Origin of the sequence: Allomuricauda sp. M10, from assembly GCF_020782875.1 — a bacterium.
In the GTDB taxonomy this organism is placed as follows: Bacteria; Bacteroidota; Bacteroidia; order Flavobacteriales; family Flavobacteriaceae; genus Flagellimonas.
The window spans coordinates 1-57671 of the sequence record NZ_JAJGBN010000007.1 but is presented as its reverse complement, the minus strand read 5'-3'; the positions used below and the strand labels follow the sequence as shown (position 1 = coordinate 57671).

Here is a 57671-nt window from a genome sequence, read left to right as displayed (position 1 = left end):
AACGCTTACCCTTTCCACATTCAGGGTTTCAGCGGCCAATTGGGTGATCAGGTTTAAAGAGTCCTTAAAATCCTTTCCGACCAGACCTGCAAGTTTTAGGATAACATCTTTCTTTTTGGTCGATTTCTGGGCACTCTCCACCAATAAAGTCCTGGCCTTAACCTCATCGGAAATATCCTTCATGGTCCCGAACAGGGCTATAACTTCCCCTTTGTCGTTTGTAATGTTCCCTGTCAAAAATGTTGCGAGGAACATTTCGCCATTTTTTCTTATAAATTCAAATTGAAAGGAAGGAGCTTCGCCTGCGGCCACTTTCCGGTTGGTTTTGGTAATGGTCTGAAAATCCTCAGGTTTGGCAAAGGGATAGGGCAAGGTAAGCCCTATGAGCTCGTCCCTTGCGTAACCTAGGATGTTGCACGTGGAATCGTTCACCAAAATAATTTTACCCTCCAGGTTCACAATGATCAGCCCTTCTTGCATGGACATGACAAGATTATCGGTAAACTCTTTGGCCAATTTTAGTTCCTGCTCTGCTTTTTTCCGAGCCGTTGTGTCAATAACAGTAGCAAAGTAGGATATGATCCTGTCCTCATCATTCCGCAAGAGGGAAATCATGACATCAACGTTAAAACGGCTTCCGTCCTTGCGCATGTAGATCGTTTCAAAATTATCCAGCGTTTCGCCCTTCTCAATTTTTTCGTGTCGCAAATTGGATTCATCCTCGATCTCCGGGGGGGAAAAAGGGTAGGGACATTGTTGCCCAATCAATTCTTCTTCCGAAAAACCGGACATCTTACAAAATGAGGGGTTGACTCCTGTGATCTCGGTATGCATATTAAAGACCACTAGCCCTTCGTGCATGGAATCTATTAGGTTTTCGGAATATTCTTTTGCGGACTTTAATTCCAATTCCGTTTTTTTTCGTTCGGTGATATCGCGGATGATTCCGATTAAAAATTTCTTCCCCTTTTCATCCACAAACCTGGTTTTTTTGGTGGAAATGATCTTGGTTTCACCACCGCGGACCGTTAGGCTTTCCTCGTTCAGTATCTCCTTTCCTGATTCCAAGACTTGTCGATCTATTTTTAAAAACTCTTCTCCTTCTTCCTGTGATACATCTTCAACCAGCGTCTTGCCCAATATATCTGGCCTTGAAAGATCAAAAATGCTACAAAAAGCATCGTTCACCAGTAATAATCTACTTTCATCATCCTTTACAAAAATGGGGTCGCCAATATTGTTGAGGATGTTGTCCAAGTAGTTCTTGCTTTCCAGTAAATGCTCTTCAATCCTTTTTATTTCTGTAATATCGTTGACCAGTCCAACCAAATTGGTACATTGTTGTTGGTCATTGAACAAGGGACTAATGGAAATAAGGGCAGTTTTAAAAGACTGGTCAGGTTTTGGAGTGGTCTCTACATATTGTACGGTACCTTTACTTTTGATCGCGTCATTACAATTTTTTACGAGCAATAACAGTGTAGGTCCGGATACCAGTTCATCCGCAAATTTATTCATCACATCATTTTCTGTGATTTTCATAGCCTCCAAAAAACTTTGGCTAACAGAAATAAACTTGAACCTATCTCTACCACTTACCTCCAAAATGAACAAAGGTTGGGTAACAGATTTATTGATAATCCCCAAAAGCTTCTCCTTATGTACCAAACTGGCTTCCGCACTCTTCTTATCCGTGACATCGGAAAAATAAACGGTCATTCCTTCAGGTGAAGGGTAAAATCTATTTTCAAACCATTTACCAAGGGGGCCATAATACTCCGTGAGCTCTTTTTTTTGTTGGGTTTCAAATGCCTCCAAACATACTTTATAAAAAGACAACTGGTCCACCCCGGGATATTCCTCCCAAATATTCTTCCCTATAAGACTACTGGGTGTTCTTCCTAAAATAGCGGCCGCATTTTGGTTGATGTAGGTATAGTTCCAATCTTTATCAAGGGAAATAATGCCGTCACTGATATTGTTCAAGGTATAGTCCAATTGGGACAAAAGCTTTTTTTCCACCAAAAGGTCCATATATTTTTTACGGTAACTTAAAGTGGTAAACAGTTCTTGGTTGGGTGAACCAACATTTGAAACATCTTTTCTTTCTTCACTAAGATCCTGCATAAGAGCCAAATGGGCCACTACCCTACCTTCTTGATTCTTTATGCTGGCCACAAAGATCCAAACCGGGAAGCGCTCCCCTCCTTTGCGGAGATGCACTGTTTCATATTCTCCCTTAAAATCTTCGTTCAGTGTCTGCTTGACCCCGTCCCGAAAAGTATCATAAAGTTCCGGGGGCCAAAACGGGTATGGGGCCGAGGTACCCAACAATTCCTCCTTGCTAAAACCGGTCATCTTGCATAGGATTGAATTGACCATTACTACGGTGCCATCGGTATCCGAAATGAGCAACCCATCCCTAATAGTTTCTAGAAAAACATCCGAAAAACCATGGTTATGTTTAAGCTCGTGCAGCAATGTCACATCCTTGTAAACCACTATATTGGAATTTGAACTTTCTTACCTACCCCGTAATAATTAGTGGTAATAATTTAAGATTTTTTTGGCAATTTCCAATAATACTTAGCCTTAGGAACGTATTCATCGTTTTTTTGTCATGGCTAAGGCCGTAAGTAGTTCCTATCTCCATGGGTCATATCACCCCTGAAGCCCTTAAAATTCCCACAAGGCCCACCCCTATCCAGAATACATTGAGAATCGTATAGGGCCTATCCCCTTTTAAGACTGCAGTCCATGAAAGGATGATGGCATCCAATGTATTGAAGGCCCATACAAAGAGAAAAGGACTCTCTTCTCCCATCCAGCTTACCAACGAAAAACTGGAAATGCGCATAAGGACCCCAATCATTTCAATGGAGCGGACATGGGTCAAAATAAATGTATTGATTGCCTTCATATGTTTATTACCATCCAATTTCAATGTTGTAATTTCAACATTAACCTTTCCATGAACCGATACCTAGGCCGCAGGGCTCAGTTTGCTTTTTCTAAACCCATAGAGCAGGTAAACAACAACTCCCAAAACCATCCATAACACAAAACGGTACCACGTCACCGTTGGAAGGGAAAGCATAAGGGCCAAACAGGTTACCACACAAAGCGTACACACCACCTTGAACCAAGGTGTCTTGAATCTTCTGGGCGCATCGGGTTGTTTTACCCTAAGCACCCAAATACCGATGGCCACCAGTACAAAGGCGAACAAAGTACCAATGTTGGTCAGTTCGGCAGCTATGCCTATATCAATAGTGGCTGCCAAGACTCCTACAAAGAGACCTACCATGAGGGTTGCGAATGAGGGTGTTGAAAATTTCGGGTGTATTTGGCTAAATCGTCTACCCATTAAACCATCACGACTCATGGAATACAAGATCCGTATCTGGCCCAATTGCATGACCAAAAGTACGGTGGGCATGGTCAGTGTTATCCCGATGGCTATCAACAAGGCCACATTGCCTTCCCCAACCGATAAGAGGGCCTCGGCCACAGGCTTTTCATTGGCCAGTACATCCAATGGAACCATTCCTGTCAATGCCCCTGCCACAACAATATATAACAAGGTGCACACCACCAAGGCAAAGATCATGGCCCTGGGCAGGTCCCTTTGCGGATTTTTGGATTCTTCAGCCGTTGTACTTACCGCATCAAACCCCACGTAGGCAAAGAAGACGAGGGCCGCACCGGTCATAATACCTTGCCAACCATTGGGTGCAAAGTCCTTCCAATGCTCCGATGGATTAAAATGCGGGATTCCGAACCATAGAAAAATACCGATCAGCACTAGTTTAACAATGACCAAAGAGGCATTTACCCTTGCCGACTCCTTGATGCCTATATAAAGCAATAGCGTAACCACTAGTGTGATGACAAGGGCAGGAAAATTCAATAAAGAGGTGACTTGTGGCATGGAATGTACCAAACTGCCGTACTGGGATGAGATACCTGGCGTCAACTCGGTCCATACACCTGATGGCAACTGTACCATTTGTGTACCTGTCGCCGCCGACATCCATCCAGGCAAATACAAACCAAATCCATCTAGAAGGTTCTTAAAATATCCTGACCAGCCTATGGCCACTGCTACGTTGCCCACGGCATATTCCAAAACAAGATCCCAACCAATGATCCATGCCAATAGTTCCCCAAAAGAATTATAGGCGTAGGTATAAGCACTGCCCGAAACCGGTATCATGGAGGCAAACTCTGCATAACATAGGGCCGCAAAAAGACAGGCCAATCCCGTAATCACAAAAGATACCGTAAGTGCCGGACCTGCCCCCATAGCATGCTCCGTACCGGCAGCGGCCTCTCCCGTAAGTACAAAAATCCCTGTTCCTATAATGGCCCCTATACCTAGCATGGTCAAATCAAAAACACCCAACGACTTTTTAAGGGAAGAGCCTTCTGATTCTTTTTGGAGCTGTTCCAACGTTTTTTTCCTGAATAATTGCTGTAACATCTTTTTACTTTTTATTCGATTGTTTAAAAGGAATCATGTTGATTTGACAGATAAAAATCTTGTTCAGGGAAAAGAATCAAAGCTCTTAATGCCTAACAGGCATTTAAATGAATCTTGGCATTGTGCCGCTATGTACATTCCTTTCCCTATAACAATCAGGCCATCCGTTTTGGCAAATGATCGATTCCGACCATTGTTAGTGCCAAATTAGGCCGCGGCCCTAAATGGTCTTGAAGGAACGGTATACCCCAAAATCAGCTCTTTCCATTTTTCGGCCCGTTTTATATCGTAATCCTCCTTGCAATATCCATTACAATCAAAGAAGTTGAGCTGGATTTCCTTTTGTCCATGCAGCATGAGTTCAAGGTCTACACTTTTTCGATATGTGATTAGCTCCCCGTTTATCCTCTGGTTCACTTCTTGAGTGGAAACTGTACAACCCTTGATGGTTTTCATTGAAATTTCTTTCCTGATCAATTCATTTTTGTTGAGTCGTAAATAAATAAGCTTTGACTTCGTCTTATCCAAACCAATCAAGGTGTTTCCCCAGAAATCCTTATAATCGAGACGATATCCACCTCGTACAATCTCATTTTCAAATTGTTCCCTTATTTTTTTTGTCTGCTTTTTTCCTAAAAGGGCAGCATAAAAAAAGGGCAGAAAAATTACAAGCGTCAATAGGGCCGATATTAGGCCCATACCATAATCCATAGTATTAAATTTTAGTGTTACTTATCATTGATCAAAATCTCAAAAGCCTCCACTTTGCAGCGGAGATAGATAGTAGATCAAGGAAAACTATGGAAGGGGAACAGTAATAGCCTTTTAAAATGAAAATGTATGAGTCCCATGGCATGTGAACCATACTCTTCCTGGACTTCAACTCCTGGGACAATTGGGGCATAATGCCACAAATACTGGGAGAAGCCCTTATTTTTAAAGTTGGGTTGGTTCTGGATAATGGCCAATGGGGATTTTTCCTCCAAAAAGGAATATTGTTTTTTTTGATGCTCGGTCAATCCGCTCCTTACATCAGTTTGTGGTAGGCCTTGGTCAAAATAAATGGTAGGGCATTGATGGTTAAATGTCCACAGAAAGTGTACACATAAGAGAAGCTTTAAGAAACCCACCCCAGTAAAGATTTATAGTCAAAGTTAAATTTTCTTTGGTTAAGCAATTGTTAATATTTATAGGGAACAACAACCTTAAACATACTGGCATTGCTGCAATTGTTTACCTTCGTCCAAATTTTGAACACCATATCCGATGGTTGGTTATTTGGGTTTTCTTATTGCCGCCTATGCCGTCATTGCCAATGACATTATACAAACTTTGGGCACCTTTCTATCCTCTAACCACAAGAGACCTTGGTATGTTCTGTGGGGTTTTGCTGGATTGATCTTGGTATTGACCTTGGTCATTGGATGGATTCGGTTTCAGGGAGACGTTTCGTATGGAAGATTGGATCAAATACCATTGCCCGAAAAGCTGCATTGGTGGTATTTGACTGCCCCATTGGCTTTATTGATTGTGACCAGGTTTGGCATTCCTGTCAGTACCACCTTCATGATTTTAAGTGTTTTTTCCACTACACAGGTAATAGAAAAAATGTTGTTGAAATCCCTCATGGGGTATGTTTTGGCCTTTGTTTCGGCATTTTTGATCTACCTACTAATTGCAAGATCTCTTGAATCGAAAGCATCTCTAAGGCTAATGGACATCAAAAAGCAGAAGAAGTTTTGGTTGGCTGCCCAGTGGGGTTCCACAGCTTTTTTATGGACCCAATGGCTTATTCAGGATTTTGCCAACATCTTTGTTTTCTTGCCTAGGGTACTGAGTTTAAACGAACTATTATTGTCAATAGCCATAATTCTGGCTTTAATGGCCTATACTTTTCAAAAGCGGGGAGGCAAAATACAGGAAGTGGTAAACAAGAAAGTGAACACCCAAAATATCCGTTCCGCTACCTTGATCGACTTAAGCTATGGCCTGTTACTAATGGGGTTCGGTAATTTGACCAATGTTCCCATGAGTACCACATGGGCATTCATCGGTATTTTGGCCGGCAGGGAAGTTTCGTTGAGCTACTCATTGAACAAGAAGGAAATGAAATCGACCTACAAGGTCATTGGCAAGGATCTGACCAAAGTAAATCTTGGCCTGGCCATCAGTATACTTGTGGCCTATTTTATCAAATTGCTGGAATGATCCTCTTGTAATTATCGGTACCATTTTCTCTCTATATTCTTGGCCATCAAATGTTGCAATGAATTGGAAGATCTAGCAAAACAGCACTTGTAAACTGATGCTTTGGAGTAGATTAAAACCAATTGGAAGTGTACTCAATGCCGTGCCACAAGTGAAGGTGTCCGTTTGAGTGTAGTAAGTTTTCATCCAATTGGCCCCAATTTCCCATAATGATATTGCATCTATATCCATTTTTTACCTTAGGTCCATATTGTTTGATGTTTTGAATTTGGTTTTCGCCCTGTACCATATCCCCCCATGAACCAATAGTGCCCCCATGCATTCCTTCTTATCTGGCATTACCATCTTGACCTATTTCCCAAAAAGGATTCAGAAAGGGAAAAACGCTTCAAATTCTTGTTTGCTTTCAATCAAGTCCAAAATGGTTGTGTGTTCAAGTACACTTATAAACCTAGCCTTATTGGATCCAACAAGTTTATGAAGTACACAAGGGTTGCTCCTATCACAAGTATTGACTCCCATCACACATGAGTTTACTTTCTTTTCACCATCGATTACTTTTACAATATCCATTAAAGTGCGCTTTTGGTCTTCCTGGCTCAAATAAAAACCACCCTTTGGCCCCCTAACAGAAGAAATGACATGATGACGGGATAATTCTTGAAGCAATTTGGCCAAGTAGGCCTCCGGTACATGTATCACCTCATAGATTTCCCGAACCATGACCTTATGGTCCTCATTGGAGTTCAACGCTAAATAAATCACTCCTTTTATGGCATATTTGGAGGAATTGGAGAGCATGTTCTTTTGTGTTCATCAAAGATTAAAAGATATTTTTATCCTTTTTATGATTTATATCATGTTATAAACCTATTCACCTCTATACTTTTGATTCCAATTTTTAACCAATTATCACATGAAAACGATAGCCAAAAGTATGGCCCTTCTGTTTGCCCTGATCATGATCGGGTGCGGCGGAAAAAATGAAGCGAAAAAAGAGGAAGGTTTTAGTGTACAACGGAAAAAAGCAGAAGCGGAACAGCCTATGGAGGCCCAAGGGGCAGATGAGACCAAGGCATCAGAGCGTATTGATTTGACCAACAAGGGAATAGGCCCGGTAAAATCCATACAACTATCCCCTGATATTGATCCGGCCATGGCAGCTAGCGGAAAAGAAGTCTATGAAAAAATGTGTTTGGCCTGCCATAGGGTCGGAAAAAAATTTATCGGACCTCCACCCAATGGCGTGTTGGAACGAAGAACACCTGAATGGGTCATGAACATGATCTTGAACCCCCAAGAAATGGTACAACAAGATCCCTTGGCCAAAGACCTTTTGCAAGAATTCAATGGTTCACCAATGTCCAATCAAGGTCTTACCCAAGACCAGGCAAGAGCCATATTGGAGTATTTCAGAACTTTAAAATAGACAATATGATATCCACCAAAAAACTAAAAACAATCAGTATGTCTTTTTTGGTATTCCTGACCATCATGGGGTGCAAAAATGATAACAAAGCAAACATTGAGGATTCCAACAGTACGGCGTCCGAGAATGTAGAAAGCAAAATGCAGGGACAAGCCTTTATAAAGGATGATGAATCTAAGCCCAACGTGCTTCAAGTTGCCTTGGGTTCACCTGACCACAGTACACTGGTAACAGCAGTTCAGGCGGCCGATTTGGAGAATGCCCTTGTAAATGCTGGGCCTCTAATGGTATTCGCACCGACCAATGAAGCCTTCGCAGCATTGCCCCAAGGTACCGTGGAGAACCTTTTAAAACCGGAAAACAAAGATGCCCTTGCCAATATTCTGAAGTACCATGTCACACCTGGAAACTATTCCAAAGACTTTTTGAAAAAATTTAAAAAGCTAGGGCAGGCCAACAATCAAGACGTTATGATCGAAGTACAAGGAGACGACGTTTTTGTCGGTGGGGCCAAGATAGTTGCCAGTGTACCGGCCGGTAACGGCATTGTACATGTTATTGACAAGGTACTCCTACCTGCAAACCAATGATCTCAAAATAAAAACAATAAAAAAATGAAAATCGACAAGTATTTTATATTCTACATGGGCCTAGCCTTAATGCTGGCCTCTTGCGGGGAACAGAAGAACAGTTCCAACGGAGCTTTGTCCTCCAGTGCCGCCGAAAAAGTATATGTTGCCCCAGGGGAGCAGGATGAATATTATGCCTTCTTATCTGGAGGTTACAGTGGCAACCTTACCGTTTATGGATTGCCATCGGGCAGGATGTTCAAGGAAATCCCTGTTTTCTCGCAATTCCCTACATCAGGTTATGGGTATTCTGAAGAAACCGTTCCGATGTTGAACACTTCCCATGGGTTCGTTCCTTGGGACGACCTCCATCACCCAGACATTTCACAGACCAATGGTGAACTGGATGGAAGATGGATCTTTGTGAACGGGAACAATACCCCGCGGATTGCACGGGTGGACCTCAGCACATTCGAAACCGCAGAGATCATTGAGGTTCCCAATAGCGCAGGAAATCACAGTTCCTCCTTTATTACGGAAAATACGGAATATGTGGTGGCCGGTACCCGGTTTGCCGTTCCTGTTCCGCAGCGGGACATGCCCATAAATGAATACAAGGGAAACTTTAAAGGTGCCCTGACATTTATCAGTGTTGATCCAGAACATGGCCATATGGCCATCAAGTTCCAATTGTTGATGCCTGGTTTCAATTATGACCTTTCCCATCCAGGTAGGGGAAAATCACACGGTTGGTTTTTCTTTACCACCTACAATACCGAAGAGGCCAATTCGCTATTGGAAGTGAACGCCTCCCAGAACGACAAGGATTTCATTGCGGCCATCAACTGGAAAAAAATTGAAGAATATGTAAACAATGGTGGGGGTACCAAAATACCGGCCAAGTATGCACATAATGTATATGACGAACATTCACATACTGGCACTTCCACTCTTAAGGAAGAAGTCCTTACCGTTGATCCCACCAAAGTCCCAGGGGCCGTTTACTTTTTACCTACTCCAAAATCGCCACATGGGTGTGACGTAGATCCAACCGGACAATATATCATTGGTAACGGAAAACTGTCCGCTGATCTTACCGTACACTCCTTTGATAAAATGATAGCAGCCATTGAAGGTGAAAAATTTGATGGTGAGGCTTATGGCATACCTATCTTGAAATTCGAGGATGTTTTGGCCGGACAGGTCAAAAGTGGCGGCCTTGGCCCACTGCACACCGAGTTTGACGGCAAGGGAAATGCCTATACCACATTCTTTATCTCTTCAGAAGTCGTGAAATGGCAATTGGGGACATGGGAAGTCATCGACAGAAAACCTACCTATTACTCCGTAGGACACTTAATGATACCGGGAGGCAACTCACGAAAACCTTTTGGCAAATACGTTGTGGCCATGAACAAAATCACAAAGGACCGTTACTTGCCAACAGGACCTGAGATGGAGCACTCGGCACAGTTATATGATATTTCAGGAGATAAAATGGAATTGATCTATGACTTTCCAACACATGGGGAGCCCCACTATGCCGCAGGATGTCCTGCTGAACTGTTGACATCCAACTCAAGGAAAATTTACCGATTGGATGAAAACAGACATCCCTATGCAGTTACAACAGCGGATGGGTCTAAGGTGGTACGGGATGGCAACGAGGTCCATATCTATATGTCAACCATTCGAAGTCACTTCACCCCGGATAATATTGAAGGGATCAAGGTGGGTGACAAGGTATATTTCCATATCACCAACCACGAACAAGATTTTGATGTGCCCCATGGTTTTGCCATCTTAGGCCAAAACTCATCAGAATTGCTGGTTATGCCCGGCCAGACCAAGACATCTGTTTGGGAACCCAAGGAAGTAGGTGTATGGCCTTTCTATTGTACCGATTTCTGTTCCGCCCTGCATCAAGAAATGCAAGGATACGTAAGGGTTTCCCCTGCCAATTCCAATGTGGAACTGAAATGGTCACTGGGTGAATAGTACGGGATGATCTTTTCATCAAAAAACAAAGCGGGCCGTGTCCATGACCTGCCCGCTTTTTTTACAAATTGAAGTTTATCAACCTAACAAAAACCGCTCTCAGTTTGTAATCTTTAAATCTAAAAAAATGAAAAAGGCTAGTATAGCAATGATCATTGGCCCGCTATTCCTATTGGGACTCTACATCTTCCCTCTTTGGAACATCATGTTGGGTGCCCCACAATATCCCGATCCATTGGGACTGAACATCCACATCAATGGCCTACAGGGTGTGAACGAATTCGATATACAGAACATCGATGGCCTGAACCACTACATCGGAATGCATACCCTGCCCAAAGTTGAGGATATGTGGGAATTTGGCACATTTCCCATAGTCATTGGGATCATGGCCGCCCTTGGGGTATCAATCGGTATATTGGGCTATCTGGACAAGTTAAGCTTCAAATGGTTCCTTGGATGGTTCCTATTGATGTCCATTCTGGGTCTATTGGGCATGTACGATTTCAACGAATGGTTAATAGATTACGGCACCAATTTGGATTCCAATGCCATCATGAAATTGACCAACCCAGATGGAAGCCCAATGACCTATAAACCTCCTTTGTTGGGACATGTTAAAATGCTCAATTTTGATGTTACCTCTTTGCCTTCCACGGGTGCCTGGCTTATGTTCGTGGGCATGATGCTCACCTTGGCCGCTGCATTCATGGGGTGGAAAAGCACAAAAACCCAATAATAACGATCCATGAAAAAACAGTTGTTCCTTTTACTATTCGTCCTGGTCCTGTCCTTGGGCTGCAGCGTACGATCAAAACCCATTGATTACGGACACGTTGGCTGCCACTATTGCAGCATGACCATTGTGGACAAACAACATGCCACACAGTTGGTGACCACCAAAGGCAAAGTGTTCAATTTTGACGCTGCAGAATGCATGATGAACCATTTGAAGGATGTAGATGAATCTGACATTTCGCTCTTTTTGGTCAATGATTTTGACCAACCCGGAGTGTTGGTTGATGCCAAAAGGGCAACTTACCTTATCAGTGAGAACATTCCTAGCCCAATGGGTGCATTTCTCAGTGCATTTTCCGAAGAACAAACCGCCAAAAAAATCATGGACATTAATGGCGGGGAACTTCTCTCTTGGACAGAATTAAAAGAAAACTATAAATAATATTAAAACAACGAACCAATGTATATGATCGCCATTGATAACACCATTGCACAGCAAACCTTCAAGGAACTACAGATCCAACAACTGGTCAAAACCCCAACCCTTGAAATCTTGAGCATCAGTCTAGCCGAAAAATCCATATTTCCCAAACACATATCACCAAAAGATGCCCATTTGATCGTATTGGAAGGCTCCATCGATTTTCATATTGAAAATCAAATCATTAAATTAACGGCTCAACAGCATTTTGGTTTTTCCAAGGAAGTGGAACATTGGGTAAGTGCCATTGAGGATACTAAATTTTTGATCATCAGATAAAAAGGCACTGTCCGATAAAGCCACAAAAGTTCCAAAAAACAAAAATGTCATGATATTCCACAATCTACATATCAGGTGCTCCTTATTGTTACTAATATTCCTTTCGGCACATAGCCTTTGGGCAAGAACATGGACCGTTTGCCCGAGTTGTGAAAATAGTTCCCTGAAAGAGACCATTAAAAGTGCAGATGCCCATGACACCTTGTTGATCTTAAAGGGAACCTACCGAGAGTTTGACATTTTAATAGACAAACCTTTGTTGATCAAAGGAGTGAACTACCCTATTATTGATGGCGAAAAAAAGGGGGAAATTCTAAGGGTTCAGGCGGATAATGTTACTTTGGATGGCCTGTTCATCATCAATGTTGGGGTAAGTTACACCAAGGACAATGCAGCAATTAGAGTGGTAAGAAGTAAACATTTTCTGATCCAGAACATGGTCCTGGAACAATTGTTCTTTGGCATATACTTGGAAAAATCTTCACTTGGCAAAGTATACCATAACCGCATTATAGGTGAAGCTGTGGACGAGTACAATTCAGGAAATGGTATTCAGCTATGGTATTCCACTGATATTGAGGTTCGAAAGAACCATGTACAGGGTACTAGGGACGGTATCTATTTGGAATTTTCCGACAATATCAACATCACCGAAAATGTCAGTATGGACAATCTTCGCTATGGACTTCATTTCATGTTTTCCAATCATGACACCTATACACACAACATTTTTGAGAACAATGGAGCCGGGGTGGCCGTAATGTTTTCAAAATTTATTACCATGAAGAACAATACCTTTCACAAGAATTGGGGTACCGCTGCCTATGGCATGTTGCTGAAAGAAATAAATGATGCCGAGATAATTGGTAACGTTTTTAAAGAGAACACCATAGGCATCAATATTGAAGGGTCCAATCGGATACATTATATCGGTAATGACTTCATTGGCAACGGCTGGGCCATACGGGTCATCGGTGCATGCTATACCAACCGTTTCAAGGGCAACAACTTTTTGTACAACTCTTTTGACATTTCCTATAACAGTAAATTGAACGATAATGTTTTCGAGGGAAATTTTTGGAGCAGTTATACGGGCTATGACCTGGACAAGGACGGTATTGGCGATGTGCCCTATCGTCCGGTTAAACTATTCTCATATGTAGTGAACCGTACCCCTGAGACCATTGTTCTACTTAGAAGCCTTTTCATGGATATCATCGATTTTTCCGAAAGGGTTTCACCTGTATTTACCCCGGACAATTTGATGGATGCCCAACCCTTAATGAAAATACGATCATGACCATAGAAATAAAGGAACTTCATAAACAGTTTGGTAAGAATCGGGTACTTAAAGGTATCGATTTGACCATAGAACAGGGCCGTATCTATGCCATTCTGGGCCCCAACGGTTCCGGAAAGACAACGCTGATAAAGAGCATTCTAGGCATGGTAATTCCAGATAAGGGGCATATTTCGGTACTGGGCAGAACCATAAAAAAAGATTGGAAATACCGAAAGGAAATAGATTACCTTCCCCAAATAGCCAACTTCCCCCCGAATATTAAGGTAAAGGAGTTGATATACATGATCAAGGACCTACGGAACTACCCAAGTACGGAGGGTGAATTGATCGACATTTTTGGGCTTGAGCCCTATTTAGACAAAAAGTTGTCGGCTTTGTCCGGAGGCACCAAACAAAAAGTGAACATTGTCGTAGCTTTTATGTTTGATAGCCCCTTGATCATTCTGGATGAACCGACCACAGGATTGGACCCCATGGCCTTGATTCGGTTAAAGGAGTTGATCAGAAAGGAAAAGGCTTTAGGGAAGACCATTTTGATTACCTCCCATATTATGCAATTTGTGGAGGAAATGGCCGATGATATTCTATATCTATTGGAAGGGGAAATCTATTTCAAAGGGAATATAAGGGAACTTTTGGAACAAACGGGACAACCTGATTTTGAACATGCCATTGCGGCCCTAACAACTACTGGAAACCATGCTTAAGATCCTTAAATACAGTTTTTACGACCTTATCCGAAGCCGATGGAGCTATGTTTATTTTTTGTTTTATCTGGTTTTGGGGTTTGTGTTGTTGTTCCTGAACAATGATGTATCCAAAGCAGTAATAACGTTGATGAATGTGATCATAGTACTGGTTCCTTTGATTGGGACCATTTTTGGGGTCATGTACTATTACAACTCTAGGGAGTTCACCGAACTTTTACTGGCCCAACCCATTGATCGCAACTCCATTTTTATGGGTCAATATTTTGGTGTGGCAGGTTCGTTGACCCTCAGCCTAGTTTTGGGGCTCGGTACTCCTTTTGTGCTCTATGGCCTATTTAGGAGCAATGCCATTTTTGATTTCTCCCTTTTGTTGGTTACTGGTGCTTTTTTGACCTTTATCTTTGTGGGGCTTTCCTTTGTGATTGCAATATCCAACGAAAACAAGATAAAGGGATTTGGGTACGCCGTGTTGATTTGGTTGTTTTTGGCCGTGGTCTATGATGGCCTGTTCTTGATGTCGCTCATCCTTTTTGAAGAATACCCATTGGATACCTTTTCTTTGGTGGCTACCATGCTCAATCCCATTGACCTTTCAAGGATTTTGATATTGCTTAAATTGGATATCTCAGCCCTACTGGGATATACCGGTGCCATTTTCAAAAAGTTTTTTGGTACCGATCTAGGTTTTTTTATTTCCATTGCCACGCTTTTCATGTGGACCCTTTTACCCATATTGGGATTGCGATATAAGGCACAAAAAAAAGATTTTTAATATAGGTTGAACATGGTCCATAAAAATAATCCGTGAATAGGCACATGTTGCATCAAAGCCATTTTTTAAGATGCCACATACTTTATTTTAACACCGTCCCCCTTTTGGAAACTCTAATATGATTTTATCCTACTATCTCTTTGGTTTCGAATGCTTGTATTTGAGGCAAAATAAGAGCCACCGGCCAAAAAAATAAAGGACAACTTTATCCTAATAAATTTAAATACTATATTTGATTCTAAATGAAATTCCCCTGATGTTTTCAAAAGCTTGTGAATATGGTATTCGCGCAACCGTCTATATTGCGCTTCAATCTTTGGAAGGAAGACGTGTGATTGTCAATGAGATTGCCAAGGAAATTGACTCTCCCATTGCCTTTACGGCCAAGATCCTGCAGCAACTTTCAAAAAGTAAGGTCATTCATTCCGTCAAAGGCCCCACAGGTGGGTTTGAAATTGAACGAAACAACATGAATACCGTAAAATTGAGCATGATCGTCCACGCCATAGACGGGGATGACATTTATGTTGGTTGCGGCCTGGGTCTCAAAGAATGCAATGCCAGCAGGCCTTGCCCCCTGCATGACAAGTTCATAGACATCAGAAATGACCTAAGAAGTATGCTGGAAAACACGAGCCTGTACGAACTTGCTACCGGATTGGAAGTGGGCTTGACCTATTTGAAACGTTAAAATAGGACCGTATAATTGGTAGTACCCTGCCCAAATCAATCCTCTTCAACAGAAAATTGTCTAATTAGAATTTTTCATTTTGGGAATAGATAAAAAAGAAATTAAAAGCATTGAAGAAGTGAAGGAGATGGTAGATCTCTTTTATGCAAAAGTCAGAGAGGATGATCTTTTGTCCCCTATCTTCAACCATGTCATCAAAGATAATTGGCCAACCCATTTGGTAAAGATGTATAGGTTCTGGCAAACTGTACTATTGGAGGAACATACCTATTATGGCAGTCCGTTCGCACCCCATGCCCAATTGCCCATTAAGGGTTTACATTTTGATAGATGGAAACGATTGTTCCTTGAGACCGTGGATGATAATTTTATGGGCAAAAAAGCCTCGGAAGCAAAATTTCGTGCAGAAAAGATGGCAGAGATGTTTCAAATCAAAATTGAGCATTTACAAAAAGTAAACACCTAAATTCCAATGGAAGCGAAGCTTTCCGAAATCTTCATTTTCGAAACCGGTACGGTGCAATACCATAAGGAAGCATTGATGGTATTGGAAATCAAAAAGGAATTTGTTTCGCGCTTGGCCAAGCATTTGTGCCTTGCCTATTTAGAAATCCGACCTAAAGATGACAATCTTTGCTATGCCCAAAACCCAAACATCCGTTTGGGATATAGGACAGTTCTTTCAAAATCAGATATTCTGAACTATTTGGACCAACGATTGCAATCTGGGATTTACCACAAGGAATCGGACATTTTATTCTTTAACCACCACTTGGACTTGTGAAAATTTCCAAAAAAATAAGCGGCTATCCCAGAGAACCAATACATATTCATATAAGAGAACCTAATGGAGCCAAAAAATAGCGAAAATCCACCTCCCTGTGGCGAAAATGAAAGAACTGTTTATAAGGCTACCATGCAAAGCAAAAACGACTACTCCACATGTATCAGGACAATTGTTCCTCTGTCGGAACGGGGCTAACAGGTTTTGGGGCAATGACCTGATTTTCATTTTGGCACGATATACCGACCCAAAATATGATTAAGATCAGTGACATTTTGAGATTTCTCAAGGTTTACGAGTTACGCTTAAAGATGATAATCGATTTAAAAGGGACCAAAACCAGGTAGTAATACAAATATGCTTTATGGTCAACTGATACATTAACCATATCTTTTGAATGACATGTCCATATTACTGCCACTCATATTCATAATACTTTCTTTGGTAGCTTCCATCCGGATATAAATCAAACACACAAAAACCACAATGAGTCCGGTGAAAGGTTTCAGAGGACCACCAATTGCCACTGATAGCACCAGAACCCAAGTAATCTATACCATCATAACTTATTTTATCCAATAAATGCAAATGGCCACTGATACAGAGTTTCACTTGTGGATAGCTTCTTAATATCGCCTGAACCTCATGTGAATCGGAATGCATCAAAGACCCGGACACTTTCCATATTCCATTCTCCGATTTTGCCCAATCAAAAATACAGGTCGATAAGATGGGGATATGGGAAACGATCATTACATGGGTCTCTTTGGGCGTATTGTCCAGTTCCCCTATCAACCATTCCCTTTGTATATCATCTATAAAAGCGGTGTACCAATTACCGTCCATGGTTTGGGTACTGTCCAAGACAATAAACTTCCATTGACCTTTAGTAAAGCTATAGAACCTATTCTGCAGTTCCATTTCGTCCATTGCCCAGTTTTTACCATACATTGGATCCGATTTTGGCCCTCCTCCCCATATATCGTGGTTACCTATGGCATAACGGATATTATTGGGCAGACCTTTCTTAAGGGAATGCCATAACTTCCATTGATCTGCGACCTCGACCCGATTCTTTTTCAATGCATCCATAATCACATCTCCCGTGTGACAAATGATATCGGGATCCGGAACAATTTCCATGGCTTTTTCCATAAACATAGCGGTATAGGCAGGGCTATTTCTATCATCGAATACATGGGTGTCCGTAAGTTGCAAAAAACGCAATGGTCCATGTAGGCCCAATTGCTCATTATTATTTTTAAGGTCGATTGCTCTAGCCGACCCAAAAGCCATCGCGGTAGAACTTAGGGCCAAGGTCCCCATAAACTTTCTGCGTTTCATTTTGATTTTCAATTATGGTGATTCATTATGTTTTGGTTAAACCTTGATCCAATCAAGGTGTTGTTCTTGGGAAATATATCAGTCTTAAACCTAAAAATCATTAACAATGTGTTCTATGGGCTTTCTAATAAAATACAGGGTGGTGTACCCCCTTTTGTAGGCTTCTTCCCTTATTACGTTTTGTAGAAAAAATGCGATGGATCCAACAAAGTATATGGGGTGCTTTTTCATTTCCGAATGGTATGGACCCAATACATGCCCAAATACCTTATCCAATCCCTTCTTAATCAATCTCTTGATAAAAACATGTTCTTGGTACTGGATTAAAAATTGGGCGAAATTTGCCAAATAGGAACTGGGATTTTCCCCATTATACAACTCTTTCAGTATGGCATTCGTCTGAAGGTTATAGGTATGCTCAAAATTTTCCTTTAGTTCATCGGGCATATATCCGTAAGCGTAGCTACGGAGCAATTCCCTGCCATAATAATTGCCACTTCCTTCGTCCATTACCTGATACCCAAGGTCAGGCAATCTTTTATGAAGGTTTGTACCATCAAAAAAACAGCTGTTTGAGCCGGTTCCGAGTATGCACAACACTCCCACTCCACCTTTGATACATTTCACAGCCATTTCCAAGTCATCCTCAATCAAAATCTTAGCTCGGGAAAAACATTCATGGAACAACCCGACCAATCTATGTTTTGATTCTTCATGACTGCCTCCGGCGCAGTAGAATTCTACCCTAGAGACTTCAAGCGGAATATCTACTTTCACAAGTTGCAGTATTAATCTGATTTCAGCATCTGAAAGAATCATCGGATTGATGCCAATGGTCCTTTTTTGGAACACCTTGTTGTTTTTTTCGTCATAAAGGTGCCAATCACATTTGGTTGAGCCACTGTCCGCTATTAAGATCATCTCAAAATACCTTCATGACGATATGCTCCATATTTTGCAGGGCACCTCTCCATTTTCGACTTAGCAAAATCCATATCCATTACTCATTCAAAATGTTATCCACGGATTCTTCGAACAGATGCGTAGCATAATTGTACCCTTTGGCTTCATAGATGCTTTTGAATTTCATCATTCTCTTTTCAAAATCTTCATAATCCCGTTGGTTTTTAGCGGTCCATGCCACTTCAGACATTGCGGCCATTCTTGGCAAGACCATATATTCCACAGAACCTGTTGTTGTCATATACTCCGTCCAAACGTTACCTTGGGCACCCAGAATATGCTTCTCTTCATCGCTGTTGAGCCCTTCGGTAGGTTCAAAGCTATATACCTGTTCAACAGGAAGGTACCCCCCAATGGCCAAGGGTTCATTTTGAGTGTCTTTTGATTGGTAGTAATCAAAATAACAATAGGATGTTGGGGTCATGATCACATCATGACCTTGTTGTGCTGCCTCAATGCCGCCTTTTGTTCCTCGCCAGGACATAACAGTGGCATTTGGCGCAATGCCACCTTCCAATATTTCATCCCACCCTATGATTTGCTTCCCTTTGTTGTTAAGATACTTTTCCACACGTTGTACAAAGTAACTTTGTAGTCCATGCTCCCCTTCCAAGCCTTCCTTTTTGATACGTTCTTGACAACTGGGACATCTTTTCCAGTTTTCCTTCGGGCATTCATCACCCCCAATATGGATGTATTGGGAAGGAAATAGTTCGGTGACTTCATCCAATACATTCTCCAAAAATTCAAAGGTTTCCTCTTTTCCTGCACAGTAGACATCATTGTATACGCCCCACGATTCCTGTACAATTTTAGGCTCGCTGGCTTGTTGTTGATCTTTGGATTTCTCGGATATCATACCATTTGGGACCTCGGTTCTTTCCTCTGGATAGCAACTTAAAAAAGGATAGGAAGCAATTGCTGCTTGACTATGACCAGGGAGTTCGATTTCTGGAATCACCGTCACATGCCTTTTTGTGGCATGGGCCAACACTTCCCTTATATCATCTTGGGTGTAAAAACCACCATATTTGGTATTGTCATTTCCCTCACCGGGGTAATGACCAATGATAGTCCCGTTCCTATAGGCCCCTACTTCGGTAAGTTTAGGGTATTTTTTAATTTCTATACGCCACCCTTGATCTTCTGTCAGATGCCAATGAAAAGTATTCATCTTGTGCATGGCAATGAGATCAATATACCTTTTAACAAACTCAATGTCGAAAAAATGACGTGCCACATCCAAGTGCATTCCCCGATACTTATATCTTGGGGCATCCTTTATGGTCACTGCCGGTATGGTCACGTCCCTATAAGTTTCCCCATCTATGGGCAGTTCCACTAATTGCAGCAAGGATTGAACACCATAGAAGACTCCTGCGGCCGTTTTTCCCGTTATTTTGATTTTTTCATGACCAACCTCTAGTAGGTATCCCTCGTCGTTCGTAATCGAGGTATCAATATTCAAGGTTATATCCGCCTTTACATTTGTTGTTCTGGTGAAAGAAATGATTTGTCGATTTAGTCCTTCGACAGACTCCATCAAGTACTGGGCTTCATTTTCCAGTGCTTCTGGAAAATCAATCGTTGCTTTGTGCTGGAGGACAAACTTACCTTCCCCAATTTCAATTTCTAAGGGTTTTGGAACGATGTTATAGCTTTCAGATGTGTTCCTTTCTTGATGTTCCTTACAAGAAAGGACCGTGGCGATCAAAATTACAATAAGTGGTATTTTCATAGTATCAAATGAATAAGGATTAAGATGTTATCAATATTCTTTTAGAATTCCTTAAAAAGTTAATAATGTTTTCATATGGTAAATCCAATGGTCATGTGGTAAAATTAATAAAAATGTGTTATGTAATACATATAATTGCATTTTTTCAACTCAAAAAAGCCATGATAGTTTAACCTCATTGAACTCTTTCTTAACATTTTTAATATAAACCCAATACTGCAGAACTACTTACTGCCTAATTTCATGTACTGAAAATCAATGCTATCATTTAATATTTGAGAGAAACTGCAATAAAGTTATTGTGATGTTGAATCTTTTTATCTATATTTGATTTATGTAATACATAATGCTGATATATGAACGGACTAATTGCGGCAACTTATGCCCCAATGCACAACGATAAATCGTTAAATGTGGATATTATACCCTTGTATGGAAACTTCCTCACTCAGAATGGTGTAAAAGGAGCCTTCATCAATGGGTCAACAGGGGACTTTGCCTCCCTTAATACAGAAGAGCGAAAAGCATTGGCAAGTGCGTGGGGAAAGGTTAAATCTCAAGATCTCTTTGTAATCGATCATGTGGGGCATACCAGTATAGATGTAGCCAAAGAACTAGCAACACACTCTGCCGATAGGGTGGACGGCATTGCAGCCATTGCGCCATTTTACTTTAGGTTGTCCCGCTTGGACAAATTGGTGGAGTATTGTAAAGAGATAGCGGCTTGCGCCCCAAATATTCCCTTTTACTACTATCACATTCCAGAGTTGTCGGGAGCATCTTTTTCCATGGTGGATTTCCTTGAATTGGCAACTCCACAGATTCCAAATCTTGGAGGAATCAAGTTCACCAACAACAACATAGTAGACTATCAGTATGCCAAAGACTTCAATAAAGGCAGTGCAAATATTCTATTTGGTTACGATGAAATTTTTCTGTCAAGCCTGCCTTATGGTGCCAATGGTTGGGTAGGTAGCACCTATAATCATTTAGCCCCCTTATATTTATCCATAAGAAATGCTTTCAATGATGGCAATCATGAACTGGCAGCTGCCTTGCAACAGAAGTCCATGGAGTTTGTCGATTTGCTGAATGCCAAGGGAGGGTTTAGCGGGGCCGCTAAATCTTTCATGAAAGTATTGGGTGTAGACTGTGGACCAAGCAGGTTCCCACACACTACCCTTACGGACCTTCAAATTGAAGAAATCCACAACGCATTGATAGCCTTGGGGATTACACCGTACCTAAGCAAATTGAGATGACAAGGTCTTGGAGGAGATAGCATCAGAAAGAATGGATAGCCAAGGAATTTAAAGAAGTACTAATGGGAGCACCCAGACCCTACATTTTAGCAGAAAACAATTGGAAATTGGTCAAAGAAACCGACTATGGCATAGCTGTGTTGCCTTGGGGAGCAACCGAAGCCCATAATTACCATTTGCCGTATGCCACCGACAACATGCAGTCTGAAAACGCCGCTATTGAAAGTGCAAAATTGGCCTGGGACCGTGGAGTGAAATTGGTGGTGCTACCCACCCTTCCCTTTGGTGTAAATACCGGGCAAATGGACATCAAGTTGTGCATGAACCTAAATCCCAGCACCCAGTTCTCCATTTTGAAAGATGTGGTACAAGTGTTGGACGCACATGGCATTTATAAACTGGTGATTGTAAATGGCCACGGGGGAAACGATTTTAAACAAATCATCCGGGAGTTAAGTTTAGAATTCCCCAAAGTGTTTGTATGTACTCTAAATTGGTGGTGCAGTTTAGATACCAATACCTATTTCGAAGAACCGGGTGATCATGCGGGCGAACTTGAAACTTCGGTGATGATGTATCTAGCCCCTGAACTGGTATTACCACTTTCGGAAGCTGGATCAGGTACTGCCAAATCATTTAAGATAAAAGGGCTTAAACAAGGGTGGGTAAAAGCGCAACGCAAATGGACAGAAGTCACAGAGGACACTGGGGTTGGAAACCCAAAACAGGCCACCCAGGATAAAGGAAAGTTGTTTTTTGAACACTCCGTGAAAAATATAAGTGAATTTTTGGAAGAACTTTATCACACAGATATAGCGCATCTATATGAGTAGTACACCTAATAAATACGTAAACCAATTACAGATGAAAAAGACCATCATAGGACTGTTTTTAATTTCGGGGCTGTTTGCAATGGCCCAAAAAGAAACGCATGAGATTGCCGAAGGGGTGAAAGAATACCAGAATCTGTTCAATTCCTCCATGAAAGAAGGGGTGGCCTGTTATAGAATACCTTCCATTGTAATGGCTCCCAATGGAGACATTATTGCGGCTATTGATGAACGGGTGCCCACCTGTCACGATGTCAAATACAATCCCAATATCAATATTGTGGTAAGGAGGAGCAGCAATAACGGAAAAACATGGTCCCCAATAGAAACCGTGGTCGACTTCCCTTTGGGTCAATCAGGATCAGACCCTTCCATGATCGTGGATAGGGAAACCAAGGAAATCTTTTTGTTCTACAATTACATGGATTTGGACAAAGAGAAAAACGTCATTTACCTGCATATGGTAAAAAGTTCAGACCATGGTAAAACTTGGAGCAAACCCATCGATATCACCGACCAAGTGGCCAAACCCGAGTGGCGTACAGACTTTAAGTTCATTACTTCAGGCCGGGGCATCCAAACCAAGTCCGGGAAGCTTTTACACACCATGGTAAATTTAGAAAATGGGATGCACCTTATTGAAAGTGATGACCATGGCAAAACTTGGAGCCTTATCGATACCCCCATTGTTCCAGGGGACGAATCAAAGGTAGTGGAACTGGCCGATGGCCGTTGGATGATCAATGTAAGGGTCAACAAAGCTGGAATGCGCTACGTGCACGTTTCCAATGATGAAGGGAAAACCTGGGATACCTCCCCTGCGCCCGAGCTGATTGACCCAGCCTGTAATGCCAGTATTATACGATACACCTCCACTGAAGATGGTTTTAAGAAGAACAGGCTACTCTTTTCCAATGCAAAATCGGCCGACAAAAGGATGAACATGACGGTTCACATCAGCTATGATGAAGGTAAAACCTGGTCCGAGAGCAAAACTATCTATACCGGTGGTTCTGCCTATTCCTCCATGACCGTTTTAGAGAATGGGGATATCGGATTGTTTTTTGAAAAGGATGATTACACGGAAAATGCTTTTGTAAGTTTTTCATTGAAGTGGTTGACCGATGGAAAGGACAAATGGAAAAAACCCTCCAAAAAGCGAAAAAGAAAGTCCTAAGGCCTAGATAGGATTTTACTACAAAGTTAAGCTGGACTTACGGTGGTTTCCAACCCTCTGAAGTCCAGTTTTCTTTTATAGGTCATGCCAACCGTTTCACATATTCGCTGGGACTGCAGCCCACCACCGATTTGAATTGTTTGTTGAAGTTGGAAATACTCTGAAAACCGCTCCGGAAACTCACTTCTGTAATATTCAACTGACCTTCTCCCAAAAGTTTGCAAGCATACCCCGTTCGGTACTCGTTCAAATACACAAAGAATGTTCTTCTGGTCATTTTTTTGAAATACCTGCAAAATCCTTGGTTTGTCATATGCACAAGGCTGGCCACCTCAGTCAAGGAAATCTCCCTATTAAAATTGGAATGCACAAAACTATATATACGGTTGATTTTCAAATAATCATGCTCCCTGTAGTTGGGTAAATAAGCTGGACTCGTAATATATTCATGGGATGGGCTTCTACCTAATATTTCAAAAATGGATAGTATTTCCACCACACTTTTCATCGGTTTCATCCCCTTGGAAATCTGAAACATCTTCTCTGCTATGATGGCATTGTCGTCTCCTGTAAATTTCAGGCCACGTAGGGATCTTTTAAAAAGTCGGTTCATTTCATCAAGCTCCTCCCCTTGCAACCAAGCACCTTTCCACAGGCTGCTGTTCAATTGGATCACCAAGGATTGGGAAGGTTGGTTAAATTGATGTGAGCTTTCCCAGGAATGGGGCAGATTGGGCCCCAAAAAGAACAGATCTCCGCTTTTGAATGTCACCATGCGGTCACCTATTAAACTCTGTCCACTGCCCTGATGGATATAGGTAAGTTCAAATTCCGGGTGAAAATGGAACAGACCATCAAAACGCGGAACCTTGTAGTTTTTTACCACAAACAGCCGTTCTTTCTCTATGTCTATCTTTTGGTACAGAGGCTTCATAGTACCATAAAAATAACACTAATTAACCATTGTTTGCCCACACAAAGTTAATATAGTGGCATTATTCCGTCATATTGATGTAGTACAGAGGTTCCAATCTGCTCAATTTTGTATACACAATCTTAATCAAACCAAATGAAACCCACCGATATTTTAAACGATAAGACCTTTTGCAACAAACTAAGGCAAGATTTTTTAAGGGACGGCTATATCCTATTCCGCAATTTCCTTCAGCAAGATGAAATTGAACTGGTAAACACCAAAATCCAGGAATTCATCAAAACAAGGGTCAGTGATATGCCGGCCAAGGAAGTGTACTATGAGGATATTGATAATAAAGACACCCTTAAACAGTTACAGAAACTTTTTGCATATGACCCCTTCTTCTTTGATATGATGTTCGGCAGTCGCTTCGAAAAATTGGCGTCCATTGTTTTGGATGACAATGTGGAGGGAAAGAACATGCAATATTTCAACAAACCTTCCAAAATTGGGAAACCTACCCCGCCCCATCAAGACGGGTATTATTTTATGCTCACACCAAATGAGGCCGTTACCATGTGGATGCCTTTGGAACCCGTAGATGAAGAAAACGGCTGCGTCAGGTATGTAAAAGGTTCCCATAGGTACGGCATCCGTAGTCATGGCAGAACGGGGACTTTGGGATTTTCACAGGGCATAATGGATTTTGGGTGTCCCAATGACGTTGCCAATGAGGTGTTTTTTCCAACTCAACCTGGCGATTTACTGGTACACCATTCGTTGACCATCCATAGAGCGGATGGCAATACCAGTGAACGCACCAGAAAGGCCCTAGGGTTCATTTACTACGCCGAAAAGGCAAAAGAGGATAAAGCGGCCCATGAAGCCTATGCCCAGAATTTGGCCAAAGAACTGGCCGAGGACAAAAAGATATAACCCCGAATTATTCTTAGCACATTGATCTAATGGAGTATAGAAAATTTGGAAAATCGGATTGGAAGGTAAGTGAAATAGGCTTTGGTGGCTGGCAATTGGGTGGTACTTGGGGAAAGGTAGATGACAAAAATTCCATAGAAACCTTATTGTATGCCTTTGAAAAAGGGGTGAATTTTGTGGACACAGCCTATGCCTACGGAAACGGTCATAGTGAAAGCGTCATTGGAAAAGCACTGGACCAATGGAATTCCGGAAAAATATATGTGGCCACCAAGGTAACCCCTTTGCTGGATAAAATCAAAAATCAACATGCCACTCCTTCCATAGCTGATTGCTATCCAAGATGGCATATTCGGGAAATTGTGGAGGGAAGTTTAAAAAGACTGGGGACAGAACGTTTGGATTTGATACAATTGCACTTATGGTTGGAAGATGGAATCACCAATCTGGAATGGCTACAAACGCTTACCACCCTTAAAAACGAAGGCAAGATTGATAAAATTGGCGTGTCGTTGGCAGATATCAGGCCCGAACAGGGCATGGAACTGGCAAAAACTGGTTGGGTGGACAGCATACAGGTCCTTTTCAATATGTTTGAACAGGAGCCTTTCGATGCCCTTTTCCCTGAAAGCCATAAATCAGGAACGGCCATTATAGCCAGGGTGCCATTAGATTCAGGCGCTTTGACAGGTACTTGGACCGAAAACACTTTTGAGGGGTGGGCAAAAAATGACAAGCGTCGCTTAATGTACAGAGGCGATAGGTTCAAGGAAACGTTACGCAGGGTGGCCGCTATAAAAAAGTTATGCGACCCGCATTATCCCACTTTGGCCGAGGCAGCCTTGCGATATTCTTTATACCCCAAAGAAGTTTCGGTGGTAATTCCGGGAATGCGAAACAAACAGGAAGTGGATTTGAATGCAGCCATTTCGGATGGAAAACGGTTCAACCCCGAACTTGTGGAAATGTTGAAGCCACATCGATGGAAACACGAATTTTATAGTTAAGACATGAAAGCTGAAGAGTTGGAGCAGCTACAAATAGAACGGTTAAACCCACTTGAAATCGAAAAGTCCCTCGAACAGCGGTCATTGGTATTTATTCCACTAGGGGCCATTGAATGGCACGGACTGCATTTGCCCATAGGTTTGGATGGCCTAACATCCCATGGGATATGCCTTAGGGTGGCCCATGAAATTGGTGGACTTGTGATGCCACCGCTCTATTACGGCATGTCTGCCAGTATATGGCATCATCCGTATACCATACTGATTGAAGAAGAGGCCGTTTTCATAAAAATATTGAAAACTACCTTGACCCGCTTGGAAGCAAGTGGGGTTCAAAAGGTCGTTATTTTTACAGGGCACTTTGCCTTAAAACAACTACAGGCATTGGACGAGCTAAAACAGGAATGGACAACTATCGGCAAATCCTTGGAGTTGCACCTATTTTCTATTGCCGATTGTCCCAAGGTAGGTATAGAAGCCGACCATGGCGCCATTTTTGAGACCTCCGTTTTGGGAGAACTGCATCCCAACCTGGTCAAATTGGAAAACTTGCCTTCCAAAGACCTGTTTCCCGCAAATGATATAGACGGCAATAGCAAGGGAGACCACAGACGCGACCGTGACAATGTGCTTTTTGGCATATTGGGGGATGACCCACGAAACTACAACAAGGAAACTGCCGCAACCATTTTTCAACAAATCATCCAGTGGTTGGTCAGATCCGTTTGAGTCCCCTATTAAATTTTCTTGAAAATTTGATCAAAATGGGGTTCCAAGTGCCTTCTCATAGCTGTCCTAAACGTCTCAGGGGTACCCACCTTCAAGTTGTCCATCAACATTCTGTGGGTTACAAATTGTCCGCTGGAGTATTCATAACCTATGGTCAATGTGCGATTGGAATACACATATTCAAATACGGGCAGAAGAAGATTTTGGAACCTTCTCAAGGTTTCATTTTTGGACATTTCATATAGCTTCCCATGAAATGCAATTTCCTTTTCCATGGAGAATACCGTTTTTTCAAAAGAGGTTTCTTCCTCCGCCACCACAATTTCCTCTAATTCCATCATATCCTTTTCGGTTTTATACTCAAAAAGGAAGTCGGCCATTCCCATTTCCATGATAAGCCGTAGCTCGAACAAATTCTTAAGGGTATCCGAAGCCAACAGCGTAGGATCCATCATCCTTTGGATACTGTCCATAATATCCGGATTGGTCAAGATCATGCCCCTATGTTTTTTTGATTCTATAAGACCAAAGGTGCGCAGCCTCAATATGGCCTCCCTAACCACTGTTCTACTTACCCCCAAAGATTGGGCAAAATCCAGTTCTTTTGGAATAGAGTCCCCGGCTTGCAGCTTATTTTCCTTTATATATTCCAACAAGCGAGCCTCTACCTTATCTACTAATGAGGATGTTTCTATGGGCTGTATGTTCGTGAGTTTTTTCATAAATAATTAAGTCTCGTTTACCGCTCATCGTCAATGGATCGGCAACAAATGTACTAATGTTATCAGTTATGTTATACTTTTTTCAAAAATCGATCATGTTCCGTTTAAAAAACATTCCAATATACTAAAAAAATTATATATTCGTATTATGTATAACATATATTGAATGCAACAATCAAATATATACAAGGACGCTCTGCTGAATGATGTAATACCGTTTTGGCAACAACATTCCCTTGATCATCAGAACGGTGGATATTTCTCCTGTTTAGATATGAAGGGAGAAGTGTACGATACGGACAAATTCATCTGGCTTCAGGGAAGGCAGGCTTGGACATTTTCTATGCTATATAATGAGGTGGAATCCGATGAAAAGTGGCTTGAAATTGCAAAATCAGGGATTGATTTTATTAGAAAGCATGGTATGGATAAGGAAGGTAATTTCTATTTTTCCGTGACAAAAGAAGGACAACCTCTTATACAGCCCTATAATATCTTTTCGGATTGCTTTGCAGCAATGGCCTTTGGTCAGTATGCCAGGGCTACGGGCGATGACGAAATAAAATCTCTTGCTGGCCAAACTTATCGTAACATACTTAAAAAAAGAGACACTCCAAAAGGGGTTTACGAAAAACAAACCGGTACTAGACCCCTAAAAGGATTCGCATTACCCATGATATTATCCAATTTGGTTTTGGAACTTGAAGATGTGTTGGACCCACAAGAAGTTGAACAAACCATAAACTTCAGTGTAAACCAGGTAATGGGCGATTTTTTACATAAAGAAACTGGGATTATTTATGAATTTGTAACGCCAAATGGAAAATTTGAGGACAGCTTCAACGGACGGTTATTAAATCCAGGTCATGGAATTGAAGCCATGTGGTTCATGATTGACATAGGTGCCAGGACCAATAATCACGACCTTATCAAAAAAGCAACCCAAATTATTCTCAATATACTAGAATATAGCTGGGATCGAGAGTATGGAGGTATTTATTATTTTATGGATGCAAAAGGTAAACCACTACAACAATTGGAATGGGACCAAAAATTATGGTGGGTACATTTGGAATCTCTTGTAGCTTTGACAAAAGCTTACCTGCATACCCGTGATGAAACGGTCCTAAAATGGTACAATAAGGTTCACGACTATGCTTGGGCACATTTTCCCGACCCAGGGAATGGCGAATGGTTTGGCTATCTTAACAGGCAAGGGGAACCTTTGAACACCTCAAAAGGTGGAAAATGGAAAGGATGTTTCCACGTACCCAGAGCCTTATACCAATGCTGGAAAAGTTTTGAACAGATTGAGCACTCCCAAACTTATGAATAACCCATGCAACCTTAAATAAACCTAACTTCAAGCCACCTTGAATTGGAAGGCAAAAAACGCACAAACAAACCCCCATGAAAATAAACAAATCACTTTTTTTGTCCCTTTTAATTATATCTTGGTGCAGCTCCTTACTTTTCTCGCAAAACACCTCGGCATTACAAGTTAATTTTGAGTCGGAAATCCCACCTAGGGGCAACGATTCCATTTCTTTGGGTTACGCAGGTATGATGGGCGGTGTACACCAGGATATTGTGATTGCTGCGGGCGGGGCCAATTTTCCCAATGCCACCACATCGGAAGGAGGTCAAAAAAAATGGTACGACCATATCTATTGGTTGGAAAATGGCACATGGACACTCGCCAAACAAACTTTGCCCACACCCTTGGCCTACGGAGCCTCGGTATCCACCCCTGAAGGCATATTGTGCATTGGGGGAAACAATGAAAACCATACCAGCAATAAGGTTTTCCTACTGACCTTCAACCCAGCCAAAAAAGAAGTTGAATTGGCATTTTATCCCGATCTGCCCGAACCGATGGCCTATAACCAAGCAATTTTTGCAGATGGGTTTGTTTACGTTACAGGTGGGTTAAATGATGGATCAAGCACCAATTCTTTTTATCGGATTCAACTTCAGAAAAAGGACCGCTGGGAAAAACTTCAGGATTTCCCGGGCGAACCACGGGCATTGCACACCATGGTCGCACAGGAAACGGCAAAATCCAAAAGTATTTTTGTGATCGGCGGAAGAAATCAAAAGAAGGACCAACCATCCACATTTCACACAACCTTTCTTTCCTATAATCTTCAGAAACAACAATGGAAAAATGAAGGGGATTTACACATTAAGGGTTCCAAAAAAGTGGTCATGGGTGCCGCAGCAGTGCCATCGGGATCTATGCATCTTTTGGTGTACGGGGGCTCGGATGAGCTATTGTTCCAACAATTGGAAAGATTGGCGATGGATATCAAATCGGCAGCGAATGACAGCACAGCACAAGCTCTGACCCTTAAAAAAGAGGAGATTCTCAAAAACCACCCTGGTTTCAGTCACGAAGTACTCGCCTATAACACGATGACCCACAAATGGTCTGTATATGATTCCTTGAAGATCAAACTTCCTGTTACCTCCCTTGGTATTAAAAAAGAGGATGTTTTTTTACTGGTATCCGGTGAAATTTCACCGGGGGTCAGAACACCAAAGGTGTACAGGTTCAAAGATACCGAGGCAACCCATGCCTTTGGATTTATCAATTATTCCGTATTGTTTTTATACCTGTTGATTTCTTTGCTCATTGGGGTATACTTTGCACGCAAGCAAAAATCCACCGCTGATTATTTCATTGGAGGGGGGAGAATTCCATGGTGGGCCTCCGGGCTGAGTGTTTTTGGAACCTTGTTGAGTGCCATCACTTTTATGGCCATCCCGGCTAAATCATTTACAACGGATTGGTCTTTTTTTATGTTGAATATGGCAGGTGTTGCCATTGCTCCCGTTATAGCCTATCTGTTCATCCCATTTTTTAACCGTTCTAACATTTCTACGGCCTATGAATTTTTAGAGAAAAGGTTCAACTATTTTGCCCGGGCCCTTGGAAGTGTTTCCTTCATCCTTTTCCAACTTGGAAGAATAGGAATCGTGCTTTTGTTGCCCTCTTTGGCTATCTCCATAGTTACCGGTATCTCTGTTGAAATGTGTATTTTAATCATGGGAATATTATGCATCATCTATACCACTTTTGGAGGTATAGAAGCCGTAATATGGACCGATGTGATGCAGGTAATTGTGCTTATGGGCGGAAGCATTGTTGCCATCATCTGGATTATGATGTATACGGATTCCTCTATAAGTGAAATGTTGACATATGCCTCTGAAAAGGAGAAGTTCAACATCATGAATTTTGACCTTAATTTTACCGAACCCACCTTTTGGGTCGTTTTCTTGGGAGGTTTGGCCTCTGCTATGGTCACCCAAGGGACCGACCAAACCGTGGTTCAGCGATTTTTGACAAGTAGCAACATCAAAAACTCCCAAAAGACACTTTTCACCAGTTCCTTTCTTATACTTCCCTCTTCCTTCATTTTTTTTGCAATAGGGACCTTGTTGTATATTTTTTATTCTGAAATGCCCGAGAAACTTTCGCCTGCCTTGGCCAATAACGACTCCATATTTCCTTGGTTTATTGTAAAGGAGCTTCCAATGGGTATTTCTGGCTTATTGATTGCTGGGATTTTTTCCGCGGCCATGTCCAGTATCAGCAGTAGCCTAAATTCTGTTTCCACCGCCTTCTGCAATGACTTGTACAAAAGGTATCACCCTAATGTGTTTGATTTAAAATTATTAAGAATTGCTAGGATCACAACAGCATTCGCAGGGATTTTCGGGGTTTTGTTGGCCCTTTGGATGGCAAATTCCAATATCAAATCTCTTTGGGATCAATTTTATAGGTTCTTAGGCTTGTTTACAGGTGGTTTGGGTGGTATGTTCCTATTGGGAATGCTCACCAAGCGGGCCAATACAAAAGGCGCTATGATAGGTTTGGCTTTAAGTACCCTAATCTTATGGTATGTAAGCAGCTATACCGCAATAAATTTTCTGATGTACTCTTTGATCGGAGTTGGCTCCTGTTTTGTTATTGGGTACTTTTTCAGCCTTGTTCTAAAGGACAAAAAGCAGTAGACCAACAATTTCAAAAGAACTATAACTAAATCAGTATACCACTGCTGTACCCTACTCTGGGATGTATCGGTACAAATAGTGTGGTTCAAATGGCTTGTATTGTTGCTTAAAATGAGCTCCTTTTAACTTCATATGGGGCTTAAAGAGACCATATTTGCACTAATATGGAGCTTGAAGAAAGAGAAGTATCTTAAAGGATTGCGCAGTTTTTCCAATATGGTAATAAAAAAAGGAAGGCGATTTGCCTTCCTTTTTGCAACTGACTCAAAATTAATCAACTAAACTAACACTCAAAATTATTAATAACCCTCCGTTTGTTCCAACAATGGGTTCCTACCAATCATGTCAATGGAAATTGGCAACTGTAGCAGATAGCTTTCGCTTGGGGATATATAATCGTTGTTGTCAAAAACATAGGTATCCCCTGCCCTTCTCAAATCCCACCATCTTTTGCCTTCTGTTGCAAATTCCTTGAATCTTTCCTCAAGAATGGCATCGGTATTTTCAGACTGGGAACCATTGGTGTAACCGTGTATGGTCACATTATAATTACTCCCATACGCCCTGGCACGAACGGCATTAATTTCAGTGGAAGGGTCTTCCCCCAATAAATTTTTGGCTTCTGCAATCAACAAAAGGACATCAGCGTACCTATATAAAGGCACATCATTTGTAGTGATCCTAGACCCTGAAACAACAGTACCTATAAACTTTTTGGTCATGGCCCCGGCATAGGCATCACTATCGTAGGTTGGATAACCGGCCCCTCCGTTATCGTCTTTATAGAGCTTAATGAACGTCTCGGTACTTCTGCTGTCCAATGGATCGTCCAAGGCAAGTAGTATTTTTTCAGATGGGCCATACCGGTTATTTCCATTCACGGTAAAATCGCCCATGGAATTTCCATATTGGTCAAACTGGGGTTGAATTTCCGTACCCCGGCCAGTTAAGGCACTATAAAAATTATACGCCTCATCCTGCTCATAATCAAAACTGAAAATAAATTCGTTGTTTTCCTGGTTGGCATAGTCCCACACAGCTGCAAAGTCACTTTCCAAGGCAACATTCAATGCAGCAATCTGTTCCAAGGCATTTTTGGCTTCCTGAAAGTCGGCATTACCACCACCCAATATGTTTCCGGACCAAATGTATACATCTCCTTTTAAGGCCAGAGTAGCCGCTTTGGACCAGTAGATGCGTTTATTGTTCCAATAAGATCCGTCTGATCCAAAGTAATCAAGGGAAGTGGCCAAATCATCTTTGATCAATTGCATTACCTCGCTTTTGGGAGATCTTGCCTTGCTAACGTTGGCCGGGTCTATGTTGACTTGTGGTTCGGTAGAAATAGGTACTTTGCCCCATGTTCTTAAAAGGGCGTAATAATAAAATGCCCTCATACCATACGCCTGTCCCATCATATGGGATTGCTCATCTGGATTATTGAATTCTACATTGGGTACATTGGCAATGAAATCATTCAACCGGTGTATGTAGGTATACAAACCCGCCCAATTGTCAAACGGAACTACGGAAGAACTAATATTGGATTCAATGTAGCCTACATTGCTGGGTGTTTCAAAAGTATTGCCACCGAACATATCGCTTCTAACCTCTCCCATAATCCAAAAATTACCGGCATTGGACCTAAAGTTGGCATAGAGACCTGCATGTGCGGCCCTAGCCCCGTCTTCAGAATCCCAAAACCCCTGAAAGGTTAAGGTACTTGGGGAAGTAATGTCCAATTCTTTCTCACACGAACAAAGTACAAATGAACAGATTATAAAATATAGTATTTTTTTCATGATGTAAGTTTTACAGTGTTATATCAATTCCCAATGTGAAGGTAACCGGCATGGGAAAATCCCCTGCTCTTAATCCTCCTAGCTCAGGTGTAGGGGTTGTGGTATTTTTAAAATAATATAGATTGGAACCGGTAACAAAAATTTTTAGTCCCTTCAAAAAATTATCTTTTAACTGATTGGTATCCAGGTCATAACTCAAGGTTACTTCCCTTAAAGCCAAATAATCCCCTTTTTCCCAGAGACGTGAGTTGCCTCTAAGGATATTCTTTTGGTAATCCACAAATACAAACCTGGGGACATCTGTATCCCTATTTTCAGGAGTCCAAGAATCCAACAACTCCGTAAATGAATTCAGGTTACCTTGGTTTTGTGCCAATCCTCTCTCCCTCCCTAGGTTCTTAACAAGATGTCCCACGGCAAAATCGGTTTTAACATAAAAATTAAACCGCTTGTAGGTAAGACTGGAGGAAAAGCCCCCAATGAAATCCGGGGTGGTCCTACCCAATACTTTTTGATCCTGATAATCAATAACGTTATCATTATTAAGGTCCTTCCAGGCCACATCACCGGGGAATCTAGAGGTGGGATTGGGAAGCAATACATCTTCCCTAGTGGCATGTGCATCTACTGCTGCTTGATCCCTGTAGATATAGTCCTGCACATAAGCAACAACCACGTCGGTTCCCACTCGCTGCCCTTCTTGCAATCCTCCTACCCAAACCAAGTCCCCCACCTTGGGATCGTAAACCTGGGTTCCACCTTGTCGGTTCAATTCATTGTCATTTTCCGGAAGTTTCTGTACATAAGACCTTACCTTGGAATAGGTTCCAGAGATATTCCATTGTACATTTTCACTGTTGATCAACCGTGCGTTCAAGGTGAGTTCCAGACCTTTGTTCCTCAGCGTACCATTATTTGTGGTAATGGAGCTGAACCCTGTCCAGATAGGAAGCGTCAGATCAGCAATTTTATCCTTTACATCCCTAACAAAATACTCTCCTATTATAGAGATCCTATTGTTGAACAGACCAAGATCCAAACCTGTATTCAAAGTAGTAGACCTTTCCCATCGCAGGTCCAAAGTAGGCAAGCCGGTATTTCCATACCCTGTTTGTCCATCGTATATACCCTGCGATCCATAGGACCCATATACCTCATAGAGGCCCAAAGCAGAAACTTTACCATTTACCCCATAACTGATCCTTGGCTTAAAATTGTTGACCACCTTGGCCAATCCTGTTTCCTTATAAAATTCTTCATTATGTAGGTTCCACCCGAAGGATGCTCCGGGGAAGAAACCAAATTTATCGTTGCCCAACCTTGAAGATCCATCATTTCTAAAAGTAAGCCCTAACAAATATTTTTGTCCGTAATCATAAGTCAGCTGACCAAAGGTAGACGTCAGCACATCATCGGACTCTGAAGAGGTTGGAATACCATTCGCTTCGCTACCTGCATTCAATGTAGTTATTAGATCGGTAGGCGAATTCCTTGTTCCTGCAGAAAATACAAACTCATTGTTTTTATAGATTTCGGCCCCTAAGAGTAGATTAAGGTTGTGATTTTCCCCAAGGGTTCTCTTATAATTGGCCAAACCGGTCAACTGATTCCTTAACGTTCTTTCCAAACTGGCACTGGCATTTCTGGAAGTATTCAGGTTTCCGCCGGAGAGGTAGGCCTTATTGAAGGCCTCGTTGTGATTGTTGATCGTAAAGTGGCTTCCCCTTACCGTTAATCGAAGATCTTTTATGGGATCCCAATCCAAGGATAGGGAAACCGCCAATCGTTGTTCCAGATTTTTTCTTATAAACTTATCCTGATAATACAAGGGGTTACCAAAACCTGAATTGGTTCCTGGACTCAAGGTGCTGCTCAATGATCCATCAGGATTGTTGATATAGATCCTGTTGGTAGGGGCCTGGCCTGCAAACCTTCTAAAAATAAAATCAGTAGATCCAAGAGGGCTATTGCTCAAATTGGAGTGGATGTAATTGACAGTAGCACTGACCTCAAGATTATCGCGCACCTTGTAAGAACCCGTAAACTTACCGGAATATCGTTTGAAACCAGACTTTAGGATGATTCCGTCATTATCCAAAAAGCCAAGTCCTAGATAAAATGTACCTTTCTCATTGCCCCCGTCAAAGGATGCATAATGATCTTTGGAATAACTGTTTTGATATATAAGGTCGTCAAAACGATTTTCTTGGAACAAAATTTCCCTAGAGGGATCCAACGGGTCGGTAACGGTCTCCCACCCGTCATAATTTAGTAAGTAGCGGTTGTCATCGGTTAAATATTGGACCGTAAAAGGAGAATCCGTTGTATTGTTTCCTGTTCCAAATGCTGTTGGGCCATTTAAAAAAGTGGCATCGTAATTGTTTCTACCCGATGCCTCATTGTAGTAAGCCACCGCCTGTCTATTATATTTTATAAAGTCAGCCCCTCCAATATAATCGGCAGTTTTCCGCTTTTCATTAACACTATAGCGATAGTTGTACCTGAAACTGGACCTTCCTATTTTCCCTTTTTTCGTTGTGACCAAAATCACTCCGTCAGCAGAACGCGCCCCATATATAGCGGTGGCAGCGGCATCTTTTAACACCTCTATGGATTCAATGTCATCGGAATTTAGCCCATAAAAGCTGGAAGGTACTCCATCGACCAATATTAAAGGAGAACCTCCACCATCAAATGTGGTGCCTCCTCTTAACACTATGGACGGCGTTGAACCAGGTTGTCCACTGGTATTTACCACACTAAGTCCAGCTATGGTACCTTGCAAGGCCGTACCAACATTGGAACGTGTAGAGGTTTCCAAAATTTTGGTATCCAATTTGGAAACAGAGGTGGCCAATGTGTTTCTGGTTTGCGTTCCGTAACCTACCACCACTACCTCATCCAGTTGCGAAGTATCTTCGGTCAATGTGACATTGATGGTGGATTGGTCCCCAACCTCAATTTCCTTGGACACAAACCCTAGATAGCTTATGACCAGAATATCCTTTGGATTAGCATTGATCATAAAGTTACCATCAAAATCACTTTGAACCCCATTGGTTGTGCTCTTCACCAATATACTGGCTCCGGGAAGTGGTTGGCCCAAGTGATCGGAAATAGTTCCCCTGACCATTTTTTCTTGGGCACTAATAGCCGAAGAAAGAAAAAAAATTGTCAAGGCAAATAGACAATTTAAAGTTTGGATGTTTGGTTTCATTTCAATTTGTTATTATGTATTACATAATCCAATATTAGATAAAAAATTATTGTTCACCAAATATTTCTAGTGTTTTTATGTTAAATGTTCCCTGTTGGTCCATCTAAAAAATGACATTCAAACCATGGCTTCCCTTGCAGGACAACGAGCGGAATAGATTTACACAATCCATAGAAAATTAAGTACATAGCTAGCAATAGCTCCTGATAATACTAAGCTTCTCTCAACAAAAAGAAATAAGGAATTTTACAGGTACTTTAAGGTTTATGTACCATGTAAATGGTCAGTTTTGAACAAATACAGAGCCTTAAACAGGCAAAAAAGACTCTAATCAGTTTTATGTAGTACATTTACAACACCCTGTATGGCGACCAAATACAATGATTATTAGTATACTGAGACATCGGTTTGAACTCCTATAAGGTTGAAGATCAAGATACTTCAAATTACTATTAGGTTTATCTTGGTGAAAGTTTTGTCATAGGCAAACTTGGGTGTCCTCTTTCAAGTCCTCACTAGATAATTATAATCATCATAAGATAGATCCGGAATCAAAATAAACAATAACCGTGATTACCGTTCTTTAGTTTTTTCACCGCTTATGGTGAGGGGAAAGAATACGAAAACATTTATATGTTTACAAAATCAATTACAAAGAGCTTACGGTAAACTTTGTCCCTAATTCAACCCTTGGAATTGTGTTTGATATAGACCAATTATGGTTTACTTACTACAAGAAATATCAAAATGAATCAGTAATCCTATAGGCTTCTATTACGGCCTGCTCACCTTTCTTGCCTTCAATGGAATTACCATGCTCCATACCCACAATTCCGGTAAATCCCTTAGAATGGATATGCTTGAAAACATTTTTATAGTTTATTTCCCCCGTGGTAGGTTCATTTCTTCCGGGGTTATCGCCAACCTGAAAATAACCGATCTCGTCCCAACATGCATCTATGTTTGGAATAAGGTTACCTTCTTGAATTTGTTGGTGATAAATATCGAAAAGTATCTTGCAAGATGGACTATCCACGGACTTGCATATTTCAAAGGCTTGTGGGCTATCCGTTAAAAATAGTCCAGGATGGTTGCGAAAGTTCAAGGGCTCCAAAACCATCGTCAACCCATGGGGTTCCAAAAGCGAGCAAGCTTGTTTCAATGATTCTATGACATTGGCGGTCTGATATCCTTTTCGCAATCTCAGGTCCACATGACCGGGAACCACGGTAATCCATTTGGCGTTAACCCTTTTGGCAACCTCAATGGACTCCTTTATCTCCTTCAGGAACTTTTCACGTAGTGACATATCTCCACTGGCAAGGTTGGGTTTGTCCCAATAAATTTCATGGGCCACAAATACCCCCATTGAAATACCTCTCTCCATCATGGTTTTGGCCATTTTCTCCTGAAGGCTTTGGTCCCTTCCCTTCATCTCATTATCCTCAAAAGCGGTAAAGCCCATATCCGCCATAAAATTCAGCTGGTCAATGGGATCATTACCTGCGGATTCCTTGAACATTCCCAAATGGGGCGCGTAATTAAGTTTGAATGGTTTTTGTTCTTTTTCAGGGCTCCATTCGGAGGCAGATAATACTCCTGCTCCCCCCAAACCTAAAGCTGTGGATACAACCATCTTTTTTTTCACAAAGTCCCTTCGGTTCATACAGTATTTACTTTTAAAAAATCTTTTGGTGAGGTGTTACATCTTCAAAACCATGCTTTAAATATAACCAGAATTGTATGGAATAAACCCTAAATTCTTAAATTCCATGAGAGTTGTGGCAAACTGTTTTGATTGGGGGTAATTATAAGTGTTTCACACATATCTGGCACAGAACCACTATATTTAATAGCTTAACCAATTCAAATTGTTTGTATAAAAGCAAAGCTATGTTGTTAAACTGAAACACTTCCACATATGAAAAAACCAAATTCTCATTTTTTATTCAGTTCAGCCGTAACCTTTGTTTTAATGCTATCCGTTCAGCTCGAACTTCACGGTCAAAAACCTCTTGAAGGCAAGGTATTGATGGCTATTTTTGCCCACCCTGATGATGAGGGAACCGTTGCCCCCATACTTGCCAAGTATTCCAGGGAAGGTGCCCAAATACATCTGGTCACGGTAACTGACGGCAGGTATGGTTCCAACGAATTTAACAACCATATGGAAGGTGATACATTGGTCGCTATTCGGAGAGAGGAACTAAAGTGCTCCGCTGCAATTTTAGGGGCCAAACTTCGCCATCTGGATTACCACGATCAGTTAAGGGCCGCGGAAGGTTATGATGGCCATATACCCCAAGCACGTGGGATCATAAAGGACCTGAATGCCATTATTGAGGAAGTGAAACCAGATGTTTTGATCACCTGGGGGCCTGATGGTTGGTCCAACCACATGGACCACCGTCTTGTTGGCGCCTCGGTCACACAGGTGTACCTATCCAAGAACTGGGAAAAACCTATGTCGCTCTATTTTTGTGGCATTCCTTCCGATTTGATAGAGAATCCAGAGGAAAGAATGCTGCACGGATTGGAAACAAAATATTTGACCACTAAAGTGGCGTTCTCGGATGAAGACCTGGACAAGGCTTACCTTTCACATAAATGCCATAAGAGTCAAATCAACCCGAAAACGACCAAGGAAGACCTTAAGAAGAATTGGTATAAAAATTCAATGTTCATTTATCTTCGAAAATTTGAAGGTCCCAAGGAGACATCGGACACGGTTTTTGAATAAAAGGAGCATGGGACATTCATGGAATAAAAACAATACATCAAACCCAATGGTTTTAAAATTATTCTGAAATTCATGATAAGAAACATTGATATGGATAAATGAAAGCATATGTAGTCAAATTCATCCCCAACAATCAATTGAGTATTACCGGAAAGGCAGATGATCCGTCATGGAAAATGGCCAATATCCTGACCGACTTCGGTTCGCCTTGGCGTGAGTTTGATCACACAACAACAGAATTCAGGGCCTTATGGGATGAAGAAAATTTGTTTTTCATGTTCCAAGTCTTTGACATCAGCATCCATATAGACAAAAAGGGTATTGGAAATGAGAGCATAAATGTTTCCGACAGGGTTGAGCTGTTTTTTAGACAAGACGATTCGCTTAACCCCTATTATTGTCTGGAGATCGACCCAACGCCAAGAATCATGGATTTCAAGGCACTTCCTAACAGGGTTTTCGATTTTAATTGGAATTGGCCAGAAAATAATTTGATCGTAAAATCTCATTCCCATTCAAATGGATTCATTGTTGAAGGTAGTATCAGTAGGGCATCTTTGGAAAAACTGAACTTGATCCAGAATAATAAAATTGAAACGGGAATCTTTAGGGCAAAATATGAAAAAGTGGACGCTTCCGCATATGAACCCATTTGGATTTCTTGGGTGGATCCCAAAACTGAAACCCCCAATTTTCATATTGCCTCATCATTTGGCACACTGATACTCGGGGATGGAAATCCTAATTTTCCAGATACGTAATCAAATTTTCAGAATTCACGATACCTATGGGCAACAACCTTTTATTGGGTATTTCCTTGTTGAACAAAAAATGTTCTATCAAATAGGTCAACCCAATATAGGTCTGGGTTTTTGGGCTCTGATGTATCAAAAATGAAATCTTGTTCTTTTTCAAAAGGTCGTTGTTCTTATCCAAAAGATCATAACCGATGACCTTGATGTTTTTATGTTCATGACCCTGAAGCATCTCTACCAAATTGTATGACTTGGAAGTGGTCACAAAAAAGCCCAAGGCTTTATTGTTCGATTTCAAAAAATTAGTCAAGGATCGGTCAGGGTTTGTTTGATCTACACTTAAGGTCAATATCTTATGGTCGGCTCCTTTCAATCCATTGAAATAGTCCCTAAAACCCTTTTCCTTTTGCTGCATGTGTATGGCATTGCTCAGGGATTCACTGAAATGGCAGATTACAATATCATGGTCGTCCGGAACAATCGTATGCATTAGCTTAGCGGCCACCCTCCCACTTTGATACAAATCCTGTCCCACAAAACTGACAGAGTGCTCCAGATCTATTTGGCTATTGAACGTACTTACCACAATACCTGCCGATCTGTAATTTTTTACGGCATTGATACTCTCTTTCTGGAATAGTGGCGAAAGCAGCACGGCATCGGGTGCCAGTTTCAATATCTGTTCATTGACTTCCTTGAAGGATTTGGTACTACTGGGACCATAAAAAAACAATTTGATGTCCACCAAAAAGGATCTAAATTCTTCTATGGCCTGATTTACACCATCAACACAGGGAATCCAGAAGTTGTCTTCTTTGGGATCCGGCAAAACAACACAAATTTGGTAAACCTTATTGTTTTTTAAGCTCTGTGCAATTGGATTGGGCTTGTAGTCTATTTCATCAAGTATTCTGGTGACCTTTTCCAAGGCTTTTTGGGAAACCTTGCCCCTCTTGTGGATCACCCTATCCACTGTGCCTTTTGATACTCCTGCCTGTTCAGCAATATCCTTGATCGTGTATTTCTTCATATTTAGGCAAATATATAACAATGTTCGTTGACAAAAAATAATGTGTTCGAAAACACAATTTTGGTGTGCTCGAAAACATTTTTTTGTGTGTTCGAACACATTTTTTGTCCAATTTCTTTTTTTATTAAAAAAAAACAGATACATTCGTTAGCAACGCGAGTCTTAATTTGATGATTTTTTAACAAAAATTTAATAGCAGAAAGACTCTTAACCAGCACATTTTCAAATATTTAAATGAAAAAAATAATATCACTTGCCCCTGGAAGAACATGTCTGTTCGGAGACCATCAGGATTACCTGGGACTACCCGTTATTGCATGTGCCATTAGCAGGAGAATAAAATTAACGGCAGTTGAGAACGGACTACAGGTCTTTAACATCAACAAACCGGATATCAACCAAAGGAGGATCATCCCCATAAATGGGAACCTTGAGAGTATAGAAAAGGGAGATCACCTATTGCATGCCCTAAAAGTCCTTAGGCGTTACAATTGTGTTCCCGATAAGGGCTATGATATAGAGATAAAGGGAAATTTACCGATCAACGCAGGTACTTCAAGCTCTTCTGCCGTTGTTGTGTCCTGGGTCAACTTTTTGATCGAAGCCTTTGGGATCGATACCGAGGTAACACCGGAATTGATCTCCCAGTTGGCCTATGAGTCGGAAGTATTGGAGCAAAAGGCTCCTGGAGGGAAAATGGACCAATATAGTATTGGACTGGGCAATATCGTATTCATTGAGACGGGAGATGATTTTTCGTTTGAAGTGATCAATCAACCCTTACAGGGCATTATCATTGGGGAATCAGGGATTCCCAAAAAAACACTGGGACTCTTGGGCGAATTAAGGACCAAGGCGAAGTTGTCCATTGAGGCCGTAGAAAGTAAAATCAAGGATTTTGACATCAAAACCGCTAAAAAGGAGGACCTGGAAAAATATTTGGTCCATGTTCCCGATGACCTGAAAAACTATTTGTACGCAGCCATTACCAATCACGATATAACCCTAAAGGCTTTAACTGAATTCAGAAAACCCCAACCAGATTTTCAAAGGATTGGCGCGTTGATGAACGAACACCATAATATCCTCAAAAACATTCTGAAAATCACCGTGCCCAGAATTGACAAAATGATAGAAGGGGCATTGAATGCGGGTGCCTATGGGGCCAAGATCGTTGGCTCTGGCGGAGGGGGCAGTATTGTGGTATTGGCTCCAGAGGAAAAGAAAGACCAGGTAATCGAAGGTATTCTAAACGCAGGAGGAATAGCGGCGTATGAAGTCAGCGTGGACTCCGGGGCAAGAATACTTGAATCCGTAGAAACCGATTAATTAATATGATTTGATCCACTACCTATTGGAAAATAGATAATTCCAAAAAGGAGATGCACTTAAAACCAGAAACAATCAAATAACAAACTCAAATGAAACATGAAAAAAACCAACGACTCTGAACCGATTTTAGAAGCCGGAAAATATTGTGGCATTTTCCGGCTGTAAAACGTGACTTAAAAATCTCCAAATAACTAATTAAATCACCAACGTAAAATATGAAAAAAAATATGAAACTACTCAGAGGAAAGGGTGTTGGGTTCTATTTTGATTTGAAAATAAAGCTGACCGTTTTAGCGATGTTGGTCTTCTTTTTCAATGTAAAAGCAGAAACCTATTCACCAAATGAGAACTCCGTAATTGAGACTACTCAGCCTCAAGACAGAGTGATTACGGGTACAGTTACAGATGAAATGGGGGTTCCGCTTCCTGGGGCCACTGTTTTTGTAAAAGGAACCACCACAGGTACCTCAACGGATTTTGATGGAAATTACAGCTTGACCATCAAGGGCGGTGCCACCACTATTGTGTTTTCTTATATTGGTTATATACCTCAAGAGAAATTGATAGGCAATGACTCGGTCATTAATGCCTCTATGGTCCCAGACAATACTTTGTTGGATGAAGTTGTCGTGGTAGGATATGGTACACAAAGAAGAAAGGATATAGCAGGGGCCATTTCAACAGTGGAAACGAAAGAACTGGTACTGTCTTCATCGCCTTCTATTGGCGATGTACTAAGAGGTAAGGTTTCGGGCTTGCAAATTACCCAGAACAGTGCACAACCCGGAGGTGGGCTGAATTTTCAAATCAGGGGTGCGGGATCCATCAATGCCAGCAACCAACCGCTTATAGTTGTTGATGGGTTTCCAATTACCGATTTCCAACAACCAGGTACCGGTAATAGGTACAGCGGAGGAACGCAAAGTATCTTGAACTCTTTCAACCCCAATGACATTGAAGCCATCTCCGTTCTAAAAGATGCCAGTGCCACTTCAATTTATGGGGCTAGGGCTGCAAACGGGGTTATTTTGATCACTACCAAAAAAGGGGTTTCAGGAAAAGTGGAGGTAAGTTACTCCTCCTCTCTTTCGTTACAGGCCTATAACGACAATTTTGATGTGTTGAGCCTACAGGAATGGATGAAACTACGAAATGACGCTGCTTATGAAAACTGGCTTTTCCAAAACAGGGTTGAACCTTACAGTAGTGGCAATACCAGCAGCAGAACCTTGGAAGAGGCCATAGCCAATCCAGTTAATGGTGTGGCATTCACAAGATTCTATTCGGACGATCAAATAAACAACGCCGGACAAAGTACCAATTGGTTGGGCTTGGTAACCAGGGACGGTAGTACACAACAACACAATCTTTCCTTAAGGGGAGGTACCGAAACCACCAGATATTTCTTATCGGGTAACTTATTTGACCAGAAAGGGGTATTGAAGAACTCCGCTTTTGAGCGAGCATCCCTAAGGTTCAACCTGGATCAAAAACTATATGATTTCCTTTCTGTTGGGATGAACCTTACCATGAGTAGGATCAATAACGATAATAGCCAGTTAGGAGGAGATCGCTACGAGAATTCAGGGCTTTTAAGGTCGGCATTGCAATATGGACCCCATATACAGGCTATCGATGAAAACGGAAATTATCCTATAAATCCTGATAATTCACAGGAACCAAATCCATACTCACTGCTTACCATCACTGATAAGGGTGTAATAGACAGGACCCTTACTAACTTTTTCATGGAAATTAAACCGATAGAGGGTTTGGTGGCAAGGTTCCAGGCGGGTATAGACCAAGGTTATACCAGTAGAAATACCTACTTGCCCAGGACAACATTGTATGGTGCATTGGAAAATGGTAGGGCCACCATAGCCAACGAGAAAAAGAACGACGCCCTTTTTGACTTTACCTTGAACTATTCCAAGACCATCAACGATGACCACAATTTTAATTTCTTGGTAGGTTATTCCAGACAAAAATACAGATCAGAGAGTGCCTCTTCAGGAAACAGTGATTTTATAACCGATGCCTTTCTTTGGAACAATATCAATGCTGGTGCAGGTACCAAGGTATTGGCCTCGGCCAAGTATGAGAATAACCTGGTATCCTATTTTGGGAGACTCAACTATACCTTTAAGGACAGGTATATCTTGTCTTCAACCGTCAGAAGGGATGGTTCCAGTGTGTTTTCCAGAAACAATAGGTTTGCGGTATTCCCTTCCATTGCCTTAGGCTGGGATATTGCAGGAGAGCCTTTTATGGACGGCCTTAATGACCAGATATCCCAGTTGAAATTGAGAGTGGGTTACGGGGAAACGGGGAATGCCGATATTGGTTCCAATGCCTTCGCCGCCTATTATGCACAGCCTGCGTATCTAAATCCCGATGAGTCCATATTAATTGGGGTATTCCCATCAAGGTTGGAAAATCCAGATTTGAAATGGGAGACCACAAAGGAAATCAACCTAGGTCTGGACTTTGAAGTTTTCAAAGGAAGGCTGTCCGGATCCTTTGAAGTTTACAACAAAGAAATTTCGGATCTGTTACAAATAAAACCCATCAATTCCTATAATGAGATCAATCAGGTATGGGCAAACGTAGGTTCCACTCAAAGCAGGGGTCTGGAATTGACATTGAATACAGTAAATATTGACTCCAAGGATTTCAAATGGAACAGTACCCTGGTTTTTTCCAAATTTAAGGATAGATGGAAGGAAAGAGCTCCAGATTGGAAGCCTAGCATCTACCAAAAAGAGGATGATCCGATCCGTGCACGTTATTCCTATATTTCCGATGGTGTGATGCAGATCGGTGAAACGGTCCCAGCCCAACCCGATCTTTTCCCTGGACAAATAAAGATCAAGGACATCAATGGCTTTTCTAGGGACAATGAAGGAAATCCTATAGTTGACGAGAACGGAAGGTTTGTTGCAACAGGGGAGCCAGATGGTATCATTGACGAGGCGGACATTGTCTTAATGGGGTCTACCGACCCAGATTTCATAGCTGGTTTCAGCAATAGTTTCCAGTATAAAAACTTTCAACTGAACTTCCATTTCAACGGTATGTTCGGAAGAGAGATCGTTGATGCCACCGATCTTGCCTTGGGGGTTTCAGCAGATGGGGTATGGCAAAATGGACGTAATGCCCTTCGAAACATTTATGATAGATGGACACCTGATAATCCAACAAACACAAGACCTGCTTCACATTATGGCTATACTCCATATAGTGCAGGAGACTTCTTCTTGCAAGATGCATGGTTCATCAGATTACAAAACCTATCCCTATCCTATACTTTACCTTCCAAATTGACCGGGAAACTTTTGCGCAGTGCGGCCATCAGATTTGATGCCCAAAACTTGTTCGTGATCACCCCGTTCAAAGGAGTGGATCCTGAAACCAACGGATATGACCCTAGATTACAAGGTACCGATCAAGATCCTACAAACTTGGTGGCCGCGTATCCTAACGTCAAGACCTACACACTTGGGATAGATTTAAAATTTTAAAAAATAATGATTATGAAAAATGTAAAACTAATACTGCTAGGGTTACTGATAAGCACAATGTTTGGGTGTGACCCAGAACTGGAATCCATAAACTATGATGAGATCAACCCAGCTATTTTTCCGGCTTCCGAAGCAGATGTAGAAGCTCTTGTTGTAGCGGCCTATTATCCATTAAGAGGCTCTTGGTGGAATGGAATACACACCACATCGGAACGCGGGATCATGTTCGTCAATGATGCTACCACGGAAATCCTTCAGGGTAACTTTGGGGTACAGCAATTGGCAACATTAAGCAGCTATATTCCTACTAGTGAAGGTGTTACCAGATTTTATGACGATTTCTACAACAGGATCAGTTCCAACACCTTGAGTATCGATCGATTGGAAAATTCCACCGTCAATGAAAACATCAAAAAAAGAGGGATTGCCGAACTCAAATGCGCAAGGGCCTTTTTGAGCTATGAACTTTTTGATATGTATGGTCCCATTGTGGTAGCACCATTGGATGTTTTGCAAAACCCGTTGATCGAAACACCTTTGGCAAGGTTAAGCCATGATGAAATGGTAAGTTTTATCGAAAAAGACCTCTTGGAAGCAGCCGTAGACCTCCCTTCTCCCTCTGAAGCAGCTTACGGAAGATTCAGTCAAGGCTTTGCGAGAATGCTTTTGATCAGGTTGTACCTACATGAAAAAAGATGGGCGGATGTAGAAGCGCAGGCCAATGCCATTATAGCCATGAACTATTATGAGTTGACCGACGATTATGTGGATATGTTCAGCACGGAATCACAGGCCGATAATAAAGAAGTGATGTTCGCTGTACCAGCGGATTATGCGGGTACCAGTGAAAATCAGTGGCAAATGATGGTATTGCCTTCCAATTATCCAGTTAGAGGTGGATGGGCCACCATACAAAGTTCTTGGATGTTCTATGATTCCTTTGAGTCAAATGATGTTAGAAAAACCAATTTGATAGCAGAATATACCGGGACCGATGGGGTTACCTACAACAGAAATAATCCAGGAAATGTGATGCAAATGGGTCCCCTACCCTTAAAAATATCGGAAGATGCAGACAGGAACACTGCCCTAACCACAGTGGACATCATTTTATACCGATATGCAGACGTGATCCTGTCCAAGGCTGAAGCCATTGCCAACAAGAATAATGCACCCAATCAGGAGGCCATAGACCTTGTAAATGTGATTAGGGAACGTGCGGGCCTAAATCCCATACTATTAGCGGATTTTGCCACTATAGATGCATTCAATGAAATGATCCTTGTGGAAAGATCCCATGAATACTGGTGTGAGAATGGGCAATATAGATCAGACCTCATCAGGCATGGAAAGTTTGTGGAACATTCCATAGAGCTGAACGGCGCGGCAAGTCAAGCGGCCCCATACAAAGAGCTATACCCCTTTTCACTCCAAAGAATTAGTGAGGGCAAGGGAGCTTTCTTGCAAAACCCTGGTTACAACTAATATAATTTGGTTCAGGCATAAAACCATAATTGACAATAAATACAAAGCAACTATAGTACATGGATTCTAGAAGAGATTTTATAAAAAAAACCGCAGTATTGGGAGCAGGAGTATCGGTAGTTCCAAGTTTTGTTTTTGGGGCATCCCCGAACATGGCCAAACTTAATATTGGCATGATCGGTGTGGGCCTAAGGGGAACAAATCACCTGGAAAACCTTTTGTTAAGGGATGATGTGAACATAGTTGCCGTTTGCGATATAGATCCGAGCAGAACAAAACTTGCAGTTGAAAAAGTAACGGAAAAGGGTGGTCGAAAACCTTTGGTTTTCGGAAAGGATGAACATGACTACAAAAATCTTCTAGCCTTGGACAACATAGAGGCCGTAATAATTGCCACCCCTTGGTTATGGCATACCCGTATGGCCAAAGATGCAATGAGGGCAGGAAAATACACAGGTTTGGAAGTATCTGCCGCCAATACCCTTGAAGAATGCTGGGATCTCGTGAATACGCACGAAGAAACCGGAGCCCAATTAATGATCTTGGAAAATGTAAACTACCGAAGGGACATCCTCGCCGTATTGAACATGGTGAGACAGAACGTGTTTGGGGAATTGATCCATTTCAGATGTGGGTACCAACATGATCTACGCGAGGTCAAGTTCAATAATGGAAAACAGCCCTATGGCGGTGGTGTGGAATTTGGTGAAAAGGCAATTTCAGAGGCAAATTGGAGAACACAGCATTCCGTAACCCGAAATGCCGATCTATACCCTACACATGGTGTGGGTCCTATTGCCGCTATGTGCGATATCAACAGGGGAAATCGGTTTTTATCCTTAACGTCCCATGCCACAAAAAGTGTAGGTCTGCACAATTATATTGTCAAGAACGGAGGAGAAAACCATCCCAATGCAAGTGTAAAATTCAAGTTGGGAGATATTGTGACATCCACAATAGAAACGGCAAACGGGGAAACCATCATCGTTACCCACGACACCAATTTGCCAAGACCATATTCCCTAGGTTTCAGGGTACAGGGGGCAAATGGTCTCTGGGAAGTTGATGGGAACAGGATCCACATAGCCGGGGTAACGGAGGCCCATCAATGGGACAGTGCCGATAAATGGCTAGAGAAATATGACCACCCCCTATGGAAAAAATACGGGGAACTTGCCACTGGTGCCGGGCACGGTGGTATGGATTTCTTTGTGATCAATGCTTTTGTGGAATCTGCCAAATTGGGAGTGGCACCACCAATGGATGCTTATGATGCAGCGGCTTGGAGTGCAATTACACCACTGTCCGAGGTTTCTATTGAAAATAATGGGGAACCTCAGGACTTTCCTGATTTCACCAGGGGCAACTGGATCAAAAGAAAACCTTATGATTGGATCAAAGACACATATTAATCCACTATTAACCAAGTATACACTATGAAATATAAATTGATTTATCTGCTGGTTTTGTGCACAATTGGTTGTGGCGGTGAAAGCAACGGTGAAGTTCCCGTTGACCCGGATCCAGAACCCGTGGACAACAGTATAAGCAATATATCCTATGTGGCTTCATTTGATGTCATATCAAATCCGGAAAGGGGATTTATGCACCATTGGGCAGTCGAATCCGAAGGAATGCCAATCAGTGTGGCAATGCTCAACAGTTTGAAAAACGAAAAGGTGACCATCATCAATCGGATATATTATTTGGACGCATTTAAGGATGCTGACCTCAGTCAAGCCGAGTTGGATCTAATAACCACCGATTTTGAACGAATGAGAACCGCCGGTATTAAATGTATCCTGCGATTTGCCTACAATAGCGACCAAAATGAAACCGATGCACCGTTGTCCAGGGTCATTTCGCATTTGGACCAGTTGAAACCCATTTTGACCGACAATTATGATGTAATTGCTTTTGTTCAGGCAGGTTTTATAGGATCATGGGGAGAATGGTACTACACGACCAACAATTTGACCACGCTTGAAAATAAGACAGCCATACTCAACAAACTATTGGAAGTATTGCCAAAAGAAATCAAGGTACAGGTCAGGACCCCATTGTACAAACAGGAGATCTTTAATTATTCCACCGCTATGAATGCAACTGTGGGGTATGGTGACAGCGATATTGCCCGCGTGGGGTTCCACAACGATTGTTTTTTGGCAAGTCCTGATGATTATGGGACCTATCAGAACATCACCATAGAAAAAGACTACATAAGCAAAGAGGCCCTTTTTGTTCCCACTGGTGGAGAAACCTGTCCCCCATCTGGGGTACCGACTGCCAGTTGCACTACAGCCGATACGGAAATGGCATTGTTGAAATGGACCTATTTGAACCTTGATTATTATGGTCCCGTACTGCAGGAATGGAGAAACAATGATTGCTTTGAGGATTTTCAAAGAGAGTTGGGGTATCGGCTTTTACTCAAGACCGCCAGTCTAAAGAAGGAGGTGAAAGCCAATGGCAATTTTAACCTGGACCTAGTCATGGACAATGTGGGTTTTGCCCCCGTTTACAATAAAAAGAATGCCTCTTTGATATTGAAATCCACTGATGATGGGACCATCCATAGCAAATCGTTGGACTTTGATGTCAGAAAGGTAGTGCCTGGTGCGGAATACGATTTAACAGAAACCGTGAACCTATCCGGTATACCAGCGGGGAGCTATACCTTGTATTTAAAAATCGAAGACGCTTCCCCATCCTTGAAAGATAGACCCGAATATTCCATTCAATTGGCAAATTCAGGCACTTGGGAGGCCAGTACCGGCATGAACGAATTATTACACACACTAATAATCAACTAAAAACCATAATCCTAAACACATAAGTCATGAAAAAATTCAAGCTTTTATATTGTCTTTTGGTCGTTTCACTGCTTGCAGGTTGTGACTCGGACGATTCCACAAGTTCAGAAAGCAGCATTGTGGCCGACTTCTCATTTACAAGCGATGGAAGCACTTTTACCTTTACCAACCTATCCCAGGGGGCAACCACGTACCGATGGGATTTTGGTGACCTTTATTTTTATTCCTACGAAGAAAATCCTACCTACACCTATTCCATTGTTGGTGGTGAGCTAACCGTCACGTTAACCGCAATGAATGAATCCGGTGAGGAGGCCCATGTATCAAAAATGATCAGCGCTCCGGTGATCATCAATGCCAACATCGATATTGATGGCGATTTTGAGGACTGGGAAGAAGTGCCTGTTTCCTATGAATTTGCAGGTACCGTCAAAAAAATGAAGTATTACACCAAAGGACCCAACATAGACATCTACTTTGAAGGTGGATCGGATATGACTTTGGAGATTACGGACATGCTTTTCAATGTGGATGAAGACAACGGAACAGGATATAATGAAACATGGAATATTGGTGCGGAATACCTATTTGAAGGACCACCGGTTTTAGGTTCATGGGGAAGCTTTTACAGTTATCCTGGTGGCAGCGGAGGCTGGGCATGGGACTGGATAGGATTGGATGGGCACGGTTTTGAATCCTCTGGGGTAATTGCCGTTGACGGCAGCACCAATGCGATAGAAATGAGATTCCCAAAAAGCTTTTTCGGAACTGTAGGGGACAGCATTGATTTTGGAATGTGGTTGAATTGGGGTGTTGAGTACTATCCTGCAGATACCGCTGGTCCGGCCATCAATATAGAAATTCAGAAATAAGTTGAGCTGTTGCATTTCTTGCTCAATAGGAGTCTTATTGAATGGTATTGGTCCTAGTGCATAAATTTTATTAAACACATACTTAACAATAAAACCCTAATAGATCGCTTGAACATTTATTAGGGTTTTTACTTAAAAAATAGATATGGAACCCAACAATAATCGATTACTATCCTTGGATTTTTATAGAGGTCTGACCATGTTTTTGCTTATTGCAGAATTTTCAAGTCTGTTTGAATACCTGGTTGCTCCAGAACTTCACGGTACCCTTATACATACTATTGGAGAACAATTTCATCATGTGGAGTGGGAAGGGCTGCATTTTTGGGATCTGATCCAACCTTTTTTCATGTTCATTGTGGGTGTTTCCATGCCTCTCTCCTTTTCAAAAAGAATGGCAAAGGGAGATACATACAAAGAACTGCAGAAACATGCTTTTAAAAGAGCTTTTTTAATGCTGGTTTTAGGATGGGCGTTGTACTGCATTGACCCCGGAAAAATTGTTTTCAGGTTCCAGAATGTGTTGGCACAACTCTCGGTCACCTATCTCCTTGCCTTTTTGGTCATCCGTAAAAAACCTATCGTCCAAATCGGGTTTTCCATCATCCTTATTTTAATGAGCGAGGCCATTTATAGATTTTTCTCCGTTGAAGGTTTTAACAATGCCTTTGTGCCAGGAGAAAATTTTGGCGCATGGTTCAATATTTTGATCTCCGGTGAAGAGGACAGTGGCCATTGGGCCATGTTCAATGCCATTCCCACCGCCGCACATACCATTTGGGGCGTGTTGGCAGGCCAACTGTTGATCAGTAAGAAGACAACCAAGGAAAAAATCCAGCTTTTGGTTATTGGGGGTGTCACGGCCTTGATCATAGGATATGGCTTCAGTTATGTAACTCCCATCATAAAACGTATTTCCACGAGTACATTTGTTCTTGTAGGTGGCGGGTGGTCACTATTGGCCCTTGCATTATGCTATTGGGTGATAGATGTCAAAAAATATCAGAAGGGAGTGCTGTTCTTTGCCGTTGTTGGGATGAACCCATTATTCATCTATTTGTTCGCACATGTTGGTGGGGCCGAACTGATCAGAAAAATATTCTTACCATTTTCAAACGCCCTGTTCGGATGGACGGGAGCACTGAGCGCTCAGATACTATTGAGTATTGTAGTGCTCTTCTTCCTATGGTTCATTTGCTATTGGATGTATAAAAAGAAACTATTTATCAGAATTTAATCATTGGCTAAAAGAAGCTTCGATCCTATGAAAAATCTTTTGTTCTTTCTTGGTTTAAACTGTTTTCTCATTGCTTGTGGCGGTGGAAACAATAGCAATTCCGATGAAAACCCGGAAGGTCAGGAGCAGGTATTAAATGGTGGCGGTGTGAGCAGTTTTACCAAAGTACAACCTATGACCGGAATCGTGGTGTGGGATGGAAATCCGAATGCCAACTCCGGAGCGCACACCCTAGAATATTCCTATATGCTTTTTGAAGATGTGGTTTCCGAAAAAGGAGTCTATGACTGGACGGTTGTTGAAGATAAATTGAACGATATCGCCTCACGGAACCATCAAGCCATCCTTCGTTTCAGATATACCTATGTGGGACAAAAAACATCAGTGCCGAAATACATTAAAGATTTACCGGATTATCATGAAACACAAGGGATCAGTGAAGGCAGGGAAACATGGTTTCCGGATTGGTCACATCAAGAATTACAGGACTTTACCTTGGAATTCTATGAAAAATTTGCCAAACGATATGATCATGATAACCGATTGGCCTTCTTGCAGGTAGGTTTTGGGTTGTGGGGAGAATACCATATTTATGATGGTCCATTTGCCTTGGGAAAGACGTTCCCTTCAAAAGAGTACCAAATCCTATTTTTGAATAGAATGAACACTACGTTCACAGACCTTCATTGGTCTATTTCCATTGATGTTGAAGACGGCAATGTTGCTCCATTTCGTGATAATCCTTCGTTATTGAATTTATCATTTGGCTTGTTCGATGATTCCTTCATGTCCGAGGAGCATGCAACTGTCAACGAACAGCGTTTTAAATTTCTGGAACTGGAAACCCGCTATGTCAACAATCCGGTTGGGGGTGAATTCAACTATTATACGGATTATGATCAGCAAAATGTCCTATCACCCAATGGTCCATATGGAGAGTCCTATGAATCGTTCATAAAACGATTCCACACCACCTACATGATCGGAAATGACCAATACAAATATCAATCCTTGGATAGGATAAAAGAGGCCAGTATCCACACCGGTTATAAGTTTGAAGTCACCAAATTTGTAAAATCCGACAAAAAATCTTTGCTAACCGTACGAAATGTTGGAACAGCCCCCATTTATTACGATGCCTATCTTTCCATTAACGGCAATAAATCCACCGCTTCCCTTAAGACTGTGCTGCCCAATGAAGAAAAGGAATTCACTATCAATTATGATGGGAATGAAGATTTGGTGATTTCCTGTGACCGATTATTGAAGGGACAAACTATAGATTTTAAAAGGTCTTTTTAATATTTAAGGGATTGTCATTCAGGTAGGAGCAATTTCGCCTAAACTTTGGTAAAGGGCTACTGCGATGCAATAATATCACCCCAATAGCCCTTGCTAAAAACTAACTAACAACTCAAACAATCTGTACTTTCAAGGTTTCTGTTCCTAAATTCTCTAAAACGGTAACAGAATAACAAGTATTGGACCATAGGACTACCTATAAATTCAACACTGTGGTTTTATTTAAACCTTATCAATATTTTGCTTCGATATTCTGTATCAATCCTAATTTCATGTGCCAACCTTGGTAAAAAAAGGGAGTCTACTCAGTGGCACCTCAATTTCTATGGTCTTGTTCCCTTTATAAATTTTACCCCTATCGTCTTTCCATTTTCCTTTAGGAAGAATCACTTTCCGGCTTAATGCACCTTTTGTCACCACCGGAGCTACGATTATGTTATCTCCCAATACGAATTGATCCTTAATGGTTTCATAACCATCGTTAGGAAAGGCCAAAGCCATGGGTTTTACAATTGGCTCCCCAGTTTTTGAGGCCCGATCTGCCAGTTGAAGAATATAGGGACCCATCTTTTCATGGAGTTTTGCGGCTTCCAAACAATACTCTGCATTTTCTTTGGACAACACACGCCATGGTGCCACCGAAAATTGCATCATGGGCATCAAGGCGTGGACCTGGGCAGATCGTACGACCAATTCCTCATCCATAGAGGCAAGATCTATGAACGAACCATACTCCCCTCCCCCTATCATATCCGGGCAGGTGTATGCATACCCCATCAAACTTTGGGACATCTGGTCTGGAATCAATTTTTGCAGATCTTCCCAATTATGTCCTTTGTCCCTTAATCGTTGTGCCAAAGGCAAACCTGCCATTTTCCATGACGCCCGATATTCATTCAGGGGATAGTCCAATCCAAATTTGGCATACAGGGCCGTATGGTCGTTAGGCAAAACGTTTTCAAAAGAAACGATGCCATTTTCATAAAACTGGGCATCACCCGCATCAAATTTAAATCCATCCACCCCGTATTCGTCCACCAAATGGTCCAACTGCTCCTTGAACCATGTATTGGTTTTGGGATTGGTCAAGTCCAAACAAGCACTGGCGCCGTTCCACCAACGTATTATGGCTGCCGTATCCTGGGTGTTTTTCCATTGTACTTCTTGATTTTTCTGCGGAGCCTGCAAAAGCATGCCCTCTTTTGCCAGATAACGGAAAATCTCCGAATCGGGACTAACAAAGGGACACACCCATAGCATTACCTGAAACCCCATGTCATGGAGTTTCTTTATCATTTCCTTGGGATCCTTGAATCGTCTAGGTGAAAATTGCCAAGTCCCATAGTTCTCCTGCCAGTTATCATCGATCATCAATACTCCAGGGGGGTACCCATGATCCAAAATGCCTTGGGCATATTTCAGGATATCCTCTTCATTTTGATTGTAGATCAGCTCTATCCATGTATTGTATTGGGGATGTGTAAACAACTTTTCTTCTGGAACCTTACCATTTGGAGCAAAGAAGTTTTTCGCTACATATTGGTATGCATCGCGTAAATTCTTGCCTGCACTGCCAGACTGAATCTCCCCAACCTTGGTCGTTATCTGAATGTGGCCTTTATCGAAGGTATATTTAATTGGAAAATCGGACCAAACATACCTACCCTTATTGGAAAGTAGGATGGGTTGAGCCTGATTGCCTTTATCATTGGCCCATTGGTCATGACTTACCTCAGAATTGGCATCATATGGCGTATTGTGCCCCTCGGTGCTTAGCCCACCCCACCAATACTCACCTTCCACAATATCCAAATCAAGTGTGTCCCCTTTTTGGGAGTACGAGTTGAATGTGATCAGGGCCAGTATCGCAAAAGCTCTTAGAATCAATTTCATACCTTGTCTATCTTGTTTTGGACATTTTCCAAAGTTCCGTTGGGTAAATGTGTTCGCTTTTCAATTTATCGATCGATCTTTGAACAATTTCCTTGTCTTCTTTGTACGTTACACCGAACCACTTGGCATCCGATTTTAAAACCTTTACGGTCACCGAGTCCAATTGCAACATTTCATTTACAATGGATGGAATGTAAAATTCAGCCTTCAAACTTTCCTGGTTTTCTTCCAAGAATTTTAAGAATAGGTCTTCTGCGAACGCAAAACATTTAGGGGTAAACCCAAAAAAATTCATTGATACCACAGTATTCTCGTCAATGGGAACAAAGTTTTCATTTTCGTCCTTTCGCATTAATCGCCCATCAATTTTTTCAATATGGGTCCTTTCCTTTATATCGGTCAGGTACCCCTCTTCGTCCACTTGGCATTCTCCCCTTGAGACGAAGCCATGATCTGATATGGTATTTTTCAACAGGTAGGACATGGTAAAAAAGTTGTACGATTCCTTGTCCGTTGTGCCCAAAGCTTCGGCCATGACCATGAAGGCCTCTCTTCCGTAAAAATCATCCGCATTGATGATGGCAAAATTTTCGTTCACCACATCCTTCACCATGAGAAGGGCGTGACCTGTGCCCCAAGGCTTGACCCTCTCCGGGTTCAAATATTTCTTTGGAACATTTTCAAGTTCTTGATATACATAAACCACTTCGGCCTTCCCCTGTAATTTTGGGTTAAAGATTTCCTTGAACTCGCGCTCAAAACTCTTTCGAATAATGAAAACGAATTTTCCAAATCCGGCCTGCAGTGCATCATAGATTGAAAAGTCGATTATGGTGTCTCCTTGGGGGGTAAATGAATCTATTTGTTTAAGACCTCCATAACGACTTCCCATGCCTGCGGCCAAGACCACCAATGTAGGTTTCACTTTTTTCTGCATTTGATTTCTATACTATTGATATTCTGATTTTTACAAATCCATTTATTGAAACATCAAATTCAATTTCAATCGAACTTACGTATTTTTTATCCAAGAAAAAAACAAAATCAACAAAAAATGTGCTCGAACACACTAAAAAATGTTTTCGAGCACATCTTGAACATACAAAGAAAAAACAACTCGATCAAGTTTTATTTTAAGGCTGGGAAGTTCAACCAAAAAGATTGAAGACCTACTATTTTAAACCAGGTTGATTGATGCTGAGGAGTTTTTACCCGCTCGGGTTGTTCACCACATGTTTATATATCTACTAATCTGTTAAAGACCACTTCAAATCATTTCAAGAATTTCCTCAGAATCCCATCCCTTTTAGGAGCGTAGTTGTAGTGAAGTCAGGATAGCCGTCTTTAATTTGAAAATGATGTACAAAAAATAAAGTCGAAGCTGCAGCCCAACTCATTTCTTTATCCATTATAACATCCCAACGATTTTCAAAAACAGCATTGCACACCTTTGTGTAATGACTATTTATAAAAGAAACACGGCCCCTAAGGACCGCGTCTCCATAATTAACTAAACTAACCTAAACTGACTCTCAGATTTTAATACGTAAACTTTTAAATCACATAGTATACCTTTCAAATGT

Annotated in this window: 47 protein-coding genes (1 of these 47 running past the window's edge); 31 read left to right on the top strand and 16 right to left on the bottom strand. The window is 41.6% G+C overall.

Features of this window, described 5'->3' with window-relative positions:
• The 4 genes from LKX84_RS15835 to LKX84_RS15820 all read right to left on the bottom strand — a co-directional run.
• Positions 1–2502, bottom strand: partial view of a PAS domain S-box protein gene (locus LKX84_RS15835; protein WP_228238313.1) — the 5' portion only. The gene continues 1446 nt to the left of window position 1, outside the view; only the first 2502 of its 3948 coding nucleotides appear in the window; its start codon is at positions 2500–2502; the stop codon falls past the left edge of the window.
• A gap of 154 nt (positions 2503–2656) precedes the next feature.
• Positions 2657–2920: a hypothetical protein gene (locus tag LKX84_RS15830; protein ID WP_228238312.1), complete on the bottom strand. Its 264-nt coding sequence runs from the start codon at positions 2918–2920 to the stop codon at positions 2657–2659.
• Between the two features lie 63 nt (positions 2921–2983).
• On the bottom strand, positions 2984–4483 hold the full coding sequence (locus LKX84_RS15825; protein ID WP_228238311.1) for an amino acid permease: 1500 nt from the start codon (positions 4481–4483) through the stop codon (positions 2984–2986).
• A 207-nt stretch (positions 4484–4690) separates the two neighbouring features.
• Positions 4691–5194 (bottom strand): hypothetical protein, encoded by a 504-nt coding sequence (locus LKX84_RS15820; protein ID WP_228238310.1) that lies wholly within the window; start codon positions 5192–5194, stop codon positions 4691–4693.
• Between the two features lie 555 nt (positions 5195–5749).
• Between LKX84_RS15820 and LKX84_RS15815 the strand changes: the two genes are divergently transcribed.
• Positions 5750–6691, top strand: coding sequence for a hypothetical protein (locus tag LKX84_RS15815; protein ID WP_228238309.1), 942 nt, complete (start codon positions 5750–5752; stop codon positions 6689–6691).
• A gap of 369 nt (positions 6692–7060) precedes the next feature.
• Here the strand turns inward: LKX84_RS15815 and LKX84_RS15810 are convergent, their stop codons facing one another.
• Entirely contained in the window at positions 7061–7492 is a 432-nt protein-coding gene (locus LKX84_RS15810; RefSeq protein WP_228238308.1) for an RrF2 family transcriptional regulator, read from the bottom strand.
• A gap of 115 nt (positions 7493–7607) precedes the next feature.
• Between LKX84_RS15810 and LKX84_RS15805 the strand changes: the two genes are divergently transcribed.
• The 12 genes from LKX84_RS15805 to LKX84_RS15750 all read left to right on the top strand — a co-directional run bounded on the left by LKX84_RS15805 (position 7608) and on the right by LKX84_RS15750 (position 16445).
• The gene (locus LKX84_RS15805) at positions 7608–8120 is read left to right on the top strand and encodes a c-type cytochrome (RefSeq protein WP_228238307.1); all 513 of its coding nucleotides are present in this window, start codon (positions 7608–7610) and stop codon (positions 8118–8120) included.
• Positions 8121–8125: 5 nt separating this feature from the next.
• Positions 8126–8710: a fasciclin domain-containing protein gene (locus tag LKX84_RS15800; protein WP_228238306.1), complete on the top strand. Its 585-nt coding sequence runs from the start codon at positions 8126–8128 to the stop codon at positions 8708–8710.
• Positions 8711–8764: 54 nt separating this feature from the next.
• On the top strand, positions 8765–10687 hold the full coding sequence (gene nosZ / locus LKX84_RS15795; RefSeq protein ID WP_228238561.1) for a Sec-dependent nitrous-oxide reductase: 1923 nt from the start codon (positions 8765–8767) through the stop codon (positions 10685–10687).
• A 127-nt stretch (positions 10688–10814) separates the two neighbouring features.
• On the top strand, positions 10815–11426 hold the full coding sequence (locus LKX84_RS15790; RefSeq protein WP_228238305.1) for a hypothetical protein: 612 nt from the start codon (positions 10815–10817) through the stop codon (positions 11424–11426).
• Positions 11427–11435: 9 nt separating this feature from the next.
• On the top strand, positions 11436–11867 hold the full coding sequence (locus LKX84_RS15785) for a nitrous oxide reductase accessory protein NosL (protein WP_228238304.1): 432 nt from the start codon (positions 11436–11438) through the stop codon (positions 11865–11867).
• A gap of 24 nt (positions 11868–11891) precedes the next feature.
• Positions 11892–12185, top strand: a complete 294-nt coding sequence (locus LKX84_RS15780) for a cupin domain-containing protein (protein WP_228238303.1) — start codon at positions 11892–11894, stop codon at positions 12183–12185.
• Between the two features lie 49 nt (positions 12186–12234).
• Positions 12235–13485 (top strand): nitrous oxide reductase family maturation protein NosD, encoded by a 1251-nt coding sequence (locus LKX84_RS15775; protein WP_228238301.1) that lies wholly within the window; start codon positions 12235–12237, stop codon positions 13483–13485.
• The gene (locus LKX84_RS15770; RefSeq protein ID WP_228238299.1) at positions 13482–14195 is read left to right on the top strand and encodes an ABC transporter ATP-binding protein; all 714 of its coding nucleotides are present in this window, start codon (positions 13482–13484) and stop codon (positions 14193–14195) included. The genes LKX84_RS15775 and LKX84_RS15770 overlap by 4 nt, the downstream gene beginning before the upstream one ends.
• Entirely contained in the window at positions 14188–14970 is a 783-nt protein-coding gene (locus tag LKX84_RS15765) for an ABC transporter permease (RefSeq protein WP_228238297.1), read from the top strand. Before LKX84_RS15770 ends, LKX84_RS15765 begins: the two co-directional genes overlap by 8 nt.
• A 256-nt stretch (positions 14971–15226) precedes the next feature.
• Positions 15227–15661: an RrF2 family transcriptional regulator gene (locus LKX84_RS15760; RefSeq protein ID WP_228238295.1), complete on the top strand. Its 435-nt coding sequence runs from the start codon at positions 15227–15229 to the stop codon at positions 15659–15661.
• An 85-nt stretch (positions 15662–15746) separates the two neighbouring features.
• A complete protein-coding gene (locus tag LKX84_RS15755) occupies positions 15747–16127 on the top strand; it encodes a group III truncated hemoglobin (RefSeq protein WP_317206482.1) in 381 nt (126 codons plus the stop codon).
• Positions 16128–16133: 6 nt separating this feature from the next.
• Positions 16134–16445, top strand: coding sequence for a hypothetical protein (locus LKX84_RS15750; protein WP_228238294.1), 312 nt, complete (start codon positions 16134–16136; stop codon positions 16443–16445).
• Between the two features lie 411 nt (positions 16446–16856).
• Here LKX84_RS15750 and LKX84_RS15745 read toward each other — a convergent pair whose 3' ends face one another.
• The 3 genes from LKX84_RS15745 to LKX84_RS15735 all read right to left on the bottom strand — a co-directional run bounded on the left by LKX84_RS15745 (position 16857) and on the right by LKX84_RS15735 (position 20490).
• Complete coding sequence (locus LKX84_RS15745; protein ID WP_228238293.1) at positions 16857–17789, bottom strand: metallophosphoesterase family protein; 933 nt, start codon at positions 17787–17789, stop codon at positions 16857–16859.
• A gap of 90 nt (positions 17790–17879) precedes the next feature.
• Positions 17880–18710, bottom strand: a complete 831-nt coding sequence (locus LKX84_RS15740) for an N-acetylglucosamine kinase (RefSeq protein WP_228238292.1) — start codon at positions 18708–18710, stop codon at positions 17880–17882.
• Positions 18711–18789: 79 nt separating this feature from the next.
• Positions 18790–20490, bottom strand: coding sequence for a beta-N-acetylhexosaminidase (locus LKX84_RS15735; RefSeq protein ID WP_228238291.1), 1701 nt, complete (start codon positions 20488–20490; stop codon positions 18790–18792).
• A 356-nt stretch (positions 20491–20846) separates the two neighbouring features.
• Here LKX84_RS15735 and LKX84_RS15730 point away from each other — a divergent pair, with 356 nt between their 5' ends.
• From LKX84_RS15730 to LKX84_RS15720, 3 genes are all read left to right on the top strand, one after another.
• Positions 20847–21752 carry a dihydrodipicolinate synthase family protein gene (locus LKX84_RS15730; protein ID WP_228238289.1) on the top strand — a complete coding sequence of 302 codons (906 nt, stop codon included), beginning with the start codon at positions 20847–20849 and terminating at the stop codon, positions 21750–21752.
• A gap of 62 nt (positions 21753–21814) precedes the next feature.
• Complete coding sequence (locus LKX84_RS15725; protein ID WP_228238287.1) at positions 21815–22585, top strand: creatininase family protein; 771 nt, start codon at positions 21815–21817, stop codon at positions 22583–22585.
• Positions 22586–22616: 31 nt separating this feature from the next.
• A complete protein-coding gene (locus LKX84_RS15720) occupies positions 22617–23759 on the top strand; it encodes a sialidase family protein (protein WP_228238285.1) in 1143 nt (380 codons plus the stop codon).
• 82 nt (positions 23760–23841) lie between these two features.
• On the opposite strand, the gene LKX84_RS15715 is transcribed toward LKX84_RS15720, so the two are convergent.
• Complete coding sequence (locus LKX84_RS15715; protein WP_228238283.1) at positions 23842–24693, bottom strand: AraC family transcriptional regulator; 852 nt, start codon at positions 24691–24693, stop codon at positions 23842–23844.
• 135 nt (positions 24694–24828) lie between these two features.
• Here LKX84_RS15715 and LKX84_RS15710 point away from each other — a divergent pair, with 135 nt between their 5' ends.
• From LKX84_RS15710 to LKX84_RS15700, 3 genes are read left to right on the top strand one after another with little or no spacing between them, the layout of a single operon-like run.
• Positions 24829–25611: a phytanoyl-CoA dioxygenase family protein gene (locus LKX84_RS15710; RefSeq protein WP_228238278.1), complete on the top strand. Its 783-nt coding sequence runs from the start codon at positions 24829–24831 to the stop codon at positions 25609–25611.
• A 29-nt stretch (positions 25612–25640) separates the two neighbouring features.
• Positions 25641–26618, top strand: coding sequence for an aldo/keto reductase (locus tag LKX84_RS15705; protein WP_228238274.1), 978 nt, complete (start codon positions 25641–25643; stop codon positions 26616–26618).
• Between the two features lie 3 nt (positions 26619–26621).
• Positions 26622–27347 carry a creatininase family protein gene (locus LKX84_RS15700; protein ID WP_228238273.1) on the top strand — a complete coding sequence of 242 codons (726 nt, stop codon included), beginning with the start codon at positions 26622–26624 and terminating at the stop codon, positions 27345–27347.
• An 8-nt stretch (positions 27348–27355) separates the two neighbouring features.
• On the opposite strand, the gene LKX84_RS15695 is transcribed toward LKX84_RS15700, so the two are convergent.
• The gene (locus tag LKX84_RS15695) at positions 27356–28069 is read right to left on the bottom strand and encodes a FadR/GntR family transcriptional regulator (RefSeq protein ID WP_228238272.1); all 714 of its coding nucleotides are present in this window, start codon (positions 28067–28069) and stop codon (positions 27356–27358) included.
• Between the two features lie 166 nt (positions 28070–28235).
• Between LKX84_RS15695 and LKX84_RS15690 the strand changes: the two genes are divergently transcribed.
• Positions 28236–29405 (top strand): AGE family epimerase/isomerase, encoded by a 1170-nt coding sequence (locus LKX84_RS15690; protein ID WP_228238269.1) that lies wholly within the window; start codon positions 28236–28238, stop codon positions 29403–29405.
• A gap of 74 nt (positions 29406–29479) precedes the next feature.
• Positions 29480–32089, top strand: coding sequence for a sodium:solute symporter family transporter (locus tag LKX84_RS15685; protein WP_228238268.1), 2610 nt, complete (start codon positions 29480–29482; stop codon positions 32087–32089).
• A 299-nt stretch (positions 32090–32388) separates the two neighbouring features.
• On the opposite strand, the gene LKX84_RS15680 is transcribed toward LKX84_RS15685, so the two are convergent.
• The 3 genes from LKX84_RS15680 to LKX84_RS15670 all read right to left on the bottom strand — a co-directional run bounded on the left by LKX84_RS15680 (position 32389) and on the right by LKX84_RS15670 (position 38774).
• Positions 32389–33891, bottom strand: a complete 1503-nt coding sequence (locus LKX84_RS15680) for a RagB/SusD family nutrient uptake outer membrane protein (protein ID WP_228238266.1) — start codon at positions 33889–33891, stop codon at positions 32389–32391.
• Between the two features lie 10 nt (positions 33892–33901).
• Positions 33902–37069: a TonB-dependent receptor gene (locus LKX84_RS15675; protein ID WP_317206481.1), complete on the bottom strand. Its 3168-nt coding sequence runs from the start codon at positions 37067–37069 to the stop codon at positions 33902–33904.
• Positions 37070–37850: 781 nt separating this feature from the next.
• Positions 37851–38774, bottom strand: coding sequence for a hydroxypyruvate isomerase family protein (locus LKX84_RS15670; RefSeq protein ID WP_228238262.1), 924 nt, complete (start codon positions 38772–38774; stop codon positions 37851–37853).
• Positions 38775–39029: 255 nt separating this feature from the next.
• On the opposite strand from LKX84_RS15670, the gene LKX84_RS15665 reads away from it, so the two are divergent.
• Together LKX84_RS15665 and LKX84_RS15660 are read left to right on the top strand one after the other, a co-directional pair.
• A complete protein-coding gene (locus tag LKX84_RS15665) occupies positions 39030–39848 on the top strand; it encodes a PIG-L deacetylase family protein (protein ID WP_228238260.1) in 819 nt (272 codons plus the stop codon).
• A gap of 98 nt (positions 39849–39946) precedes the next feature.
• Complete coding sequence (locus LKX84_RS15660) at positions 39947–40609, top strand: sugar-binding protein (RefSeq protein WP_228238258.1); 663 nt, start codon at positions 39947–39949, stop codon at positions 40607–40609.
• On the opposite strand, the gene LKX84_RS15655 is transcribed toward LKX84_RS15660, so the two are convergent.
• On the bottom strand, positions 40590–41633 hold the full coding sequence (locus tag LKX84_RS15655) for a LacI family DNA-binding transcriptional regulator (RefSeq protein WP_228238257.1): 1044 nt from the start codon (positions 41631–41633) through the stop codon (positions 40590–40592). The two genes, LKX84_RS15660 and LKX84_RS15655, sit on opposite strands and share 20 nt — an antisense overlap.
• A 234-nt stretch (positions 41634–41867) precedes the next feature.
• On the opposite strand from LKX84_RS15655, the gene LKX84_RS15650 reads away from it, so the two are divergent.
• The 8 genes from LKX84_RS15650 (at position 41868) to LKX84_RS15615 (ending at position 54195) form a co-directional block, all read left to right on the top strand.
• A complete protein-coding gene (locus tag LKX84_RS15650; protein ID WP_228238256.1) occupies positions 41868–42962 on the top strand; it encodes a mevalonate kinase in 1095 nt (364 codons plus the stop codon).
• 230 nt (positions 42963–43192) lie between these two features.
• A complete protein-coding gene (locus LKX84_RS15645) occupies positions 43193–46486 on the top strand; it encodes a SusC/RagA family TonB-linked outer membrane protein (protein WP_228238255.1) in 3294 nt (1097 codons plus the stop codon).
• Between the two features lie 12 nt (positions 46487–46498).
• Positions 46499–47971: a RagB/SusD family nutrient uptake outer membrane protein gene (locus LKX84_RS15640; protein WP_228238254.1), complete on the top strand. Its 1473-nt coding sequence runs from the start codon at positions 46499–46501 to the stop codon at positions 47969–47971.
• Between the two features lie 59 nt (positions 47972–48030).
• On the top strand, positions 48031–49383 hold the full coding sequence (locus tag LKX84_RS15635) for a Gfo/Idh/MocA family protein (protein WP_228238248.1): 1353 nt from the start codon (positions 48031–48033) through the stop codon (positions 49381–49383).
• A gap of 24 nt (positions 49384–49407) precedes the next feature.
• Positions 49408–50784, top strand: a complete 1377-nt coding sequence (locus LKX84_RS15630; RefSeq protein ID WP_228238240.1) for a DUF4832 domain-containing protein — start codon at positions 49408–49410, stop codon at positions 50782–50784.
• A 26-nt stretch (positions 50785–50810) separates the two neighbouring features.
• On the top strand, positions 50811–51656 hold the full coding sequence (locus LKX84_RS15625) for a PKD domain-containing protein (protein ID WP_228238238.1): 846 nt from the start codon (positions 50811–50813) through the stop codon (positions 51654–51656).
• A 145-nt stretch (positions 51657–51801) separates the two neighbouring features.
• Positions 51802–52893 carry an acyltransferase family protein gene (locus tag LKX84_RS15620; RefSeq protein WP_228238236.1) on the top strand — a complete coding sequence of 364 codons (1092 nt, stop codon included), beginning with the start codon at positions 51802–51804 and terminating at the stop codon, positions 52891–52893.
• Positions 52894–52920: 27 nt separating this feature from the next.
• On the top strand, positions 52921–54195 hold the full coding sequence (locus LKX84_RS15615) for a DUF4832 domain-containing protein (protein WP_228238235.1): 1275 nt from the start codon (positions 52921–52923) through the stop codon (positions 54193–54195).
• A 270-nt stretch (positions 54196–54465) separates the two neighbouring features.
• On the opposite strand, the gene LKX84_RS15610 is transcribed toward LKX84_RS15615, so the two are convergent.
• Both LKX84_RS15610 and LKX84_RS15605 read right to left on the bottom strand, forming a co-directional pair.
• Positions 54466–56088, bottom strand: a complete 1623-nt coding sequence (locus tag LKX84_RS15610; RefSeq protein ID WP_228238234.1) for a glycoside hydrolase family 31 protein — start codon at positions 56086–56088, stop codon at positions 54466–54468.
• Between the two features lie 7 nt (positions 56089–56095).
• Complete coding sequence (locus tag LKX84_RS15605; protein ID WP_228238233.1) at positions 56096–57013, bottom strand: sugar phosphate nucleotidyltransferase; 918 nt, start codon at positions 57011–57013, stop codon at positions 56096–56098.
• Positions 57014–57671: the final 658 nt, after the last annotated feature.

Excerpts from the sequence above, each read along its gene's own strand:
- LKX84_RS15775 (WP_228238301.1), top strand. The coding sequence starts at position 12,235 with ATGATATTCCACAATCTACATATCAGGTGCTCCTTATTGTTACTAATA.
- LKX84_RS15640 (WP_228238254.1), top strand. The coding sequence starts at position 46,499 with ATGAAAAATGTAAAACTAATACTGCTAGGGTTACTGATAAGCACAATG.
- LKX84_RS15830 (WP_228238312.1), bottom strand. The coding sequence starts at position 2,920 with ATGAAGGCAATCAATACATTTATTTTGACCCATGTCCGCTCCATTGAA.
- LKX84_RS15760 (WP_228238295.1), top strand. The coding sequence starts at position 15,227 with ATGTTTTCAAAAGCTTGTGAATATGGTATTCGCGCAACCGTCTATATT.
- LKX84_RS15805 (WP_228238307.1), top strand. The coding sequence starts at position 7,608 with ATGAAAACGATAGCCAAAAGTATGGCCCTTCTGTTTGCCCTGATCATG.
- LKX84_RS15610 (WP_228238234.1), bottom strand. The coding sequence starts at position 56,088 with ATGAAATTGATTCTAAGAGCTTTTGCGATACTGGCCCTGATCACATTC.
- LKX84_RS15770 (WP_228238299.1), top strand. The coding sequence starts at position 13,482 with ATGACCATAGAAATAAAGGAACTTCATAAACAGTTTGGTAAGAATCGG.
- LKX84_RS15820 (WP_228238310.1), bottom strand. The coding sequence starts at position 5,194 with ATGGATTATGGTATGGGCCTAATATCGGCCCTATTGACGCTTGTAATT.
- LKX84_RS15695 (WP_228238272.1), bottom strand. The coding sequence starts at position 28,069 with ATGAAAAAACTCACGAACATACAGCCCATAGAAACATCCTCATTAGTA.
- LKX84_RS15815 (WP_228238309.1), top strand. The coding sequence starts at position 5,750 with ATGGTTGGTTATTTGGGTTTTCTTATTGCCGCCTATGCCGTCATTGCC.
- LKX84_RS15735 (WP_228238291.1), bottom strand. The coding sequence starts at position 20,490 with ATGAAAATACCACTTATTGTAATTTTGATCGCCACGGTCCTTTCTTGT.
- LKX84_RS15720 (WP_228238285.1), top strand. The coding sequence starts at position 22,617 with ATGAAAAAGACCATCATAGGACTGTTTTTAATTTCGGGGCTGTTTGCA.
- LKX84_RS15785 (WP_228238304.1), top strand. The coding sequence starts at position 11,436 with ATGAAAAAACAGTTGTTCCTTTTACTATTCGTCCTGGTCCTGTCCTTG.
- LKX84_RS15615 (WP_228238235.1), top strand. The coding sequence starts at position 52,921 with ATGAAAAATCTTTTGTTCTTTCTTGGTTTAAACTGTTTTCTCATTGCT.
- LKX84_RS15750 (WP_228238294.1), top strand. The coding sequence starts at position 16,134 with ATGGAAGCGAAGCTTTCCGAAATCTTCATTTTCGAAACCGGTACGGTG.
- LKX84_RS15800 (WP_228238306.1), top strand. The coding sequence starts at position 8,126 with ATGATATCCACCAAAAAACTAAAAACAATCAGTATGTCTTTTTTGGTA.
- LKX84_RS15700 (WP_228238273.1), top strand. The coding sequence starts at position 26,622 with ATGAAAGCTGAAGAGTTGGAGCAGCTACAAATAGAACGGTTAAACCCA.
- LKX84_RS15680 (WP_228238266.1), bottom strand. The coding sequence starts at position 33,891 with ATGAAAAAAATACTATATTTTATAATCTGTTCATTTGTACTTTGTTCG.
- LKX84_RS15660 (WP_228238258.1), top strand. The coding sequence starts at position 39,947 with ATGAAAGCATATGTAGTCAAATTCATCCCCAACAATCAATTGAGTATT.
- LKX84_RS15635 (WP_228238248.1), top strand. The coding sequence starts at position 48,031 with ATGGATTCTAGAAGAGATTTTATAAAAAAAACCGCAGTATTGGGAGCA.
- LKX84_RS15705 (WP_228238274.1), top strand. The coding sequence starts at position 25,641 with ATGGAGTATAGAAAATTTGGAAAATCGGATTGGAAGGTAAGTGAAATA.
- LKX84_RS15690 (WP_228238269.1), top strand. The coding sequence starts at position 28,236 with ATGCAACAATCAAATATATACAAGGACGCTCTGCTGAATGATGTAATA.
- LKX84_RS15825 (WP_228238311.1), bottom strand. The coding sequence starts at position 4,483 with ATGTTACAGCAATTATTCAGGAAAAAAACGTTGGAACAGCTCCAAAAA.
- LKX84_RS15765 (WP_228238297.1), top strand. The coding sequence starts at position 14,188 with ATGCTTAAGATCCTTAAATACAGTTTTTACGACCTTATCCGAAGCCGA.
- nosZ (WP_228238561.1), top strand. The coding sequence starts at position 8,765 with ATGGGCCTAGCCTTAATGCTGGCCTCTTGCGGGGAACAGAAGAACAGT.
- LKX84_RS15620 (WP_228238236.1), top strand. The coding sequence starts at position 51,802 with ATGGAACCCAACAATAATCGATTACTATCCTTGGATTTTTATAGAGGT.
- LKX84_RS15625 (WP_228238238.1), top strand. The coding sequence starts at position 50,811 with ATGAAAAAATTCAAGCTTTTATATTGTCTTTTGGTCGTTTCACTGCTT.
- LKX84_RS15650 (WP_228238256.1), top strand. The coding sequence starts at position 41,868 with ATGAAAAAAATAATATCACTTGCCCCTGGAAGAACATGTCTGTTCGGA.
- LKX84_RS15655 (WP_228238257.1), bottom strand. The coding sequence starts at position 41,633 with ATGAAGAAATACACGATCAAGGATATTGCTGAACAGGCAGGAGTATCA.
- LKX84_RS15670 (WP_228238262.1), bottom strand. The coding sequence starts at position 38,774 with ATGAACCGAAGGGACTTTGTGAAAAAAAAGATGGTTGTATCCACAGCT.
- LKX84_RS15665 (WP_228238260.1), top strand. The coding sequence starts at position 39,030 with ATGAAAAAACCAAATTCTCATTTTTTATTCAGTTCAGCCGTAACCTTT.
- LKX84_RS15630 (WP_228238240.1), top strand. The coding sequence starts at position 49,408 with ATGAAATATAAATTGATTTATCTGCTGGTTTTGTGCACAATTGGTTGT.
- LKX84_RS15810 (WP_228238308.1), bottom strand. The coding sequence starts at position 7,492 with ATGCTCTCCAATTCCTCCAAATATGCCATAAAAGGAGTGATTTATTTA.
- LKX84_RS15685 (WP_228238268.1), top strand. The coding sequence starts at position 29,480 with ATGAAAATAAACAAATCACTTTTTTTGTCCCTTTTAATTATATCTTGG.
- LKX84_RS15780 (WP_228238303.1), top strand. The coding sequence starts at position 11,892 with ATGATCGCCATTGATAACACCATTGCACAGCAAACCTTCAAGGAACTA.
- LKX84_RS15745 (WP_228238293.1), bottom strand. The coding sequence starts at position 17,789 with ATGAAACGCAGAAAGTTTATGGGGACCTTGGCCCTAAGTTCTACCGCG.
- LKX84_RS15790 (WP_228238305.1), top strand. The coding sequence starts at position 10,815 with ATGAAAAAGGCTAGTATAGCAATGATCATTGGCCCGCTATTCCTATTG.
- LKX84_RS15715 (WP_228238283.1), bottom strand. The coding sequence starts at position 24,693 with ATGAAGCCTCTGTACCAAAAGATAGACATAGAGAAAGAACGGCTGTTT.
- LKX84_RS15645 (WP_228238255.1), top strand. The coding sequence starts at position 43,193 with ATGAAACTACTCAGAGGAAAGGGTGTTGGGTTCTATTTTGATTTGAAA.
- LKX84_RS15710 (WP_228238278.1), top strand. The coding sequence starts at position 24,829 with ATGAAACCCACCGATATTTTAAACGATAAGACCTTTTGCAACAAACTA.
- LKX84_RS15725 (WP_228238287.1), top strand. The coding sequence starts at position 21,815 with ATGGGAGCACCCAGACCCTACATTTTAGCAGAAAACAATTGGAAATTG.
- LKX84_RS15740 (WP_228238292.1), bottom strand. The coding sequence starts at position 18,710 with ATGATCTTAATAGCGGACAGTGGCTCAACCAAATGTGATTGGCACCTT.
- LKX84_RS15730 (WP_228238289.1), top strand. The coding sequence starts at position 20,847 with ATGAACGGACTAATTGCGGCAACTTATGCCCCAATGCACAACGATAAA.